At 41.9% G+C, this 57,671-nt stretch carries 54 protein-coding genes (2 of these 54 cut by a window edge); 25 read left to right on the top strand and 29 right to left on the bottom strand.

Annotated features, from left to right (window positions below):
- Positions 1 to 47, bottom strand: partial view of an ATP-binding cassette domain-containing protein gene (locus BKH46_RS03015; RefSeq protein ID WP_095225359.1) — the start only. Its footprint begins 733 nt before the window's first position; only the first 47 of its 780 coding nucleotides appear in the window; it begins with the start codon at positions 45 to 47; its stop codon lies off the left edge, out of view.
- Positions 44 to 1,168, bottom strand: coding sequence for an MlaE family lipid ABC transporter permease subunit (locus BKH46_RS03010; RefSeq protein ID WP_095225358.1), 1,125 nt, complete (start codon positions 1,166 to 1,168; stop codon positions 44 to 46). The genes BKH46_RS03015 and BKH46_RS03010 overlap by 4 nt, the downstream gene beginning before the upstream one ends.
- Before the next feature lie 106 nt (positions 1,169 to 1,274).
- Between BKH46_RS03010 and BKH46_RS03005 the strand changes: the two genes are divergently transcribed.
- Positions 1,275 to 1,982 (top strand): outer membrane beta-barrel protein, encoded by a 708-nt coding sequence (locus BKH46_RS03005; RefSeq protein WP_095225357.1) that lies wholly within the window; start codon positions 1,275 to 1,277, stop codon positions 1,980 to 1,982.
- Between the two features lie 22 nt (positions 1,983 to 2,004).
- Here the strand turns inward: BKH46_RS03005 and glmS are convergent, their stop codons facing one another.
- Positions 2,005 to 3,792, bottom strand: a complete 1,788-nt coding sequence (gene glmS / locus BKH46_RS03000) for a glutamine--fructose-6-phosphate transaminase (isomerizing) (protein ID WP_095225356.1) — start codon at positions 3,790 to 3,792, stop codon at positions 2,005 to 2,007.
- 146 nt (positions 3,793 to 3,938) lie between these two features.
- Between glmS and ilvD the strand changes: the two genes are divergently transcribed.
- Positions 3,939 to 5,627, top strand: a complete 1,689-nt coding sequence (ilvD, locus tag BKH46_RS02995) for a dihydroxy-acid dehydratase (RefSeq protein WP_095225355.1) — start codon at positions 3,939 to 3,941, stop codon at positions 5,625 to 5,627.
- Positions 5,628 to 5,639: 12 nt separating this feature from the next.
- Here ilvD and BKH46_RS02990 read toward each other — a convergent pair whose 3' ends face one another.
- The gene (locus tag BKH46_RS02990) at positions 5,640 to 6,191 is read right to left on the bottom strand and encodes a phosphatase PAP2 family protein (RefSeq protein ID WP_253248284.1); all 552 of its coding nucleotides are present in this window, start codon (positions 6,189 to 6,191) and stop codon (positions 5,640 to 5,642) included.
- Between the two features lie 221 nt (positions 6,192 to 6,412).
- Here BKH46_RS02990 and BKH46_RS02985 point away from each other — a divergent pair, with 221 nt between their 5' ends.
- Both BKH46_RS02985 and ald read left to right on the top strand, forming a co-directional pair.
- Positions 6,413 to 7,783: a sodium-dependent transporter gene (locus tag BKH46_RS02985; RefSeq protein ID WP_095225353.1), complete on the top strand. Its 1,371-nt coding sequence runs from the start codon at positions 6,413 to 6,415 to the stop codon at positions 7,781 to 7,783.
- Positions 7,784 to 7,799: 16 nt separating this feature from the next.
- The gene (ald, locus tag BKH46_RS02980; RefSeq protein WP_095225352.1) at positions 7,800 to 8,918 is read left to right on the top strand and encodes an alanine dehydrogenase; all 1,119 of its coding nucleotides are present in this window, start codon (positions 7,800 to 7,802) and stop codon (positions 8,916 to 8,918) included.
- 64 nt (positions 8,919 to 8,982) lie between these two features.
- Here the strand turns inward: ald and BKH46_RS02975 are convergent, their stop codons facing one another.
- The gene (locus BKH46_RS02975; protein ID WP_216358696.1) at positions 8,983 to 10,320 is read right to left on the bottom strand and encodes a DUF262 domain-containing protein; all 1,338 of its coding nucleotides are present in this window, start codon (positions 10,318 to 10,320) and stop codon (positions 8,983 to 8,985) included.
- On the bottom strand, positions 10,314 to 10,754 hold the full coding sequence (locus tag BKH46_RS09655; protein ID WP_216358695.1) for a DUF262 domain-containing protein: 441 nt from the start codon (positions 10,752 to 10,754) through the stop codon (positions 10,314 to 10,316). The genes BKH46_RS02975 and BKH46_RS09655 overlap by 7 nt, the downstream gene beginning before the upstream one ends.
- Positions 10,755 to 11,016: 262 nt before the next feature.
- On the opposite strand from BKH46_RS09655, the gene queF reads away from it, so the two are divergent.
- On the top strand, positions 11,017 to 11,499 hold the full coding sequence (gene queF / locus BKH46_RS02970; RefSeq protein ID WP_095225351.1) for a preQ(1) synthase: 483 nt from the start codon (positions 11,017 to 11,019) through the stop codon (positions 11,497 to 11,499).
- Positions 11,500 to 11,539: 40 nt separating this feature from the next.
- On the opposite strand, the gene BKH46_RS02965 is transcribed toward queF, so the two are convergent.
- The 5 genes from BKH46_RS02965 to BKH46_RS02945 all read right to left on the bottom strand — a co-directional run bounded on the left by BKH46_RS02965 (position 11,540) and on the right by BKH46_RS02945 (position 15,930).
- A complete protein-coding gene (locus BKH46_RS02965; protein WP_095225350.1) occupies positions 11,540 to 12,793 on the bottom strand; it encodes an aminofutalosine deaminase family hydrolase in 1,254 nt (417 codons plus the stop codon).
- Positions 12,794 to 12,818: 25 nt separating this feature from the next.
- The gene (locus tag BKH46_RS02960; protein WP_095225349.1) at positions 12,819 to 13,634 is read right to left on the bottom strand and encodes a mechanosensitive ion channel domain-containing protein; all 816 of its coding nucleotides are present in this window, start codon (positions 13,632 to 13,634) and stop codon (positions 12,819 to 12,821) included.
- Positions 13,627 to 14,844 (bottom strand): amidohydrolase family protein, encoded by a 1,218-nt coding sequence (locus BKH46_RS02955; RefSeq protein WP_095225348.1) that lies wholly within the window; start codon positions 14,842 to 14,844, stop codon positions 13,627 to 13,629. The genes BKH46_RS02960 and BKH46_RS02955 overlap by 8 nt, the downstream gene beginning before the upstream one ends.
- Before the next feature lie 82 nt (positions 14,845 to 14,926).
- Entirely contained in the window at positions 14,927 to 15,187 is a 261-nt protein-coding gene (locus tag BKH46_RS02950) for a hypothetical protein (protein ID WP_095225347.1), read from the bottom strand.
- Complete coding sequence (locus BKH46_RS02945) at positions 15,187 to 15,930, bottom strand: cytochrome c biogenesis protein CcdA (protein WP_095225346.1); 744 nt, start codon at positions 15,928 to 15,930, stop codon at positions 15,187 to 15,189. Before BKH46_RS02945 ends, BKH46_RS02950 begins: the two co-directional genes overlap by 1 nt.
- A 224-nt stretch (positions 15,931 to 16,154) precedes the next feature.
- Here BKH46_RS02945 and BKH46_RS02935 point away from each other — a divergent pair, with 224 nt between their 5' ends.
- The 5 genes from BKH46_RS02935 (at position 16,155) to BKH46_RS02915 (ending at position 21,030) form a co-directional block, all read left to right on the top strand.
- Positions 16,155 to 17,654, top strand: a complete 1,500-nt coding sequence (locus tag BKH46_RS02935) for a DEAD/DEAH box helicase (RefSeq protein ID WP_095225344.1) — start codon at positions 16,155 to 16,157, stop codon at positions 17,652 to 17,654.
- Positions 17,655 to 17,764: 110 nt separating this feature from the next.
- Positions 17,765 to 18,682, top strand: coding sequence for a branched-chain amino acid transaminase (locus tag BKH46_RS02930; protein ID WP_095225410.1), 918 nt, complete (start codon positions 17,765 to 17,767; stop codon positions 18,680 to 18,682).
- Between the two features lie 9 nt (positions 18,683 to 18,691).
- Positions 18,692 to 19,795, top strand: coding sequence for a prohibitin family protein (locus BKH46_RS02925; RefSeq protein ID WP_095225343.1), 1,104 nt, complete (start codon positions 18,692 to 18,694; stop codon positions 19,793 to 19,795).
- 6 nt (positions 19,796 to 19,801) lie between these two features.
- Positions 19,802 to 20,503 (top strand): bifunctional phosphoribosyl-AMP cyclohydrolase/phosphoribosyl-ATP diphosphatase HisIE, encoded by a 702-nt coding sequence (gene hisIE, locus BKH46_RS02920; RefSeq protein WP_095225342.1) that lies wholly within the window; start codon positions 19,802 to 19,804, stop codon positions 20,501 to 20,503.
- Entirely contained in the window at positions 20,500 to 21,030 is a 531-nt protein-coding gene (locus BKH46_RS02915) for a DUF2393 family protein (RefSeq protein WP_095225341.1), read from the top strand. Before hisIE ends, BKH46_RS02915 begins: the two co-directional genes overlap by 4 nt.
- A 6-nt stretch (positions 21,031 to 21,036) precedes the next feature.
- Here BKH46_RS02915 and BKH46_RS02910 read toward each other — a convergent pair whose 3' ends face one another.
- Both BKH46_RS02910 and BKH46_RS02905 read right to left on the bottom strand, forming a co-directional pair.
- Positions 21,037 to 21,708, bottom strand: coding sequence for a 16S rRNA (uracil(1498)-N(3))-methyltransferase (locus tag BKH46_RS02910; protein ID WP_095225340.1), 672 nt, complete (start codon positions 21,706 to 21,708; stop codon positions 21,037 to 21,039).
- Positions 21,708 to 22,130 carry a hypothetical protein gene (locus tag BKH46_RS02905; RefSeq protein WP_095225339.1) on the bottom strand — a complete coding sequence of 141 codons (423 nt, stop codon included), beginning with the start codon at positions 22,128 to 22,130 and terminating at the stop codon, positions 21,708 to 21,710. The genes BKH46_RS02910 and BKH46_RS02905 overlap by 1 nt, the downstream gene beginning before the upstream one ends.
- A gap of 107 nt (positions 22,131 to 22,237) precedes the next feature.
- Here BKH46_RS02905 and hemH point away from each other — a divergent pair, with 107 nt between their 5' ends.
- The 4 genes from hemH to BKH46_RS02885 are packed head-to-tail and all read left to right on the top strand — an operon-like array spanning position 22,238 to position 28,295.
- Positions 22,238 to 23,191, top strand: coding sequence for a ferrochelatase (gene hemH, locus BKH46_RS02900; RefSeq protein WP_253248283.1), 954 nt, complete (start codon positions 22,238 to 22,240; stop codon positions 23,189 to 23,191).
- A gap of 10 nt (positions 23,192 to 23,201) precedes the next feature.
- Complete coding sequence (locus BKH46_RS02895) at positions 23,202 to 23,840, top strand: thioredoxin family protein (protein WP_095225338.1); 639 nt, start codon at positions 23,202 to 23,204, stop codon at positions 23,838 to 23,840.
- Positions 23,841 to 23,850: 10 nt separating this feature from the next.
- Positions 23,851 to 26,682: a cytochrome c biogenesis protein CcsA gene (gene ccsA / locus BKH46_RS02890; protein WP_095225337.1), complete on the top strand. Its 2,832-nt coding sequence runs from the start codon at positions 23,851 to 23,853 to the stop codon at positions 26,680 to 26,682.
- A gap of 11 nt (positions 26,683 to 26,693) precedes the next feature.
- Complete coding sequence (locus tag BKH46_RS02885; RefSeq protein WP_095225336.1) at positions 26,694 to 28,295, top strand: hypothetical protein; 1,602 nt, start codon at positions 26,694 to 26,696, stop codon at positions 28,293 to 28,295.
- A gap of 12 nt (positions 28,296 to 28,307) precedes the next feature.
- On the opposite strand, the gene BKH46_RS02880 is transcribed toward BKH46_RS02885, so the two are convergent.
- The 7 genes from BKH46_RS02880 to moaA all read right to left on the bottom strand — a co-directional run bounded on the left by BKH46_RS02880 (position 28,308) and on the right by moaA (position 37,180).
- On the bottom strand, positions 28,308 to 28,649 hold the full coding sequence (locus tag BKH46_RS02880) for a YnfA family protein (RefSeq protein ID WP_095225335.1): 342 nt from the start codon (positions 28,647 to 28,649) through the stop codon (positions 28,308 to 28,310).
- Between the two features lie 6 nt (positions 28,650 to 28,655).
- A complete protein-coding gene (gene gatB / locus BKH46_RS02875; RefSeq protein WP_095225334.1) occupies positions 28,656 to 30,086 on the bottom strand; it encodes an Asp-tRNA(Asn)/Glu-tRNA(Gln) amidotransferase subunit GatB in 1,431 nt (476 codons plus the stop codon).
- Positions 30,083 to 31,393, bottom strand: a complete 1,311-nt coding sequence (locus BKH46_RS02870) for a pitrilysin family protein (protein WP_095225333.1) — start codon at positions 31,391 to 31,393, stop codon at positions 30,083 to 30,085. Before BKH46_RS02870 ends, gatB begins: the two co-directional genes overlap by 4 nt.
- A 9-nt stretch (positions 31,394 to 31,402) precedes the next feature.
- Positions 31,403 to 32,449 carry a dehypoxanthine futalosine cyclase gene (locus BKH46_RS02865; protein ID WP_095225332.1) on the bottom strand — a complete coding sequence of 349 codons (1,047 nt, stop codon included), beginning with the start codon at positions 32,447 to 32,449 and terminating at the stop codon, positions 31,403 to 31,405.
- Positions 32,450 to 32,458: 9 nt separating this feature from the next.
- A complete protein-coding gene (gene bamA, locus BKH46_RS02860; RefSeq protein WP_275542175.1) occupies positions 32,459 to 34,855 on the bottom strand; it encodes an outer membrane protein assembly factor BamA in 2,397 nt (798 codons plus the stop codon).
- A gap of 196 nt (positions 34,856 to 35,051) precedes the next feature.
- Positions 35,052 to 36,134, bottom strand: coding sequence for an aminofutalosine synthase MqnE (gene mqnE / locus BKH46_RS02855; RefSeq protein WP_095225331.1), 1,083 nt, complete (start codon positions 36,132 to 36,134; stop codon positions 35,052 to 35,054).
- Between the two features lie 74 nt (positions 36,135 to 36,208).
- Entirely contained in the window at positions 36,209 to 37,180 is a 972-nt protein-coding gene (gene moaA / locus BKH46_RS02850) for a GTP 3',8-cyclase MoaA (RefSeq protein WP_095225330.1), read from the bottom strand.
- A 113-nt stretch (positions 37,181 to 37,293) separates the two neighbouring features.
- Between moaA and mobA the strand changes: the two genes are divergently transcribed.
- Together mobA and flhB are read left to right on the top strand one after the other, a co-directional pair.
- On the top strand, positions 37,294 to 37,905 hold the full coding sequence (mobA, locus tag BKH46_RS02845; RefSeq protein WP_172402542.1) for a molybdenum cofactor guanylyltransferase MobA: 612 nt from the start codon (positions 37,294 to 37,296) through the stop codon (positions 37,903 to 37,905).
- Positions 37,898 to 38,968 carry a flagellar biosynthesis protein FlhB gene (flhB, locus tag BKH46_RS02840; RefSeq protein ID WP_095225328.1) on the top strand — a complete coding sequence of 357 codons (1,071 nt, stop codon included), beginning with the start codon at positions 37,898 to 37,900 and terminating at the stop codon, positions 38,966 to 38,968. Before mobA ends, flhB begins: the two co-directional genes overlap by 8 nt.
- Before the next feature lie 17 nt (positions 38,969 to 38,985).
- On the opposite strand, the gene BKH46_RS02835 is transcribed toward flhB, so the two are convergent.
- Positions 38,986 to 39,912 (bottom strand): alpha/beta hydrolase, encoded by a 927-nt coding sequence (locus BKH46_RS02835; RefSeq protein WP_095225327.1) that lies wholly within the window; start codon positions 39,910 to 39,912, stop codon positions 38,986 to 38,988.
- 65 nt (positions 39,913 to 39,977) lie between these two features.
- On the opposite strand from BKH46_RS02835, the gene BKH46_RS02830 reads away from it, so the two are divergent.
- On the top strand, positions 39,978 to 40,904 hold the full coding sequence (locus BKH46_RS02830) for a fumarylacetoacetate hydrolase family protein (RefSeq protein WP_095225326.1): 927 nt from the start codon (positions 39,978 to 39,980) through the stop codon (positions 40,902 to 40,904).
- Here BKH46_RS02830 and BKH46_RS02825 read toward each other — a convergent pair.
- A complete protein-coding gene (locus BKH46_RS02825; protein ID WP_095225325.1) occupies positions 40,901 to 42,184 on the bottom strand; it encodes an aminotransferase class I/II-fold pyridoxal phosphate-dependent enzyme in 1,284 nt (427 codons plus the stop codon). The two genes, BKH46_RS02830 and BKH46_RS02825, sit on opposite strands and share 4 nt — an antisense overlap.
- 342 nt (positions 42,185 to 42,526) lie before the next feature.
- Between BKH46_RS02825 and BKH46_RS02820 the strand changes: the two genes are divergently transcribed.
- Together BKH46_RS02820 and BKH46_RS02815 are read left to right on the top strand one after the other, a co-directional pair.
- A complete protein-coding gene (locus BKH46_RS02820) occupies positions 42,527 to 45,064 on the top strand; it encodes a TonB-dependent receptor plug domain-containing protein (RefSeq protein ID WP_095225324.1) in 2,538 nt (845 codons plus the stop codon).
- The gene (locus tag BKH46_RS02815) at positions 45,037 to 46,110 is read left to right on the top strand and encodes a cytochrome c peroxidase (protein ID WP_253248278.1); all 1,074 of its coding nucleotides are present in this window, start codon (positions 45,037 to 45,039) and stop codon (positions 46,108 to 46,110) included. The genes BKH46_RS02820 and BKH46_RS02815 overlap by 28 nt, the downstream gene beginning before the upstream one ends.
- A 73-nt stretch (positions 46,111 to 46,183) precedes the next feature.
- Here the strand turns inward: BKH46_RS02815 and BKH46_RS02810 are convergent, their stop codons facing one another.
- Together BKH46_RS02810 and BKH46_RS02805 are read right to left on the bottom strand one after the other, a co-directional pair.
- Entirely contained in the window at positions 46,184 to 48,193 is a 2,010-nt protein-coding gene (locus BKH46_RS02810; RefSeq protein WP_095225323.1) for a DUF262 domain-containing protein, read from the bottom strand.
- Positions 48,159 to 48,326 (bottom strand): DUF262 domain-containing protein, encoded by a 168-nt coding sequence (locus tag BKH46_RS02805; protein WP_095225322.1) that lies wholly within the window; start codon positions 48,324 to 48,326, stop codon positions 48,159 to 48,161. The genes BKH46_RS02810 and BKH46_RS02805 overlap by 35 nt, the downstream gene beginning before the upstream one ends.
- A gap of 156 nt (positions 48,327 to 48,482) precedes the next feature.
- Between BKH46_RS02805 and BKH46_RS02800 the strand changes: the two genes are divergently transcribed.
- The gene (locus tag BKH46_RS02800; protein ID WP_253248277.1) at positions 48,483 to 49,505 is read left to right on the top strand and encodes an MraY family glycosyltransferase; all 1,023 of its coding nucleotides are present in this window, start codon (positions 48,483 to 48,485) and stop codon (positions 49,503 to 49,505) included.
- Here BKH46_RS02800 and BKH46_RS02795 read toward each other — a convergent pair.
- The 3 genes from BKH46_RS02795 to BKH46_RS02785 are packed head-to-tail and all read right to left on the bottom strand — an operon-like array spanning position 49,502 to position 52,359.
- Positions 49,502 to 50,161: an NAD(P)H-dependent oxidoreductase gene (locus tag BKH46_RS02795; protein ID WP_095225321.1), complete on the bottom strand. Its 660-nt coding sequence runs from the start codon at positions 50,159 to 50,161 to the stop codon at positions 49,502 to 49,504. The genes BKH46_RS02800 and BKH46_RS02795 overlap by 4 nt on opposite strands.
- A 28-nt stretch (positions 50,162 to 50,189) precedes the next feature.
- On the bottom strand, positions 50,190 to 50,660 hold the full coding sequence (gene ilvN, locus BKH46_RS02790) for an acetolactate synthase small subunit (protein ID WP_095225320.1): 471 nt from the start codon (positions 50,658 to 50,660) through the stop codon (positions 50,190 to 50,192).
- Positions 50,661 to 50,670: 10 nt separating this feature from the next.
- Positions 50,671 to 52,359 carry an acetolactate synthase large subunit gene (locus BKH46_RS02785; RefSeq protein ID WP_095225319.1) on the bottom strand — a complete coding sequence of 563 codons (1,689 nt, stop codon included), beginning with the start codon at positions 52,357 to 52,359 and terminating at the stop codon, positions 50,671 to 50,673.
- 81 nt (positions 52,360 to 52,440) lie between these two features.
- Between BKH46_RS02785 and BKH46_RS02780 the strand changes: the two genes are divergently transcribed.
- From BKH46_RS02780 to BKH46_RS02770, 3 genes are read left to right on the top strand one after another with little or no spacing between them, the layout of a single operon-like run.
- Positions 52,441 to 53,211, top strand: coding sequence for a pyridoxine 5'-phosphate synthase (locus BKH46_RS02780; RefSeq protein ID WP_095225318.1), 771 nt, complete (start codon positions 52,441 to 52,443; stop codon positions 53,209 to 53,211).
- 20 nt (positions 53,212 to 53,231) lie between these two features.
- Positions 53,232 to 54,164: a 4-hydroxythreonine-4-phosphate dehydrogenase gene (gene pdxA / locus BKH46_RS02775; RefSeq protein ID WP_095225317.1), complete on the top strand. Its 933-nt coding sequence runs from the start codon at positions 53,232 to 53,234 to the stop codon at positions 54,162 to 54,164.
- Positions 54,145 to 54,771 (top strand): hypothetical protein, encoded by a 627-nt coding sequence (locus BKH46_RS02770; RefSeq protein ID WP_095225316.1) that lies wholly within the window; start codon positions 54,145 to 54,147, stop codon positions 54,769 to 54,771. Before pdxA ends, BKH46_RS02770 begins: the two co-directional genes overlap by 20 nt.
- Before the next feature lie 11 nt (positions 54,772 to 54,782).
- On the opposite strand, the gene BKH46_RS02765 is transcribed toward BKH46_RS02770, so the two are convergent.
- Complete coding sequence (locus BKH46_RS02765) at positions 54,783 to 55,235, bottom strand: acyl-CoA thioesterase (RefSeq protein WP_095225405.1); 453 nt, start codon at positions 55,233 to 55,235, stop codon at positions 54,783 to 54,785.
- A 260-nt stretch (positions 55,236 to 55,495) separates the two neighbouring features.
- Between BKH46_RS02765 and galE the strand changes: the two genes are divergently transcribed.
- Positions 55,496 to 56,518 (top strand): UDP-glucose 4-epimerase GalE, encoded by a 1,023-nt coding sequence (galE, locus tag BKH46_RS02760; RefSeq protein ID WP_095225315.1) that lies wholly within the window; start codon positions 55,496 to 55,498, stop codon positions 56,516 to 56,518.
- On the opposite strand, the gene ruvC is transcribed toward galE, so the two are convergent.
- Complete coding sequence (ruvC, locus tag BKH46_RS02755) at positions 56,515 to 57,042, bottom strand: crossover junction endodeoxyribonuclease RuvC (RefSeq protein ID WP_095225314.1); 528 nt, start codon at positions 57,040 to 57,042, stop codon at positions 56,515 to 56,517. The two genes, galE and ruvC, sit on opposite strands and share 4 nt — an antisense overlap.
- A gap of 94 nt (positions 57,043 to 57,136) precedes the next feature.
- Here ruvC and dnaA point away from each other — a divergent pair, with 94 nt between their 5' ends.
- Positions 57,137 to 57,671: the beginning of a chromosomal replication initiator protein DnaA gene (gene dnaA, locus BKH46_RS02750; protein ID WP_095225313.1), read on the top strand. 788 nt of this gene lie beyond the right edge of the window; only the first 535 of its 1,323 coding nucleotides appear in the window; its start codon is at positions 57,137 to 57,139; its stop codon lies off the right edge, out of view.

Here is a 57,671-nt window from a genome sequence, read left to right as displayed (position 1 = left end):
GCATTACAGAGGTTTTTGACTTGGATAATAGGGGCTAGAGATGTCATACATTGAGCTTTGTAAAAATCACTGAAAAAAGTGCATTGATAAATATAATCCAAAAAAGTGCATTGACCACGCTGATAGTAGTCAATCGCCCCACCGACTCTGTATCTCCCTTGACCTCAAAGCCCCTAAAGCACCCCACCATTGCAATCGCCCAGCCAAAAAATGGCGCTTTGATAAGCCCTACCCAGAAATGATTCCAACTCACCGTGTCATAAAAACGTTCGATATATGCACCAAAGCTAATCCCTAGTTGGTATTTGATAGCAAGCATACCACCCAACAAAGCAAAAGCATCGGCCAAAAATACCAATAAAGGCATTGCAATCACAAGCGCCAAAACACGGGGCAAGACCAAAAACTCAAACGGGCTAAAATTCATAGTTTTCATCGCATCAAGCTCTTCAGTAAGCCCCATCACGCCAATTTGGGCTGTGAAACTCGAAGCACTTCTGCCTGCGATCACAAGCGCTAAAATAAATGGCCCCATCTCACGCAAAGAGAGCTTAGCTGTAGTTTCCACACTCATCAAAGGCACGCCCATACCTTGCAGCTGCATTGCCCCTTGTAATGTCACAGCCGCACCGACAATCAAAGCTGTCAAAACACTCACAGGCAAAGCCTTAAAACCCGATTCATTGATGTGATAGCACAACGAGGCAATGCGTATCCTCAGCGGGTGGGCAAGGGCTTGCGTGAAAGCATAGAGTGTCATGCCACAAAAATTCAAAAAATCTAATGATTCTTGGATAAAATCCTCGATATATCTCCCCATTTTTTCAAAAATATTCCAAGATCTGCGCGATACTATCAGTTCTTTTTGCGTGCTTGCAGAGGGATTGTCTTTGGGAATAGTTTGGAGCAGACGCGTCATTTTGTTTGGTGTATGGATAAATTCGGGGTTGAGGTCAAAGGACTTTAAAAGATCGAGCAAAAAGACGATAAAAATAAAATCAATGCGTTGGATACAAGCACAATCAATCACCAAAGATAGGGGGCGATTTTTTAAAACATTTTTGAGTGCTTCTAAATGCTTGCTTTCTGTCTGGAAATCCCAATTCCCCTCAAGGCAAACGATTGTTTTTGCAGAATCGTGTGTGATTTGCATGGAGGTTCTTGGCATTGTTCTTCCTAAGCTAATTTTGTTAAAATTATAACAAAAACATAGAAAATAGTTGCATAATCAACCATCAACTATTAATCCGATTTTAAGGTCTGTAAGGTCTATAATGAAGCATTTTTCTAAAATCTTTTTCTGCGCACTGCTTGTGAGTCATGTGATTGCGCAAGAACCCACCACCCCTCTGCCTTCTATAGATACTCCAAAAGATATCAATCAAACATCTGAGGGCTATGAAGGCTATGGTATCGCCCAAATCCGTGAGCGCCAAAGACTCATCAAAGAAAAAAGTGGGCGATATTTTGGAGTGGGGCTTGGAGGTTTTCAAATCAAAAAAAACTATCAAGGCACATTTATACAATCCTACCCCGCAGCCTTGCTACTCAAAGGGGGCGTGCAAACATTTTTCAATAAAAACATCGGTATCCGGGGATTTTTTGCTTTTGATGTGGCTACAGGGCTTGTCAATTACGCACTCACAAAAGACCCCAGTGATTCATTTTATGCAATGCTTTCTTTGGGGATTGACCTGATTGGTGAATTCCCTTTAGGCAATAGCTATAAGCACTTTTTAGGCGTGTTTGCAGGGGTTGGGGGAGGAGCGACAATCTATACAGACAATCAGAATTTTTCATTATTCAAAAAAGCCATCTATGCAGGGGGTGTGATGATAGAGGGCGGGGTGAGTTTGGATATTTTTATCAAACATCGCATTGAAATTGGCCTGAAGGTATTACCCACTGCTAAGACGCTTTTAAACAACAGAGAGTTTGAAACAAGTATCATGCCTTATGTGATGTATAATTATCAGTTTTGATCCACTCCCCCCTTTTTTTAATTCACTCCACGGTCACGCTTTTTGCGAGATTTCGAGGCATATCCACATCATTACCCATTTTGATTGCTATCTCTAGGGCCAAAAGCTGCAAGACAACCATCATCGAAAAAAACTCTTCCATATAATCATCAGCAGGGTTGATATAGACCATATCATCAGCGCTTTCAAAATCCTCTGAACAAATCGCACAAATCGTCGCATCTCTAGCGCCAAGCTCCTCGACATTGCTTTTAATCTTTTCATACAAAAGATGTTTAGGCAAGAGTGCTACAGTAAAGAGCAAAGAATCAGCAAGTGCGATAGGTCCGTGCTTCATCTCACCACTTGCATAGCCCTCTGCGTGCAGATAGCTAATTTCTTTGAGTTTCAAAGCCCCCTCTAGGGCAAGAGGATAGAAAATATCCCGACCGATGAAAAAGAATCCGTGCCCGTGCAAATAACGTTTTGAGAGCCTTTTGAGCCGTTCGTGCAAGGTGGCATTGACCTCTGTGGCTTTGGTGGCTTTAAGCATTGAGGCGACTTGAGATTTGATGGTCTTTGTGTCTGCATAGCCCCGATGGTGGGATAAATAAACACTCAAAATCCATAGCACCATCACTTGTGTTGCAAAAGCCTTGGTCGAAGCAACGCCCTTTTCAATCCCCGCACGGGTCAAAATCGCCCCATCGCTCTCACGCACAATCGAAGAATTATCCACATTACAAATCGCTAAAGTTTTGAGCCCCTTTTTCTTAGCAAGCTTGAGTGCTTCAAGCGTATCAGCTGTTTCCCCGCTCTGAGAAATAGCGATAAAAAGCTCGCTCTTACCCATCACACAATCAGCATATCTGAATTCACTCGCAATCGCCACATTGGTCTTTAGCCTTGCAAGCCTTTCTAAGAGATATTTCCCGCTCATGCCTGCGTGATAGCTAGTCCCGCAAGCACAAATTGTAATCATATCAATACCATCAAAAAAATCAGAGGGCAATGATTCTAAAAATATCCCCTCTTGGCTCACTCTACCCATCATCGTTTCTAACAAGACTTTATGCTGTTCATAGATTTCTTTTTCCATAAAATACCGAAAGCCCTCTTTTTGGGCATAGATTTTATTATGGGCTAAGGGCTTGATATGTGTCAATGTGTCAAATCGATCCTTATCCATATACCCACACGCCCCATCTTCAAGATAAACAACCCGATCCACACAACCCACTAAAGGCGTATCCGAACTAGCAAAATATACCCCATCTTTGCCCTTGCCAACAATCAAAGGCGAGCCATTTTTAGCATAAAAAATCTTATCGGGGGCTTTGATACTGATGAGCAAAATCGCATACGCACCCCGCAAAGACGCGACCATATGCTCAAAAGCCACCCAAACATCATCAGTATTTTTAAGATATTCTTCAAACAAACGCACAATCACTTCTGTATCTGTTTGACTCAAAAATTGATGTCCTTTTTGCTGGAGGTCTTTTTTGATTTCTTGATAGTTTTCAATGATACCATTATGGACAACATTGCTAAATTCTGCAATTTGGGGGTGGGCGTTTGCCTCTGTGGGCTTGCCGTGTGTCGCCCAGCGCGTATGGCCAATCCCTAGCCCAAAGCCCCTAGAAGTAAAATCCATGCATTTATTTTCAAGATTACAGATTTTACCCACAGCCTTAAAGGTCTTGAGCTCTCCCTCGCTCAAAATAGCAATCCCCGCGCTATCATAGCCCCTGTATTCAAGCTCTTTGAGCCCATTGATTAAAATCTCTTTTTTTTCATTATTGCCGATATAACCGACGATTCCACACATTAAGACCTCCAAATATTTTCAAAATCTGCCATATTCTTGCTGTATTTATTATAGCAAAAAGCAGTGCGTTGGAAAATTTTAAAGTATAATATAAGTTGCATTTATCACTAAAACCAAACAATCCATACCACAACCTAGGAGATCATATGCGTAGCGATACCATCAAAAAAGGATTTTCACGAACCCCCCATAGAAGCTTATTGCGAGGTGTGGGCTTGAAAGATGAGGATTTTGACAAGCCCTTTATTGGCGTAGCCAATAGCTATATTGACATCATACCTGGGCATTATTTTCTCAATGCCTATGCTAAGATTGTCAAAGAAGAAATCTACAAAGCAGGGGCAGTGCCTTTTGAATTCAACACAATTGGCGTTGATGATGGGATTGCGATGGGGCATAGCGGCATGTTTTATAGCTTGCCTAGCAGAGAATTGATCGCTGATTGTATCGAAACGGTGATGAACGCCCATAAACTCGATGCGATGATTTGTATCCCTAATTGCGACAAAATTGTCCCTGGTATGATCATGGGAGCATTGCGCGTCAATGTGCCTACAATCTTTGTGAGTGGAGGGCCTATGCGAGCGGGTACACTCAGTGATGGGAGCAGGATTGGACTCTCTCAGGTGTTTGAAGCGATCGGGGCTTATGAGGCCAACAAAATCGCTGCTGATAAGCTTTATGAAATCGAGTGCAAGGCCTGTCCGAGTGGAGGCAGCTGTAGTGGTATGTTTACAGCAAATTCAATGAATACACTCTGTGAGGCTATGGGGATTGCATTATCAGGCAATGGCACTATCCCTGCGCTGACTCCAGAAAGAGAAGCCCTCCTTAGGCAAGCTGCTAAAAGAATCGTAGAAATTGCTTTGGATAAAGAAAAAAGTGAGCAATATCAACTAAAAAATATCCTCAACCAACACGCTATCCATAACGCCTTTGTCGTTGATATGGCGATGGGTGGCAGCACCAATACGGTTTTGCATATGCTCGCTATTGCCAAAGAAGCTGGTGTGGATTTCAATCTCAAAAATATCAACGACCTAGCCAAGCAAGTTTCCCATCTCACTAAAATCGCCCCTGCTGTCGATAATGTCTTTATGGAAGATATCAATCGTGCTGGGGGGGTGGATGCTGTGATGGCTGAGGTCAATAAAAGAGGCAATGTGATCAAAGATACCTTGACAATCACAGGAGTTTCTATGCTTGAACGTGTCAAAAATGCCCATATCATTGACACCAACATCATACATACCAACGAAAATGCCTTTTCCCAAACAGGGGGGCTTAAAATCCTCTATGGCAATATCGCAAGAGATGGGGCTGTCATCAAGGCTGCTGCTGTTGATGAGGGTATGAAAAAATTCACAGGCACAGCTATTGTCTTTGACTCTCAAGATGAAGCTATTTCTGGGATTTCATCAGGCAAAGTCAAGGCAGGAAATGTCGTAGTGATCCGCTATGAAGGGCCTAAAGGTGGGCCAGGAATGCCTGAGATGTTGAGCCCTACAAGCTTGATTAGTGGTATGGGATTGGGCGAATCTGTCGCACTCATCACCGATGGGCGTTTTAGTGGTGCAACCAGAGGGGCGTGTATCGGACATATCAGTCCAGAAGCTGCACAAGGTGGAGAGATAGGACTGATTGAAAATGGCGATCAGATACAAATCGATATTGACAATGGAGTGCTTGAGCTACTCGTTGATACCCATACTTTAGACCAAAGAAGAGCACATTTCAAACCAAAGAAAAAAGAAATCGAGGGCAAATGGCTCAAAAGATATGCACTTTTAGTGAGCGACGCCTCTCAAGGTGCAGTTTTACGCACAGAACTATAGGTCTAAAAAGGTCTAAAAACGATAGGCCATATGGACACTATAGATCGTATTCCCCCTCGCATCGATATCCACATCAGGGGTTACTACCAAATCATGGGGCTTGTATTTGCTCGTAAAAAGCCACGCAAACCCCCAACCTATCGCACTCCCCACTAAGACTTGCCACACACTATGCTTTCTAGCATAGACCCTAGACGCATCTGTCAAAATCGCTAGAATCCCCACAGGTATTGCAGGCTTCCAACCATAACGATAAAATACAAATCCTGCCGCAGAAAACGCTCCCCCTGCATGCCCGCTTGGCATACCCTTATAATCTTCGCAGCAAGGGCGCTTGGCAAAGGCAATATTATGACCATTTTTATGTGCAGCATCAAACCCCCTCTTGACCCCTTCTATCACGCCCTGTGTCACCAAGCTCCCCAAGGCCAACTCACCAAACCCCCTATAATCCTCCATACCCAAAGATACTACCCCCACAAACACAGGGAGCAACCTAAACACATCTCCAAATCTCTCAAAATTACTCTTAGCCCATAGACTTGATTGCACACACCATAGCATACAGACAGCTATCAGGTATTTTTTCATCACTTCCCCTTATTGCAAATATCAAAGTTTGTTGTATCAATTCGTATCAAATCTAAACTTTACAAAAAAAAGTGATACAAAATTACACTATCTCAAAATACCTCTTTCTAAAAAAGATGTATTTTTATCCCCGATTGGGTTTTTTTTGTATTCTATACATTGTATAGAAAAAATCCTAAAATCAAAGGAATACTTTGAAAAGGCAAAATTGGAGTAACACTCTTACTTATCTTTTAACGGTTGCAGGGGCGACTATAGGCTTTGGGGCGACTTGGCGCTTCCCTTATCTTGTGGGAGAAAATGGTGGTGGGGCTTATGTGCTTGTATTTATCATTGCGATGATTTTTATCGGTATTCCCATTGTGCTCGTAGAAAATGTCATCGGCAGGCGTATGATGTCGAATTCTGTTGATGCATTTGGTGGCAAGCTCAGCGATGGTAGAGAGATCTCGAGATATTGGAAGCTTGTCGGATATATGGGGCTTATTGGTTGCTTTGGAATCATTGCGTATTATATGGTTTTGGGTGGCTGGGTGTTTGTGTATATTTTTGAGATTTTAACAGGCAATTTCAACCTCTCCCACCCCATCACCAAAGACTACACAAATCTATTTTATGAACACCATATCGATAACAATCCCTTGATAGTGGGAATTTTTACTCTTATTTTTATCGCAATCAATTGGGTGATTTTGCGAAAAGGTATCATCGATGGGATTGAGCGTGCTGCTAAATGGCTGATGCCGCTTTTGTTTTTGTGTTTGGTGGTGATTATTATCAGAAATCTCACTTTAGAAAACGCTATGGCAGGGGTAAAATTTTATCTAGTGCCTGATTTTTCCAAGCTCTCAGCAAAGCTCTTTATCGATGTGCTCGGACAGGTATTTTTTGCCCTCTCATTGGGCTTTGGCGTGATGATTACCTTGTCATCTTATCTGAATAAAAAAGAAAATCTTTTCAAAACAGCCACTTTCACAGGGGTCATCAACACGATTGTAGCAATTTTGGCTGGGTTCATGATTTTCCCTGTGCTCTTTAGTGCGGGACTCTCCCCTGATAGCGGACCTTCTTTGGTGTTTAAAACACTTCCGATTGCTTTTTCGCATATTTACTTTGGAAGTGCTGTTGGCGTGCTGTTCTTTTTATTTTTACTCACAGCTGCGCTCACAACAAGCCTAACGCTTTATCAAGTGATCATCTCTGTATTGGAGGAAAAATTCAAATTCTCCAAAAAAAGTGCTACCAATTGGACACTCATTGTTACATTTTTACTAGGCAATATCCCATCTATCCTTGCCTATGGACCTTGGAGGGATATAATCATCATCAAAGGAAAAAATATCTTTGATAGTTTTGATTTTATCAGTGGCAATATTTTCTTTATCCTCACTGCCCTATTGTGCTGCATTTATGTGGGCTGGGTGCTTAAAAAAGATGCGATTTCTGAGATATCCAACCAAGGGAAGATAAAAACACATTTAGTGAGCGTTTGGTTTTACTATATAAAGTTTATTGCACCAATTGTTATCCTTATAATTTTCATATTTGGGATAACTCAATCTTAAACACAAAGGAAATAAAATGCTTATCGGTTGTCCAAAAGAAGTCAAAGACCATGAATTTCGCGTTGGGCTCACTCCCTCTAATGTCCATACCTTCACTGAAGCAGGCCATACGGTTTATGTAGAAACAAATGCTGGGGAGAGTATCAACTTTTATGATAGCGATTACCAAAAGGCAGGTGCAAAGATCGTGAGTAAAGAAGAGCTTTTTGACAAAAGCGAGCTCATCATCAAGGTCAAAGAGCCCATCAAAGAAGAATACAAGTTTTTCAAAGAGGGACAAATACTCTACACCTATCTACATCTTGCTAATGACAAAAAACTCACTGAAATGCTCATAGAAAAAAAGATTTTTTCTGTCGCTTATGAAACAATCAAAAAGGGCAGAAGCTTGCCTTGTCTAGCACCGATGAGCTCTATTGCTGGGCGGCTCTCTATCATCGAGGGGGCAAAATACCTAGAAAAGACCTATGGAGGCAATGGCACATTTATTGGCGGAGTCCCAGGCACACGCAAGGGCAAGGTGCTGATATTGGGCGCTGGGATCGTTGGCTTCAATGCAGCGCAGATGGCCTTGGGGCTTGGGGCTGAAGTGGTGATGTTAGATATTGATCTCAATCGCTTAGAATACATCGATCAAGTTTTCCACTCCAAAATCACCACACTCTATAGCGATGCGGGCAATATCAAAGAATGCGTGCAAGATTGCGATATTTTAGTCGGATCTGTCCTGATCCCAGGGAGCAAAGCACCCAAACTCATCAGAAAAGAGCACCTTGGCTTGATGAAAAAGGGCTCTGTGATTGTCGATGTAGCGATCGATCAAGGTGGCTGTATCGAAACTTCTCACCCCACAACGCACACAGATCCGATTTATATCATTGATGGGATTGTGCATTATTCAGTTGCGAATATGCCCGGTGCTGTCGCAAAGACCTCAACCATCGCACTCACAAACACAACAATCCCCTATGGGCTCAAAATCGCAAATATGGGAGCAAGAAATGCCTGCTTGGAAATCCCTGATCTTACAGAAGGTGTCAATACCATTGATGGTAAAGTTACTTACAAAGGCGTGGCCGAAGCATTTGATATGAAATATTTTGACCCCATAGAAGCACTCAAAGCCCACTCCTAAACCCCTTAATCCCCTATCTCTCCCTCCTAAAAAGAGGGGGGGATTTATCGCTATTATCGCTAAATCAGCTTATCAAATCATTATTTTTTAAGAACTCTAAAAATTCCTCGATAATTTTTGAATTTCTTGCAACAATATCTTTTTCTGTAAAATCATCGAACGTGTTAGCGAGTTCTCTTAATTCATGTACCTTTGTGCCGTCTTTTTTCTGGTTACGGCTATTCGTAAATCCAAGGTAATATTTTTTCTTATCAACGAAGCGATAATCAGAAGCTCTGATATTAATGCCTTTTTCAAGCAGTGCTTTATTCCCAAGGGCTTCAAGGTTGCGCTCATCTCCTAAGGATTGTTCGCTTTCCTGCCGTTTTGTTGGGTAAATATGCTCAATATCAAAAGGGGGTTGAAGAGGCATGAGCTCTTGTCCATCGCTTTGATATGCCCACCAAGTAACCATAGCTTTTGTGATTGGACGAGGATTTTTGAAGCTGAAGTTTAAAAACATATTTCTAACTTTATCTGTATCGAACCTAAAAGCATCAAATGTTACAGGCTTGTCGTTTACGATGTTTATCATCTCAGCATACACTGGGGTTCGGAGTGCACTCACACTCGGATTCGTGATTGCATATGTCCATACAAACCCTATTGTTTTATTCAAGAACGTATAAAATAAATCATCATCGAGCATTCCATCAGCGTCCTTATTCTGCATAAAATAGACAGATACAAAGTAAGTCCACATACCATTTGGTGCATAGTTCAACACAAATAGGCAGCGAAGAATACGATCTGAAAATCTATCGCCCTCTTGCTTTGAAACATCATTCCAAAATTTTGCAAGAACTTCTAAATCCTCTAATGTTTTTTCATTTTTCAGAATGGCATATCCATCTTTTTCATAAAATTTACGAAGAGCTTCTGTGGTCGAAGACTTAATACCTTTTTTCGCACGAATAAAATACATATACCTTGTAAAGAGTTCGTCCATCGGAGTGACAGAAGTCGAATTAAAAATTTTCTCACATATTTTTTCAAGCTCTTTCCACTTTTCAATAAACCAGTCCTTTTTCCCAAGCGAGGAATAGAATTTATAAAACTGGGCCTTAAAAATATCTGCATCCGATAATGGTTTTCCGCGGTCATTTAAGGTTGAAAAAATACGCAAAGCCGTATCTTGCGATTCTGCTTCAATGGGTAGCAAGATACAATTATTCATAATTCTTGTCGGCAGATGTGCAAAATAGTGGGGGTATTTGTCTTTAAAATCTTGAATTTTACTTTCAAAGAAATAATAATTTTTGGCATAACGGCTTTTCTGCTCCTTAGAATCGCCTGTGCGTAAAATATCAAGAAATTCATCTTTTTCTTTATCTGTGGCAACTTCAGAATCAATTTTTAGCACATAATCCCCCCCCCCCCCGATATTGGTTTGCCCTCTTTATTGATTGGTTTGCCAAATTCATCTGTTTTCCAGAGGCACTTTTCGATATTCTGTTTTGTTGCTTTCGAGTCCTCATCTTGCATATCCCCAAATTTAGAATAAAATGCACGAAGGAGGAGCATCAGTGTAGTCAAACGTTGCTGACCATCTATGATCTCCATTTTTCCATCTTTATTCTTGAAAGTTACGATTGGACCAAGGAAATACTCGCTATTGCTATCAAATTTTGTGCTATCACCATCAGGAATCGCAAAAGTAAAAATATCCTCCCATAAGGCCTGACACTCTGTTTCTCCCCACGCATATGGTCGCTGATAATCAGGGATAAGAAAATCAGTCTTCTTCTCTTGAAATAAAGCTTTTATTGTCTTATGATCTACATTTAATTTTGACACAAGTTCCCTCCAAATAAATATAATAGATTACCCCAACCCTTGGTGTGTATAGGCTGCAATCTTTTATATTATAGCCTAACTTTCTAGTGTCTAAAATATTCCTTTTAATCATATCTCTATCAGTTAAAAGCTAGATCTGCCTAGCTTAAACGCGAAACAAAAAGCTGCTTTGTGATTCATATATGTTGGGTGGATTTTTGAGTGGATTGATTGCATAAAATCTGCATAAAATTTGTATAATCACAATTTTATAGGAGCTCCAATGAATCCATCAGACAAACTCAGCTTATTAGGGAATCAAAACATTGCCTATGCCTTTGATTATAATCCCAATATTTTAGAAGCTTTTGATAACAAGCACCCTGAAAATGACTATTTTGTCAAATTCAACTGCCCAGAATTCACCAGCCTCTGCCCGATCACCTCCCAGCCCGACTTTGCGACAATCTATATCAGCTATATCCCTGCTATAAAAATGGTAGAGTCCAAATCCCTCAAGCTCTACCTCTTTAGCTTCCGCAATCACGGGGGATTCCACGAGGATTGTATCAATATCATTATGAAAGACCTCATAGCACTGATGGCACCTAAATATATTGAAGTATGGGGGAAATTCACCCCTCGTGGGGGGATTAGTATCGATCCATATGCAAACTACGGACTCCCAAAAAGCAAATATGAAGAAATGGCCCAATACCGACTCTTAAACCACGATCTCTACCCAGAAACAATCACCAATCGCTAAAGCCTCACAAGCCCCTGCTATCAGGACTTATTTGCAAGGCTTATTCAAAAAGAACTGCCTTGCCATTGATATAAAGAGTCTTGACCTTTTGAGAGTGCAAAAGAAACTGCAAGGGGGCTTGCGTGCTTTGAGAAATATCAGGGCATACAAACACACTGATATCGGCCCATTTACCCGCAGTCAGCACGCCATTATCCAGCCCTAAAGCTCTAGCAGGATAAAGACTAGCGCCCAAAAGTATCATCTGAGCAAGCCTCTCTATATCCATCTGAGGGTAAGCAAACAAGGCTGTCCGCAATTCATCGAGCATATTGAGATTGTTATTAGAGCTTTTGCCATCAGTCCCAAAAATCGGCTTGAGCCCGCAAGAAAGCAAGCGCTCCAAATCAAGATATTTCCCGCACAACAAGCGATTGGAGCGAGGGCAAGAGATGACATTGCCTTTTTGAGCGATGTATTCGAGCTCTTTGGGCGTGGCAAACAGACAATGTGTCCATAACGCCCCTAGCCCATCAAAAAGACCTAAAAATTCTTCAATGCTATAGAGAGGTTTGGGCGTGGGGATCTTGAGAATATTGGTATAGAATTCCTTGAACCAACCTTGTGCGTTTTGGAGCCATTGGTATTCTGCTTGTGATTCTAAAAAATGCACCGAAAGGGGGCATTGGTCTTTTCTAGCCATCTCTAAAACGCGTTTAGCTAGCACACTATGGACAGAATAAGGTGCATGCAAGGCAATCGCAGGGATAAAAGTATCTGACTGGAGGGCTTTAGCACTTGCATAGCGGGCTTTGAAATTACTATATAAAAAATCTAGCGCACTCGGTGTTGAGCCAATCGCTTCATTGAAATACACCACACGCAAAGGAGAGTCTGCCAAAAGGGACATATCTCCACCATAGCTGCTGATAGCCCCCACACTGCCTACCCCGCTCATCAATTGCTCTTGGATAGAGTCTTTTAGGGCCAAAGTGAAATCACTAAGCACCCCATCGCGCTTAGCCATCACGCTCTCTAGCCATCTCTCAAAACTCCCATAGACAAACTGACTAGTATTGTTGCCAAATTCAAAATGAATATGGGCATTGACAAAAGAAGGCAAAATCACGCCATCTTTATAAAAACGTCCTTGGGGGTATCGAGCACTCAATGCTGCATAAGTGCCAGTTTCAATGATTGTATTGCGTCCATTTGGATTGCTTTGGAAAGCTATCGCGCCCTCATCAATCACCTCAAAGCTCTCATCACAAACAAAAAGCTTACTCGCACCTATGAGCGTAATGTTTTGTTCCATTGTTATATTATCTCCTTAGTGCCTCTTAGAGCTGATTCAATAATGTGATATCAAGCTTTTGGGGCGGGATCTCTATGTGCGCTGCGTCTAAGGCTGCCTTGGTGGCTTCGATGAGTTCAGAACGGATAGAAAATACATTATCTTGAATCTTTGCCCACACTCTGATGGTAAAACACACAGCATTAGCGCCAAAATCTGTCACTCCCACAAATGGCGTCATATCTTGGTCGATTTTATCCATCTGGGCTATGGTAGTCTTTAAAATCCCGCGCACAACTTCAATATCGCTATCATACCTAACTCCAAAGACCCACTCTATGCGTCTTTTTTCACTATCGGTGCAGTTGATGATATTGGCATTGACCACATTGCGATTAGGCAGCACAGCTAGCTTGTCATCGGGCATTCTTATCATTGTATTGAAAAGATTGATAGCTTCGACCTTGCCATTGATGGGGCCAATTTCGATGGTATCGTTTTTCTTAAAAGGTCGCAGCACAATCAAGATAATCCCCCCTGCAATGCTTGAGAGGGAGTCTTTGAGCGCAAGGGCTATAGCCACTCCTGCAGTCCCTAAGACAGCGAGGATAGAAGCAGTCTGCACGCCGATATTGCCTAGCATTGTAACAATAGTGACAATCAAAACAGCGATAAATGCCACTTGTGAGATAAAGTTGCCTAAGATTTCATCTCTTTTGCCGATGAAACGATGGGTCTTTGAGCGGACAATCTTTGCGATATAAAATCCAACCACAAGGATAATCACAGCCTTAAGCAACGCCAAAGAAGCCCTTTCAATCCAAGGGAGGGCGCTGATGAGATAGTTTGAGAGCTTATCCATAGATTTTCCCATTGATGATGGTTTTTTCTACCTTTGAGAGGAGTGTCTGTCCATAATAGGGCGAAAAATTATCCGTGATTTGTGTGTGTGCCTCTGTGTTGATGACAATCAAATCTGCATCCTTGCCTATAGCAATCTCGCCTTTATTGAGCGAAAGAAAATCGGCTTGGTTTTTAGCTGCGATAGACAAAAATCTCTGCAAACTCAAATACCCTGAATCTATCAAATGCGTATAAGCAAGGGCAAAATAATAACTAATCGCATCAATCCCAAAACTAGCTAGTTCAAATACTTGGTCTTTTTTGGAGTTATAATCAGCGCATTGCAAGCTTGTGAGCATATCTATCTTGCCATCTTTGAGCGCATTTAAAAGTGCTTGTTTGGATAATGGGTCTTTGAGGGGTGGGTTCAACTTGGCCTTGGTGTTGTAATGATTACAAGCACTTTGATCTAAAATGAGGTGATGGATTGGCGTTTGCGTGAGTATGGGGGCAGGAGTGGCTTTAAAATAATCAATAATCTGGAGGGATTGTGGCTCTGTGATCGCACCAAAGAGTAGCTTTGCACCTGTGTGGCGTGTGGCTTCTGCGATTTTAGCGACTTCTTTGGTCTGAGAGAGAGATGAAATACTAGGAAGCCCCAAATCAGCTGCAAGCTTGCCCTCATTGATAACCCCTTTGCCTAGCTCGATGTCTTGAGCAAAGCAGATTATGGGGATTTGGAGCATTAAGGCATACTGCATAACACGCAAGAGATTGTTCCCATCGATAGTGCTATCAATATAAATGACCTTGCCCCCTTGGGTGTGTAGTATCGAGATATCATTGATTCTATTTTGTCCATTGGTGGGCTTGATACTTGGTATCAGTGTGGCTTCAGTCATCGCATCGATACTTTTAACCAACTCAATCATTGCTTCATTTTCACACGCTGGCGTGGTATCTGGCAAAATCAAAACACTGCCTACCCCGCCTTTGATGGATTTTTGCGAAAGGGAGGTGAGGGTTTTTTGCGAGAGGGATTTGCTCTTAGGATAGACATAAAGATCAATGAGAGCAGGGGCGATAAGCCTGCCTTGACACTCTAGGATTTCTTCATCTTTGATACTCTCTAAACTCGGGGCAATCTCTGTGATCTTGCCCCCACAGATACGCACATCTGCTTTTGTCATCTGGGAGTGGTCACAAATGAGTCCATTTTTTAACAGCATTGTTGTCCTTTAGCTAACACTCTTAAGGTCAAGGGATATTTGGATTCTTGAAATTGTAGCAAACTCCCCTTTAAAACTTTCCTTATTTTTGTGAGAGATTATCCTTTGGATAAGGGCTGTGTAAAAATGCCTTCATATCTTTTAAAGTCTTATCGCCCTTGATAGAATCTTTGGGTGCGTGCTCTGTATGATTACACGACGCCCCCTCAAAAGTATCTTTTTTGAGAAAATTCCCCTTAAGCCCTGCTTGTGTATGCTCTGTATGATCGCACGCAGCGCCTATGGGCTCACTCGCATATAAAAATCCCATCAATCCCATCAAAATAATCCCGATATATCGCATCAAGACCCTCCTAGATTTTGTAATAAAAATTCGCTGATACCCCGCATTGAACCACTGATAATAGCCAATCCAATTGCAATGAGTAACACTCCAGATAAAATCTCAATCAAACGCATGTGTTTTTTGAATTTATTGAGCACGCCCAAGGCTTGATTGAGCATTAAAGCAACGATAAAAAACGGGATACCAAGCCCTAAGGTATAAACAACCATCAAGCTGATACCATAGCCCTCTTGTGTGCCAGAGAGCATAATAATACTCGTAAAAATCGGCCCGATACAAGGCGTCCAGCCCAAGGCAAAACTGATACCTAAAATAAAAGGCGAGAGCAGGCTTAAAAATTTATTGGTGGGCTTGAGTGAAAAATTACTTTTTTTGCTTTTATATAAAAACTGAATCCGAAACAATCCCAAAAAATGCAGACCAAAAATAATAATCACCCCCCCAGCGATATAGTTGAGCCAACTGCTAGCTAGATAGTCTTGGATAAGCCTTGCCATCGAAGCTCCAAGCAAAACAAAAACAACGCCAAAGCCCAAAATAAATAGCAAAGATTTCAGAGCAATCGAGAATCTGTTTGCTTCTCCTGACTTGATCTCTTCAAGCGAAGTCCCAGAGATATAAGACATATATGCAGGAATCAATGGCAAGATACAAGGACTCAAAAAGGTCAAAATACCCGCAAGCAAAGAAGCTGAAATAGGGGCTGAAGAAAAGATTTGCATTAAAGTATCATCAAACATAAATTCCTTTCATTATAGTTAAAGTGAGGCTAAGTAAAGCACATAAAAATAAATCAATAGATACCTATCTGTCATCTTGCAGACATCTTGATACAAACTTGATGGAAATACAAGACTGCTTGGGCACACAAAAGCTAAATACTCTGTTATAATGGTGGAGGCAAAAAGTCTGATTGTAAGATTTTTGGCTTTTTGCAACCAACTATAAAACAAAGTGAGCAAAAATGTCAAAAGAAAAATCAGAGCAACCATCAGGTCAAGACCAGCAAGATGAATGCCGCTTCGACCAACTCGGGCTCAAGCCCCAAGTCCTCAAAGGCGTCATTGAAGCAGGTTTCACCACACCCAGTCCCATACAAGCCAAAGCAATCCCAGCTGTCCTACAAGGCAGAGATGTCATCGCCCAAGCCCAAACAGGAACAGGCAAAACAGCAGCCTTTGCCCTGCCCATCATCAGTATGCTACAAAATGATAAAACAATCGAAGCCCTAGTCATCACTCCCACTCGAGAGCTGGCCATGCAAATCAGTGATGAGATATTCAAACTCGGAAAATTTGCTAAAACGAGAACGGTATGTGTCTATGGCGGACAAAGTATCAAAAGACAATGTGAATTTTTCCAAAAACTCCCTCAAGTCATGATCGCTACCCCAGGGAGATTGCTCGATCACCTCAAAAACGATAGAATCGAGAATTTTATCCCTAAAATTGTCGTGCTTGATGAGAGCGATGAAATGCTTGATATGGGGTTTTTAGATGATATTGAAGAGATTTTTAGCTATCTGCCTAGCAACTCCCAAGTCTTGCTTTTCTCTGCGACAATGCCCGATCAAATCCGTGCACTAGCTGATAAGATATTACAAGACCCTATCAATATCAAAATCACGCCCACAAATATCACCAATGCAGATATTTCCCAAAGACTCTATGTTATCAATGAATCAGAGCGCAATGACGCGATCACGCGTTTGCTCGATACACAATCTGCTTCAAAAAGCATTATTTTTACGCGCATGAAAAAAGAGGCCGATGAACTCAATGGCTTTCTCAATGCCAAGGGCTATAAATCAGTCGCTTTGCACGGAGATATGGAACAAAGAGAGCGCAGAGAATCTATCAATGCTTTTAAAAACCAAAAAGCTGATATCCTCGTGGCTACAGATGTTGCTAGCAGGGGGCTTGATATCAGTGATGTGAGCCATGTATTCAACTACCATATCCCCCTCAATCCTGAAAGCTATGTCCATCGTATCGGACGCACAGGCAGAGCGGGCAAAAAGGGCGTAGCTATCACGCTTGTGACCCCATTAGAATACAAAGAACTCCAACGAATCCAAAAAGACATTGGCTCTAAGCTTGAGCTCTATGAAGTCCCAACAGTCAATGCCGATGGTGATAAGATGTTAGAAAATATTCTCAAAGCCAAAGTTACTGATGAAATCGTAAGCATTTATGAGGGACTCAAAGATAAAATCGAACTCTCACAGCTCTCACTCAAGCTGCTTGCCTTATATCTCAAATCAGGAAAAATCGGCTTGAGCAAGCAAGAAATCTTGAAAATGGAAAATGAAAAATCCCCAAGAGGGCAGCAAACAAACACAAGAAACAACACATCAAGACCCAACAAACGATATGCCAAACCCCAAGGTCGCTCCCAAACAAGCGCGCGCAATCGATCCTTTTCATCCCAAAGCTCCAAGCCCAAAGAAGGCAGGCGTCGGTAATGGGTCGCATTAAACTAGCTTGGATACAATTTGAGGGTGTTGGGGTGATGGAAAGATCCAGACCACACAAATATCTACAATCAATCAAGTAGTCAAATGGAGTTTTTATGATCAAAGAAGCACAATACATTTGGAAAGATGGGAAATTAATCCCTTGGAAAGAGGCAACAACACATATTTTAAGCCATACATTGCATTATGGAAATGCTGCTTTTGAGGGCACACGAGCCTATGCTACCCCAAAGGGTTTGGCGATTTTTCGTTTGAGCGATCACACAAGGCGCTTGCTGCATTCTGCTAAAATCACAGCAATTGCTTGCCCTTATAGCCAACAAGAGCTGCAAAAAGCACATATTGAGCTTTTAAAAGCAAATACCTATACAGGCAATGTCTATATCCGTCCACTGATTTATTTGGGCTATGGAGTGATGGGAGTGAGCCATATACAAGCCCCTGTGCACGTTGCTATAGCAGCGTGGGAGTGGGGTGCGTATTTGGGTGAAGAGGGGATAGTCAATGGAATCAAGGTCAAAACAAGTTCATTTGCTAGAATCTCTATCAAATCAATGATGGGGAAGGCAAAAATAGCTGCTAACTATCTCAACTCCCAAATGGCCAAGCACGAAGCACTGCAGAGTGGCTGTGAAGAGGCGTTGCTGCTTGATGAGAGCGGCTTTGTCGCTGAGGGGAGCGGGGAATGCTTTTTTATTGTCCGTGATGGTGTGCTCATCACACCCCCTTATGACAACTCTTTAGAATCCATCACGCAAGCCACCGTGATTGAACTAGCTAAAGACCTTGGATTGCAAGTTATCCAAAGGCGCATTACTCGCGATGAAGTCTATATCGCTGATGAAGCGTTTTTCACAGGGACAGCCGCTGAGATCACCCCTATCAGAGAGCTTGATTTCAGAGCCATTGGCACGGGAAAAAGAGGGGCAATCACCCAAAAACTTCAAGAAGAATTTTTAAAAGTTGTGATGGGAGAAAACCCTAAATATTCGCATTATCTGACTTATATTGATTAAAGGAGCTGTATGCCTATTGATTTAAATGAACACTTAAAGAGAAAAAATCAGCAAACCCGCAGAGATGATGAGCCTAGAAATAATAATGAAAGCCCTAAAAATACGGGCTTCAGACCGCCTAATATCCCCCATAATCTCTTCAGCAGCAAAAAGTTTTCAACCTTGATTGCTGTGATTGTTATCATAGTGATTATTTTGCTTGCCAAGCCTTTTGTTGTGATCAACTCAGGAGAGGTCGGTATCAAGGTGACTGCAGGTAAATATGACAACACGCCCTTGCAGCCAGGTATCCACTTTTTTATCCCGATTATTCAAGATATTATCATCGTTGATACGCGTGTGCGCACGATCAACTTTTCACGCACTGAAGATATGGGCGTGGTGAGCAAAAATCAAGGGATTTTTAGAAATGACGCTATCAATGTGATGGATTCTAGAGGATTGACCGTTTCTATCGAACTCACTGTCCAATATCGCCTCAACCCCCAAACAGCGCCCCAAACCATCGCAACCTATGGACTTAGCTGGGAGCAAAAAATCATCAATCCTGTTGTCAGAGATGTCGTGCGCAGTGTTGTGGGGCGATACCCTGCTGAAGACCTCCCAACCAAACGCAATGAAATTGCCACACTCATCAGCTCTGATATCAGCAAAGAAATGTTGAAATTCCCTAATTCACCTGTAGAGCTTAGCTCTGTGCAGCTCCGTGAAATCGTGCTGCCCCAAAATATCAAAGAACAAATCGAAAAAGTCCAAATCGCAAGGCAAGAATCTGAGCGTGTGCGCTATGAAGTCGAGCGCTCCAAGCAAGAAGCTGAGAAAGTCGCTGCACTCGCTAAAGGAGAGGCCGATGCCAATCGGATCAAGGCCAAAGGTGTCGCTGATGCGATCGTGATTGAGGCCAAAGCAAAATCTGAAGCCAACAAAAGCATTGGACAAAGCCTTACAGACAAGCTCTTGCAATTGCGACAAATCGAAACCCAAAGCAAATTCAACGAAGCGCTCAAAGAAAACAGGGATGCGCAAATATTCTTGACCCCCGGAGGGGCTGTGCCTAATATTTGGGTGGATTCTAAAAGCAAGCAAAAAAGCACAGCAGCCAATGGCAAGTAGCATATCATGACACACGCCCAAAGCCAGCATTTTATCGATCAGCTCAACTGGGATAAATCGCCCCTTATCCCTGTGGTCGTGCAGTCTTATTGCGATAATGCTGTTTTAATGCTTGGCTTCATGGACCAAGAGGCCTTGAGATTGAGCTTAGAAACTAAGGTGGTGCATTATTTTTCCCGCACAAAAGGCCGCATTTGGAAAAAAGGCGAAAAAAGCGGGCATATCCAAAAAATTATTGAGATTTTTTTGGATTGTGATAACGATACCTTGCTCTTCAAAGTAGAGCAAACAGGGAGTGTCTGCCACACAGGGCGAGAAACTTGCTTTTTCCAAAAGCTAGATTTTGCAAACGCCTCCTTAGAGTCTTTAGGCACGCCTTTGGATTTGAGCGAGCATTATGATGTGATAGACACACTCTATCACATCCTCCAAGCAAAGAAAAATCAAGACCCCAAACAATCCTACACAGCGTCTTTGTATGCAAAAGGTGAAAATACAATTGGCAAAAAAATCATCGAAGAAGCAGGGGAATTGAGCTTTGCTATCAAAGACAACGACCCCAATCAAATCATCTATGAATGCGCTGATACCATCTATCATATTCTTGTGGGATTGAGCTATAAAAATATCAGCCCCGATCGAGTCCGAAGCGAACTCAAAAGGAGGTTTGCCTTTAGCGGGATTGAAGAAAAAAGAAGGCGTGAGTGAATAGTATTCATGAGGTTAAAAAGCATTTTTTAGCCATAGCAGGGCAGTTAGGGGCGATTGAAATTGCGTTGTTTGTGGGTATTTTTGTTATTTTTGTTTTGATTTTTATACTGGGAGTGGCTTGGAGAGCGAACAAGCCAGCCCGTAGTGTGCTGTTTTTATTGTCTTTTTTGATACTTTTTAGCACACCTTTTGTGCTTTCATATCTCATGCAAGAAAAAATCTATAAAATCCAGACCACCTATTATCAAGCCAAGCCAATGCAATATGCTGATGGCTTTTTGGTCGATATGGATATCACAAATATTGGCAAGCGATCTATCAAGCAATGTATTGTGCGTATAGAGGTGTTCCACAACCAAAACCGATGGATAGATAAACTCAAAAATATGCTTTGGGCACAAGAGAGCTTTGTATATCATCTCACACAAAAAATCCCCGTCCATCACACGCAGCATTTTATTGTGATGATAGATGGTTATGGATTCAAGCATAAACCCTATAAAGTCGGCACTTCTTGCTCTTAAGCCCTCTTAGTGGCCTAATGTCGATACCAAAAGTGCTGCACATTCACTTTTGAGCGTGAAACCTTGTGTGATACTATAGTGCTCTTGGGCTTTGAAAAGCTCTCTTTCTTCTGGGGTAAATCCCCCCTCAGGCCCGATAAAAATCCCTGATTGGAGTGCTGGAGGATAGGCGTATATGTCTTTACCACCAAAGTCAAACACGCACGCATTGGGATAGCGCTGCAGTGCGCTAGGAGTATCTGGGATCATCTCTAGGGTCATCAAAGAGCCTCTGCCACACTGCTCACAAGAGTGTATCAATATCTTTTCCCATCGCTCTAAGGCAATTTTTTCATTTTTTTGACTGCGGTGCGCATAGAAAAAACTGATCTTACCCACACCGATTTGATTGAGATAGGGCAAGATTTTTTCGATACTTTTATTATCGATAATAGCCCAAATGATATGGATCTCTTTTTTGGGTAAGTTGGGCTGATAGTGCTTGCTTTGTAAATCTAGCTCAGCATAGTTGCGTGTGATATGGGTGTGTGTATAGGTATAGAGGTAGCCATCAGTGAGATTTCTAAAGAAAAGATTTTCTTGGAGTTTGGTGCGTCTTGATTGGTAGATATGGTTGTAGAGATTGCCCTCAATCTTGATAGTGGGCTTGCTTGCCTCAGGGCAATAAGCAAAATGCATCAGAGCTTACCCATCACGATAATCAGCACACACAAGGCTAAATCTATGCCATAGAGGAACTTGCAAAATTTGAGATACTCTTGCATTAAAGTTTCTTTGGTCTTAGCGAGTTTGAGTCTTTTGATCCTCACTATCTCTCCTATGAAGATAAAAATCGTGACAACTATCATCGCAACAATACGCATATCGATATGAAAATGCTGCATTGCCATCACAAATATACCGCTAAAAAAGGCCACTGCGACAAAGAAAAAGACCATAGGCATGACAAACCACATCTTATAATTGACCCTTGCGTAATTTTTTTGCGTGAAAAGTGTGTAGAGGTTGATGAGAAAGGGAATAGGTGTGAAATACATAAAAAAAGCGTGGAAAAATATAGAGTCATTGAAAGCCTTGGCGATCATATCGATTTCTTGCATCACTATTCCTCTTCATACTTGCTTGATGGGGCGTATTCTAGCATTATTAACTTTATTTCAATATTATAAAAAATTGCAAACGATGAGAAAAGACTAAAGGATCACCAATAGAAACGTCCAAAGAGGCTGTGCTACTGTTGAATATGGGTGGTCCCAATAATCTTTTTGAAGTAGAAACATTTCTCGATAATATGTTCAATGATCCCCATATTTTGCCGATAAAAAATAATTTTTTGAGAAAAATGGCAAGTAATTTCATCGTATCCCGACGCGCTGAAAAGTCCAAAAAAATCTATGCTGCCCTCGGGGGGCAATCCCCCATGACACAAATCACTTTTTCGCTCACCCAAAAGCTAAGCAAGCTTGACCCCGATAGGCTTTATGTCTATGCAATGCGTTATACCCCTCCTTATACTCTTTTTGTGCTAGAAGATTTGCAGCGCCAAAACATCGATTCTATCGTGTTGTTTAGTATGTATCCGCAGTATTCGACCACAACTTCTTTGTCTTCTATGAGTGAAGTCTATCACGCACTCAAAAAACTCAATTACAAGCCCACTATCAAGGTCATTGAAAGATTCTACCAAGACAGGGCTTTCAATCAAGCTATTATCTCAAGTATCAAGCAATCAATCCAAGGCTTTGACCCCAGTGAATTTGTCTTGATTTTTTCAGCACATGGACTGCCCCAAAGCGTCATTGACAAGGGCGATCCCTACCAAAAAGAGTGTGAAGAAAATATAGAGATTTTAAAAACAATGCTCCAAGAGCAAAATCTCTTATTCAAAGAGGTCATTTTGTCCTATCAGTCCAAGGTCGGCCCACTCAAATGGATCGGCCCTAATACTTGCGATATTGTCAAGAATTATAAAAATGGCAAGGTGATTATTTATCCCTTGTCTTTTACGATTGATAATTCTGAAACAAGATATGAGCTTTGTATCCAATACAAAGATTTGGCACTCAAAACAGGGGTTCAAGACTATATCGTATGCCCTTGCTTGAACGATACACAGGAATTTGTGGCGACCATTTTAGGTTTGGTCAATTCTAAGGCATAAAGGATAAAAAATGAAAAAGCCAGCTTTGTTTTCAGTGTTTTTGTTAGTCGCGCTCATCGGTGGTATCAGTATCTCAGGGTGCAAAGGTGAAGATAAAATCGATTCCAGTATCATCTCTTCTGGCACGCAAGTTTCCCAAGAAGTCCAAGAAGAAAACGACAATATGGACAAAAAAAGCTACGCAGGGCTAGAAGATGTATTCAAAGACACAAAGCTCATCACTCCTAGTGGGAAATATATGATGATTGTTTTTGGCGCTAATGGCTGCCCTTATTGTGAAATGCTCAAAAAAGATATCAAAAACAATCCTGACCTCAAAAGCTATATCCAAAAATATTTTACTGCCTACTATGTGAATTTAAGCTATTCTAAAATCCATACCTTCAAAGTCGGCACTAAGGACGATCCCAAAGAAGTGAAAATTTCTACCGCGCAGCTAGGACAGATGTATGATGTCCGCCCTACCCCTACGATCGTGTTTGCTGATGCAACTGGCAAGACGATTTTAGAATTCCCCGGCTATATGCCTAAAAATCAATTCTTAGCAATGCTTGAGTTTATTGAGGAGGCAGCTTGGAAAGGAGCAAAAACCCCAAAAGACACTAATCGGCTTCTCCGTGAATTTATTTTGAAAAAATCTAATTCTTAAGGGGGAAAATATGAAGCTGTTTCAGTTGTTGTTTTGTTCGTTTTGGGTGGGATTGCCCTTGATGGTTTTATATGCGATTGCAAGTGCTGTAGCGACTTTTATCGAAAATGACTATGGCACGCCCGCAGCAAGGGCTATGGTCTATGATACTTGGTGGTTTGATGCCTTGCACGCATATCTACTCATCGTGCTCATTGGCACATTGATAGTTTCTAAGGCTTGGCAGAGGAGAAAATATGCAAGTATTTTATTCCACGCTTCTTTGGTGATGATTATTCTAGGGGCAGGGGTCACGCGATTTTATGGCTTTGAGGGGCTCATGCATATCCGCGAGGGAGAGAGCAGCTCTATGATTACAAGCAATGAAAGTTCTATCAACATCACAGCCACAGCCCCTGATGGCACGATTGAGAGCAAGTTTATCACTAGCCCACTCTCAGCCTTTTCAAGCTACCAACTCAAAAAGACTATCGATATCTTTGGCAAGCCCCTCAAGCTAGAATCCCTAGAAATCTATAAAAAAAATCTCGATAAAAACAACAACACCTCCTTTCTTGTCTTGCAAGCTTCATATGATGGCAAAGAGCATATATACAATATCACAGGAGGGCCAGGGATTGAGAGTGGTGATGTGATAGCAAACTTTGATGGGGTCAAAATTGCCATCAATTGGGGTGTGCGAAAAGTCCCCCTCCCCTTTAGTATCAAGCTAGATCATTTTGATTTGCAGCGCTACCCTGGCTCAATGAGCCCCTCATCTTATGCTTCTGATGTGGAGGTTTTAGACGCAGATGGGAAAGTCATCAAACCTTATAGGATTTATATGAACCATGTGCTTGATTATGATGGGTATCGATTTTTCCAATCCTCCTATGACACAGATGAAAAAGGCACTATCCTCTCAGTCAATAAAGACCCTGGCAAATACCCCACTTACATTGGCTACACAATGCTGATTTTAGGTGCGATTTGGCTTTTGTTTGCCAAAGAGGGTAGGTTCAATAAACTCGCTCGATTCTTGCGATCCCAAAAGATTGCAGGTATGCTCTTTGCCATTGCTTTAGGCTCTAGTGGTCTGCATAGTGCTTATGGAGCTCCAAGCACTCAAGAAAAGATAGACACGCACGGCCCAGCAAGCACACAAACCCTCCCGCAAGGCTCCTCACCCCATATCGAAAACGAAGTCTTTTCCAATTCACAAGAAGCCATTATCCAAAGGCTAGAAAATCTAAAAAACAACTCCAAAGACCATACAAAGAAATTTGCCCGACTCCAGCTCCAAGACTTTGGCGGGCGTATCAAACCTGTTGATACCATGGCAATGGATATTATCCATAAAATCACCAAAGAAGATGGCTTCAAGGGCTTGAGTAATGATCAGGTGTTTTTGGGAATGATGCTCTATCCCAATGATTGGAGAGATATCAAGATGATCTATACCTCCACGCCCAAGCTGCGAGAGATTCTAGGCGTGGGTAAAGATCAAAAAAGGGTCGCTTTTTCAGATGTCTTTGGCCCTGATGGCTATAAACTCCAAAACTATGTCGAAGAAGCCAATCGCAAAAAGCCCAACGAAAGGGGGACTTTTGACAAAGATGTCTTAAATGTCGATGAAAGGCTCAATCTCGCTTTTATGGTCTTTAGTGGGCAGATTTTGAGGATTTTCCCCGATGAACATACCCATACTTGGCTCTCTCCCATCGATGCCTTACAAAACTCCACTCCTTTAAGGGCTAAAGAAATACAAGGCATTTTATCTGATATTTTCAAAGGCTTTGATAGAGGTATCGAACACAACCAATGGCAGCAAGCCGATAGCGCCTTAAATCAGCTCGCAGATTATCAAAAACTCTATGGCAAAGATCTCTATCTCCCAAAATCTAAAGTCGATTCTGAGATTTTGCTCAATCATATTAATTTTTTTGACAAGCTAACTTTGCCTTATATTTTGCTAGGCGTTGTGCTGTTTATTGTCGTGCTTATCAGTATCTTGCGTGATAAGGCCATCAATGCTTGGATTGGCAAGGGGTTATATGCGCTCATTGTTTTATGCGTGCTAGCACACACAATAGGTCTTGGACTGCGATGGTATGTGAGTGGGCATTCCCCTTGGAGCAACGCATATGAATCCATGCTTTATATCGCATGGGCTGCAGGCATAGCAGGCACGATATTTTTCAGAAAATCTTATCTGGCCTTGTGTGCAGCAAGCTTCTTAGCAGGTATCGCGCTTTTTGTAGCCCATATTGGCTTTATGGACCCACAAATTGGCAACCTCGTCCCTGTGCTCAAATCTTATTGGCTCAATATCCATGTTTCTGTCATCACAGCAAGTTATGGATTCTTGGGGCTATGTTTTATCATTGGTATCATCACTTTATTGATGTTTTTATTCAGAAGCCCTGCGTGCCCTAACATCGACCATACGATACTTTCTTTGCACGCTATCAATGAAGCGAGTATGATTTTAGGGCTTTTAATGCTTACAGCAGGGAACTTTTTGGGAGGTGTATGGGCCAATGAATCGTGGGGGAGGTATTGGGGCTGGGATCCTAAGGAAACTTGGGCTCTGATCTCAATTGGCGTGTATGCTGTGATTTTGCACTTGCGATTTTTGGGCTTTGCTTTTATGCCTTATATTTTTGCGAGTGCTAGTATCGTTGGTTTTTACTCAATTTTGATGACTTATTTTGGTGTGAATTATTACCTCTCTGGTATGCATAGCTATGCTGCTGGCGATCCCTTGCCAATCCCAGTGTTTTTGTATTATTTTGTCGCTTTGAGTGTGATACTCATCGCACTGGGTGGAATCAAACGCAAATTAGTCATGCCAAAGCTTTAGAAAGGATTATATTGAAGCAAACAAGGCAGAAAAGGGCTGTGTTTTACTTACTTGGGACTTTACTCATCGTCTTAAGCCTTATCTATGCCTTGCTTTTCACGCAACTTGGAAATGACCTCTTTAAGCCCTTAGTGCAGTCTATTATCAACAAACACTCCCCGATAGCTGTGTATGTGCAGAAATTTTCATTACGCCCCTCTCAAGCAAGCATTGTCCTAGAATATCCCATAGACAAGCCAAAGCATAAAGGCCATAAAGAGCAAGGATACAAAATCCTCGCTACTTTTAATGGGGATTTTTCACTTTTTTCTCAAAATCTCCATACCCAGTTTTATATCACAGCGCAAAATATATCTGATAACAAGACAGATAAGAGTATCCCCATAGCTAGCGGGATTTTAGAGGGGAAATTTAGAGATTTTAAACTCAAAGCTCAAAGCAATATCGCTGATTCTGCTACCCAAATACACGCAACCATCAAAGACTTCAAGCTCCAAACACTCACTAGCACCACAAACCCCAAGCTCCAAAACCTAGCAGACCTAGCAGAGATATTAGAGCTTAGCCCCTCTATCAAATCCATCCAAGGCATACAGGGCGTGCTATGGATACAAGCTGATTTTACAAGAAATGCCCTCAACCTCCTAGAGGGCAAAATCCTAGCACACACCTCTAATGCCGCCTTCACGCCCAACACGCCCAACGCCTTAGCAAGCCACGCTCCTAGCCCCAAAAGTTCTAAGATAAAGTTTGACCTCAACGGGCAAGCCATCTTCAAAGACGCTAAACTCCAGACTAATATCGATCTCACATCTCCCATAGGCAGTGCAAAGTTCAAGCAAATACATTGGGATATTCCCCATCAATCACTCCACGCACTCTATGAACTCTCACTCCCTGACCTAAAAAGTCTATCCCCCTTACTCAAGCTCCATCTAAACGGCACTTTCAATGCAAATGGTTATATCCGTTATGCCAAGGGATTAGAGCTAGACTTCTTCTCCAGCTCCTTAGGGGGCAAGCTCCAAGGAAAACTCAAAGACAAGATTTTAGAGGGACATCTTGATAGCATACCTTCTAAAAATATCCTTGCTCTCTTTGCTATCCCTCAAGTCTTTAATGCCTCTAGCAATGGGGATTTTAGCTATAATCTCTCAGACCAAAATGGCACACTCACCCTTTTGCTCCAAAACGGCAAGCTCGCCCGCAGCCATCTCACAGACGCAGTCAAAAAATACACAAAGCTCGACCTCCCTAGCCAAGTTTTTCACACAGCAAACCTCACTACCACCATCAATCACAAAGCCCTTGATACCAAGCTTGATATGGCAAGCCAAGAAGTTTCTATAAAATCAGATCATCTGCGTATTGACTTAGAGAAAAACACCATCGCTTCTCAAATCAATGTTTCCCTCAAAAATACTCCTGTCCCCATCTGGCTCAGTGGCAATCTGCAAGCCCCAAAAGTAGTGATCGATACAAGCGCATTACTCAAAAATCAAATCAAAGACGCCCTCGATAAGGGTGCTCAAGGAGTGATAGAAAAATATGTCCCACAAGAAAAGCAAGAAAAGGTCAAAAACCTCTTAAATGGTCTGCTAAAAGGTCTTTAAAAGAAAAATCGCTCAAAAGCTCAAATGATTACGCGGCATATAGAGCATAATCCCCACGCCCAAAAGAATCACCACAGAGCCGATCACATCATACCGATCTGGCCTGAATCCATCAAATGCATACGCCCACAACAATGAAAAAACAATAAAAAAACCACCATACCCCGCAAACACGCGCCCAAAAGACTGCGTCTGCAATGTCGCTACCAAGCCATAAATTACCAAAAAAATCCCACCGATAAGCCCAACCCAAAGGGGCTTGCCGCCTTTGAGCCAGATCCATACTAAATACCCTCCACCGACTTCAAAAACACAAGCCAAAAGAAAAAACAAAACAGATACAACAATCCCCATATCAAGCTACTGACCTAGCCTTTCTTTGAGCAGCTCATTAACCCGAGCGGGGTTGATACCTTTTGTATTTTTCATGATTTGCCCAACAAAAAAGCCAAACATTTTGTCTTTGCCATTTTTGTATTCAGCGACCTTGTCAGTATGTGTATTCAAAACACTATCAATCGCTTGCAAAATCGCTCCATCATCATTGATTTGAGCTAGCCCTAGCGATTGGATCAGTCCATCAACATCGCCACCTTTTTGTTCTATGAGCGTATCAAGGATTTCTTTAGCACTCTTCCCGCTGATCTTGCCCCCATCAATTCTTTGGACTAAGATACTCAAAGTCTTTGGATCAATGCCGCAATTATGCAAATTCATATCGCCCTTAAGCCGCCCCAAAAGCTCTGTAGCTAGCCAAGTCACGCTGCCTTTAGGACTAGCCCCAAACTCTAGCATTGCCTCAAAATAGCTCGCTAATTCCAAATCACTAATCAGCACAAGTGCATCGCTCTCTTTGATACCAAAGCTCTGCATATATCTATTTTTCTTCTCATCAGGGAGTTCAGCGATCTTTTGCCCCTCTTGCAAAAGTTCTGTATCGATATACACAGGCAAAAGGTCAGGATCGGGGAAATATCGATAATCTGCTGCCTCTTCCTTGCCTCGCATGGATCGCGTGATACCTTTTTGTGTATCAAATAGTCTTGTTTCTTGCACAATCTCTTGGCTATATTTGCCTTCTTCCCACGCCTGAATCTGGCGCGCTACTTCATATTCGATAGCCTTTTGGATAAACTTGAAACTATTGAGATTTTTGATCTCTACTCTTGTATAAAGCTTGCTCTCTCCATACGGACGGATCGACACATTAGCATCACAGCGGAAACTCCCCTCTTGCATATTCGCATCTGAAATACCGATGAATCGCACAATCGAGTGGAGTTTTTTCAAATACGCAATCGCTTCATCACTGCTACGCATATCAGGTTCAGACACAATCTCAAGCAAGGGCGTGCAAGCACGATTGAGATCGACTTGAGAATAGCTATCTTCGTGGATATTTTTGCCCGCGTCTTCTTCCATATGCGCACGCGTGATACCGATTGTTTTCTCCTGATCGCCTATTGTGATATTCAAGCTCCCCTTACCTACGATGGGGATTTCAAATTGTGAGATTTGATAGGCTTTTGGCAAATCAGGATAAAAGTAGTTTTTTCTAGCAAAAATAGACCCTTGGTTGATGGGGGCTTGGATAGCTGTGCCAAATTGAATAGCTTTTTTGAGGGCTTCGCGATTGAGCACAGGAAGCGCTCCGGGGAGCCCCAAACAAGTGGGGCATACATATGTATTGGGCTCACTACCAAAGCTTGTAGGGCAAGCACAAAAAATCTTTGTTTGGGTATTGAGCTGGACGTGGACTTCAAGCCCAATAATCGTTTCAAATCGGCTCATTTGCCCTCCTTTTTGCTCACGATACCAAAGCTCAAGTTTTTGATTTCGGTATGGGATTTGATGTAGTCATTGAGTTCTTTGAGGCTCAAATCTTGGATTTGCTTGAGCTCTGTTTGATCAAAATCCAATGGCAAGCCCAGATAAAAGTTATGGAATTTCGCATACAATCGCCCTGAGAGAGTTTCATTACGCAAAGGCTCTGAACCGAGTAAAAACTTTTTGGCATCATCGAGCTCTTGTTGTGTGACACCTTTTTGGATAAATGTATCAATGACTTGTTTGATGAGTTCAATGCTTTTGCTCTGATTTTTGAGCTCTGTTTGCAAATAACCAGTGGTATAGCTAGCGATATTATCCATCGCCACACGCATGTATGCTGAATACGCTAATCCCCTTTTAACACGGATCTCTTCCATCAGCCTAGAGCCAAACCCATTTGCCCCAAGTATCAAAGACATCACCTTGGCCTTGTAAGCATCTTTTTTGAGATCACCCATCACAAAAGGAGAGCCAAAATAAATATAAGCTTGTTGCGTGTCTTTATAGAGAATCTTTTCCCTTGATTTGGGATTGGCCTCATAGTGGTGGGCGCTGACCTTTTGCCCTATGGGTAATGTATCCAAAAGAGGCTTTAGCATTGCTAGAGTCTTATCGATATTTATATCCCCACCGATGATAATCACAAGCCTTGAGAGTGCGAGATTTTCTCGGATATAAGCCTTAATATCAGCAAGCCCGATCCCCTCTACACTCTGGATAGTCCCTAGCGCAGGGTGGGCCAAAGGCGTATTTTGAAACAACAACCCCATCAAGGTTTCTCTAGCAATATAATCAAAATCATTTTTTTTATTCAATAGCCCTGAAATTGTCCGTGTCTGCACCTTTTTGAGTGTGTCTTGCGTGAGATTGGGCGATTGGATCAAGTCGTGTAAAAAGTTAATGGCATCTTTTTGCTCTTCTTTGAGGAAATTCAATGTAATCCCTAGAGTCTGAGTCCCTGCGTTTGCACTGATATCGATAGCTTTTTGCTCTAGGGCTTGGGAAAACTTTGTAGCCCCAAGCTCTTTAGTGCCCTCATTGAGGATACTTGCCCCCAGTCTTGCTAGCCCAATCTTATCTCCATCATACACACTCCCCCCACCGATAAAAACTAGCTGTATCGAGCCAATAGGCAATAAAGAGGATTCTTCATAGAGAACAGGGATTTTGAGGGAATTGACCTCATAGAATTTGATATTATCCGAGGGGGTATTTGCGTTCATATAAACTCCTAAAAATAGCAATAACATCACCATTAAATTTTTCATTGAAGACCTTTAATACCTTTTGAGGATTTCATAAGCTGTGTTTCGTTTGGCGGGATATTCGCCAATGTCTTTGATGAGATTTATCATCTCTTCTTCGTTCATGGAGTGGCTAGCGCCCGCAGCAGATACGACATTTTCTTCCATCATCGTGCTGCCTAGGTCATTTGCCCCAAAGAGCAAGGCCAACTGACCGATATGTGAGCCTTGCGTGACCCAAGAACTTTGAATATTTCTGACATTATCCAAATACAAGCGGCTGCAAGCTAGAAGTCTGAGATAACGCATACTTGAGGCTTTTGTGATATGGGGCATTTCTTTTTGGAGAGGGGTGTTATCAGGCTGGAAACTCCAAAGGATAAAAGCCCTAAAACCTCCCGTTTCATCTTGGAGATTACGCACATATTCCCAATGCTTGATAATATCCATATCATTATCCACGCTGCCAAACATCATTGTTGCTGTGCTTTTGATGTCTTGTTGGTGGGCGAGTCTATGGACTTGGATCCACTCATCAGAAGAAAGCTTTTTAGGAGCGATAATATCGCGCACACGATCGCTCAAGACCTCTGCGCCTGCACCAGGTATCGAACTCAAGCCAGCTGCTTTGAGTCTTTGGAGGACTTCTGTAATGCTGAGTTTAGAAACCTTAGCGATATAATCAATCTCAATGGCTGAAAAGCCGTGTATCGTGATATCGGGGTATTTTTGATGGATATGGGATACTAAGTCTTGATAATAATCAATCTTGAGCTTAGGGTGCACGCCCCCTTGAAAGAGGATCTGTGTCCCTCCAATAGCGATGAGTTCATCAATCTTTTGGTCGATTTCTTCAAAGCTCAAAACATACTGCCCCTCTTCATTGAGGTTTCTCTTAAACGCACAAAATTTACAATCCACCCAACAGATGTTGGTATAGTTGATATTGCGATCGACAACAAAAGTTGTGATTTTATCGGGATGGAGCTCTTGCTTTTTTTTGCTCGCCATCTCGCCTAGCTCTTTGAGTGAAGCTGTTTGCATCAAATGCAGTATTTCATCATTGCTGATTCGTTCCATAATATTTCCTTAAAATCTCGTCCCCATCGTGAATTCAAAGTTTGAGGTATAATCACCTGCTTGCTTGTTAAATACCTTGATAGGGAATACTAGCACAATCGGGCCAATAGGAGATACCCACTCAAGTGCCACGCCTGTAGCCGCACGCCATTCTAGCTGTTCTTTGCCATGACCTGGGACGCCATAGTTTTTGAAATCAGCTACCTTGGGATAGTGCAAAAGACCTTTATAAGTGATAAATCCATAATCAAAATAAGCCGATATCCGCATTTTCGCTGCTTCTAAAAGCCCATAGCTCAACTCCACAGAATTAGTAAACAACCCATCGCCCCCTACCCATAGCCCATAGGGATCTCTTGGGCTGACTGAGCCGCTCTGGAAACCTCGGATCGTTGTCACACCCCCCATATAAAAGGTATTGTTGATAGCCAAAAAGTCTTGGGGACTATAACGGAAAATATATCCCCCTTGTGCCTTGTATCGGGCGATGAGGTCAAGACCGATGAGATTTTTGAGATGATAATAGCCTGCAAACTTTGCATAAAGCTTGGTATTTCTCACATTCCCACCGATACCATTGAACTGCGCATAAGCTGAAGCGATGATCCCGTTTTTGGGGAAATAATAATCATCGGTATTATCAAAGCTGATACTTGGCGTGATGGAGCTGGTGATAGGGATATGATAATCTCTGTTCCACATCCCCTGGAGCTTGCCACCATCAAAAGTCTGTGTCTTGGAAGAATAATACATCTCATAGAGTGGCGATGAGAAATTAAAAGTCTTGATTGCATTGATATCATAGCCCAAACTCACACGCAAAGTATTAGTCAAAAGCCGCCCTGCTGTGAAGCCAAAGCCCCCTGATTGCTCGACATATTGATAATTGACATAATAGTTGGCATAGAGATTGGCTGAGGTGCTATAACGGCTATCAAAAATCCTAGGATTACTCAAAGAAATATTGCCCGAGAACTGCTGCCCGCTATTGCGGATACCTGCGGAGTTGGTATAGCTCGCTCCTGTCCCTGTTGAGATATTTGCATAGATACTCCCACTCTGCCCTGTGCCAAAGAGATTGCGCTCGCTCACAGAGCCATTGATCATCAAGCCCCCATAACTCCCATACCCCAGACCAAACTGCAACTGCCCTGTCCTACCCTCTTGGACATTGACTAGCAAATCCATAGAATCAGCACTCACACGCCTTTCTTCGATTTTGACATTATCGAAAAATCCCAAGCGCCTGAGGGCATTTTCAGAATTATTGACCTTACTCAAGCTGTATTGATCCCCGGGGGCTAGGAGGATTTCACGGCGAATAATCCGATCGCTTGTGCGTGTGTTGCCTGAGATGATCACATCACTGATATGGACTTTATCACCCACTTGGATATGATAGATAACCTTAACACTCCCATCAGCTTCATCTTTGTCTAAGTCAGGCTTGACTACTGCAAAAGCATAACCTTTATCTGCGATTTCTCTTTTGAGGATTTGGGTATCTGTGCGGAGGTTTTCGATATTAAAAATATCGTTCTTTTTGACCTTGACGACCTTGAGAAGCTTATCAATAGGGACAACTTCATTATCGATATCGATCTCTATCCCTGAAACTTTATATTGCGTCCCCTCAAGGATTTTATAATACAAGCTAGCTGTGTAGGTAGAAAAATTTGCATTTAAAAAAGGTGAAGAAATATGTGCGTCTAAAAATCCGTGGCGCATATAGACATCTTGGATCCTAAGGCTGTCATATTCGAGCTCATTGAGATGGAGCTTGCCATCATTGAGCCCCCACATCCAGCCCATAAAATCGCGTTTTTTGTTTGCACTCAATGATTGGATATCTCGGATTTTGAGCTTTTCTCTGCCCTCATAAGTGGCCTTTGTGATGATGATATTATCCCCGCGATTGACATTGAGCGTGATCGCATATGCCCCATCTGAGCTTACAGGAGTGATCTCTGTTTCTACCACCGTGCCATAGTAGCCTTGGTATTCAAGGACTGTTTTTAGGATATTTTTGGCTTTTTCGAGCTTTTGGTCATCAAAAGTATCGCCTTTTTTGATTCCCATTTGGGTATAGAGAGTTTCTTTTTCTTGTTCGGTGCCATAGCCTTTGATCTCAATACTAGCGACTCGCGGTTTTTCGGTGAAGTGAAATGTCAGTGTGCCTGCATCAAAGGTCGCATACACATCTTTGAAATATCCCTGCCCATATAGCGCTAAAATAGCCTTATCTAGCTTGGCAAGATCAAGCGTATCGCCCTCTTGGATATTGGTAACTTCTCCAGCAAGCATAGGGGACATATACAAAAGCCCATCATATTTGATAGTCTGTATTTTTTCTGCATAGAGGGTGGTGTATCCTAAAAACAAGAATAGAATTATTAGTTTTCTGATGTGCAATTTCTCAATACCCTTAGAAATTTTATATTTTATTGCTAGCTAGGCTGTCAGATTATAGTTGAATTTGTCTTAAAATAGAATTTAGATTTAAAAATATGCCCCAACTTGGGACTGATGGGACTTATAGGGCTTATAAAATAGATTTATCTGAGGACAGATTTATCTAGCAATATCTAATGATTGCTGATTATCACCACTCTTTGAGTTCATTATAAAGACTATCCCGCTCAATCGCCCTAAAACCTGCGTCCTTGATTTGAGAAACCATCTCATCTTTACCCATACCCGATTTGCTCTTAGCCCCTCCAGCTGATTGGATCGACTCTGCTTCAATCGTGCCGTCCATATCATCAGCCCCAAACTCTTGCGCTACTAAAGCAAGGTTCATACTCAAAGTCGCCCAATATGCCTTGATATGGGGAACATTTTCTAAGATAATCCTTGCAATGCTAATGGTTTTTAAAATCTCTTGACCGCTAGGGAATACATCGACTTTCAAATAATTATTTTGCTTTTGATAAAGCAAGGGAATAAAGGCATTGAAGCCCCCCTTTTTGGCCTCAACGATATTAAAATCTTGTTGGGCGTTTTTGATTCTTAGCATATGGTCGATTCTGTTTTCACGATTTTCGATATGCCCAAAAAGCATTGTGCAATTACTCATCTTGCCCAATAAATGCCAATATTTATGGATCTCTATCCAGCGCTCAGAACTGACCTTGCCATTACAAATATGTCTCCTCACGCCCTCATCAAAAATCTCTGCCCCCCCACCAGGCATTGAATCCACCCCTGCTTTGGCAATATCTTCTAAAATCTTTTGGTAGCCAATACCAAATTTTCTATCCAAATAATCAATCTCAGCTGCTGTCATTGCCTTGATGTGGATATCAGGGAGTGCCTTTTTGACCTCACTGAATAGCTCTAAATACCAGTTATAAGTGTAGTTGGGATTGTGAGCACTGACGATATGGACTTCTTTAGCACCTCTTTTATAAGAAGCGATTGCTTGAGAAAGGATCTCATCGATACTCATTTCATAGGGATTGGGGTTTTTTCTACTCGCAGAAAACGCACAAAATTTACACACATCTGCGCAGATATTGCTCGGGTTGATATGGCGATTCATATTGAAAAATACCTTGTTGCCATACCGACTTTTGCGGATACTATCAGCAGCTTTGCCGAGTGTGAAAATATCATATTCATAGAGCTTTGCGAGTTCTTTTGCGTTCAGATTATCTCCCTTGAACGCCCTGTCTAAGAGATCCATTATGATTCCTTGCATTGGAGATTGGTGTGAATTGGATTATGAGGGATTGTATCACAAAAATAGTAAAGTCAAAATTATCCCCCCGTATAATAAAACGCACGTGCAGAAATTTCAGCAGGATTTTCCTCTTCACTCCATTGGTTTTTTTCTGGCTTGTTATAGACAGATTGGTGGAGGGCAGCCTTCATTGCTTGAGGATTGCTGCTTAGCATTGCCTCTTTGGCATCAACAGAATCTTGATAATACAAACAAGGGCAGATAGTCCCCTCAGAAGTGAGTCGGATACGATTGCAGCTTTTGCAAAAATCATCATTATGTGGTGCGATAATCCCAAAGGCATAGTCATCTTCAAGCGTATAGATTTTAGCTGGACCAAAATTTTCTTTTTCTAGGAGTGTGGGGGTATATTTTTGACCCAATATCTCTAAAATTTGTGCTTCTTTGAGGCCTTTGATACCGAGCTTAGCGTGCGTATTTTCCATATATTCGATATAACGCAGCAAAATACCTCTGTCTTTAGCAAACTCAAGCATACTGATGATTTCATCATCATTGATCCCTTTGAGGGGGACCATATTGAGCTTGATTTTTAGCCCGACCTCTTGGGCTGTGTCGATCCCATCTAAAATAGCACTCAGACCATCTTTTTTAGAGATTTTGATGATACGATCGCTTTTGAGTGAGTCTAAGGAGATATTCACACGCGCTAGCCCTGCTTCTTTGAGCGCTTTGGCATATCTTTTGAGTAAAAATGCGTTGGTTGTAAGGGCAAGATGGACATCAGGGGCGTATGCATGGATTGCTGCGACAAATTCGCTGAGGTCTTTTCTGAGTAGTGGCTCACCCCCTGTGATACGAATCTTTTTGATCCCCTCATCGATGGCAATTTTCAAAAATGCTAAGACATTATCCAAAGGCACATATTCTTCATTATCAAAAAAATCCATCGGCGTATCGGGCATACAATACTGGCACCTGAAATTGCATTGCTTGGTGACAGATACACGGATATAATCAATCGTCCTTCCAAAAGTGTCTTTGAGCATTTTTTACCTTAGCTATAAATATATATAACGCACAATTTAAAACATCTAAATAGGTTTTTAAACATTGCAATCATACAATAAAAGTTTTAAATCAAATACTAAAGGCAGAGTTTGTGGCCATCAATCCCTCACACCCCTCTATTCCTTGCGCAATCCTCACAGGGGGCAAAAGCTCTCGTATGCAAAGCAACAAGGCATTGCTGCCTTTTGGAGAAGCAAAAAGTTTGCTCGCTTATCAATACCAAAAAATGTCTGCAATATTCCCAGAAGTATTCATCGTATGCAAGCACAATCAAGACTTTGGCCTTAAAGCCCCGTATTTGTATGAAAAAAGCGAGGTTTTTTCACCCTTAGTCGGTATCGCCCACACGCTCAAAACCCTCCAAGCCCCTGAAGTGTTTTTTACCAGCGTGGATACACCATTTTTAGAGCTAAAGACCATCAAAGCACTCTGCAATATACAAGGAGCCTATGATATTATCTATCCGCGCTCACAAGACAGGGGATATTATGAAAGGGGGCATTATCTCATTGGGCGCTGGAGGGGGCATTTATACAAAGATTTAGAGCAGGCCATCGCACAAAAAAGCTATAAAATCAGCGCTTTTGTCACCTCCCATAAGAGCTATTTTTTAGATTGTGGCAATGGAGATGAATTTTATAACCTCAACACGCCCAAAGACTACCACCACGCCCTAAAAATACTCAAGGACTCTCATGGCTGAAGAAAACGAAAAGACCCAAGCCCCCTCAGCACACAAAATCCAAAAAGCTCGCGAAGAGGGCAATGTCGCTAAAAGCCCTGAAATAGTCGGGTTTAGTGGGCTTTTGGTGGGATTGGTGGGCGTTTTTGTCATCTTTCCTTTTTGGCTAGAACACCTAGAGGGGGTCTATAAACAAGCTCTTGCTTGGATAGGAAAAGACTTCACGCCTGAAAATACCTTGAGCTTTTTTTTGAGTTTATTGGGAGATGTGCTTGTGATGATACTGCCAATATTTTTGATTTTAATCATTGCAGGTGTTGTTGGGAATATCGCACAATTTGGCTTCTTATTGAGCACAAAAGCCATCGCTCCTAAATGGAGTAAAATCAATCCCATCAGTGGGATAAAAAATCTCTTTTCGCTCAAAAAACTCCTTGATGGGGGTATGATTACTCTAAAGGTCTTTGTAGCATTTTGCGTGGGATTTTTGATCTTTGCAGGGTTTTTGGGCGAGCTAGAGCATATTGCTCTTTTTAGTGCCTTTGACCAAATGCTCTGGCTACGCAATAAAGCGTTAATACTCATTGGTGTGCTGCTGCTTTTGTTTTTTGTGATGGCAATGGCAGATTTTTTTATCAAAAGACATCAATACATCAAGTCTTTGAGAATGAGCAAACAAGAAGTAAAAGATGAATACAAACAGCAAGAGGGGAATCCTGAAATACGCGCTAAAATCCGACAAATGATGCTGAAAAATGCGATGAGTAAAATGATGAGTGCGATCCCTAATGCTAATGTCGTTGTGACCAACCCAACACACTATGCTATCGCACTGCGCTTTAGTGAATCTGATCCTGCTCCTGTTGTCATCGCTAAGGGAATCGACCATCTAGCTATCAGAATCAAAGGGATTGCCAGAGAACACGATATAGAAATCATCGAAAATCCCAAACTCGCCAGAGAGCTATACAAAGAAGTGGATTTAGATGAGCCAATCCCTAGGGCTTTGTTTGAGGCTGTTGCGATTATCTTTGCGCAAGTTGCTAGACTCCAGCAAGAAAAAGGCAAGAAATTTTTAGAATAATTTATAAATATAGCCCTTCATAGTCCTTGATTTTTGAGCCAAAGGAGGGTGTGGGCGAGTATCTCTTCTTTATTGGGTTCATTAAAAACTTCATGACTTGCCCCCTCCCATAGCTTGAGTATCACATTATCATAGCCTTGGGATACTAAATGAGTATAAGCCTTTTGTGCGCCCTTGCCATATTCTCCGCAAATATCTTCTGTGCCGCTTAAAAAGAGTATAGGTAAATGCGGTTTTGTGGGCTTGTGTGGGTAGGGAGAAAAGACTTTTTTGATCCCCAAAAGCAAGTTAGCAAAGCTATTGGGCGTGAAATTAAAATGTGTTTTAGGATCTTGCAAATAAGCCCCAACAACATTGCTATCGCTGCAAAGCCAGTGTGTTTTGTGTCGATGTGATTTGCCCTTTTTGAGCCATTTGAGTTTGGAGTTGAGAGCAAATAAAGTGCTGATTTTAGGGCATGTGCGTATGCCAAAAGTATCGAGCAACCTGAAAAACACCACTCCAACCCCCAAAAAAGCATAAGGCGAGGGCGTGCCAGAGAGTATGAGGGCATCTAGCCTTTCTTCATAGCACTGCAAAAACCTCCGTGCAAGCAATGAGCCCATACTATGCCCTAACAGCACAAGTGCGCTTGATGGGAACTCTGTAGCGATGATCCCACGCAAATAAGCCATATCCATGAGTGCTTTTTCAAACCCATCTCTACCCATCTCACCGTGCCAAACATCGCCCCCGATACTATCCCCGTGCCCCCGATGGTCGTGGATAAATACCACATATCCTGCTGCTGCAAACATTTCACAAAGCCACACATATCGCTCTTTATGCTCAATCATACCGTGTGCAATCTGTATCACTACATTTTTAGGGCAATCAGGGATATATTTATCATAAAACACAGACCCAAAATCACTACTAAAGCTCAAGTTTTTTGTTATTTTCATTTTTATCCATTTTTGATACACTTTGAAGAACTTAAAGAAATTGTATCCAATTTAAGGAGTTTATCATGCCATCTAGCAACAAACCCATTATCCGACTCATCACTTTCAAGCAAACTAAAACTTCCCCTTATGCACTCGGTGTCTTAGATCATAGCCTCGAAAAAATCATTCCCCTTGATACACTCAAAATTCAATGCAACGATATGCAAACCTTAATCCAAATGTGGAATCCAGCACTCAAAGACAAACTTGAACAAGCCATTTTAAACACACAAGGCACGCTCCATCTTGATACCATCATCAAAGCTGCGCCCATACCCCACCCTTTTGCTGAGATCATCTGTCTGGGGATCAACTACCTAGACCACGCCAAAGAATCAGCAAAATTCAAAAAAGAAGCCTTTGATGGCACGCGCCAAGAGGCTGTTTATTTTGGTAAGCGCGTGAGCGAAGCCCTCCCTGATGGGGGCACTATCCCCGCACACGCCCATCTGACACAAAAGCTTGATTATGAAGTAGAACTCGGTGTGATCATAGGCAAAGACGCACGCAATGTCGCTAGAAAAGACGCGTTTGAATATGTCTTTGGCTATACGATTATCAACGACATCAGTGCGCGCGATATCCAGCTCAAGCACAAGCAATGGTATTTTGGCAAGAGCCTAGAGGGCTCAGCCCCTATGGGGCCTTGGATTGTGACTAAAGATGCGTTTGCTTTCCCTCCTAAGCTAGAGATCACAAGCCGTGTCAATGGTCAATTGCGTCAAAAAAGTTCCACGGATTTGATGATTTTTGATATCGCTTATGTGATCGAAGAGCTCAGTGCAGGAATGCTGCTTAAAGCTGGGAGTATCATTTCTATGGGAACGCCCTCTGGAGTGGGAATGGGCTTTGAGCCTCCGAAATTTCTCAAAAAGGGCGATACAATCGTATGCAATATCGAAGGTATCGGGACTTTGAGAAACACCATTGGTGATAGTATGGATAGCTAGTCTTGGAGGGCTTGGGATAAATCTGCAATCAAATCTTGAGGATTTTCTAAGCCCACAGACAAACGGATTGTATTGGGTAAAATCCCTAGTGCGTTCAGCTGGTCTGTATCAAGCTGAGAATGCGTCGTTGAAGCAGGATGGACAATCAAGGATTTGGTATCGCCAATATTGACAACAATGCTAAATATTTGAGTGCTATCACAGACCTTTTTAGCCTGCTCACTCCCCCCGATAATCTCAAAGCTCACAAGCCCACTGCATAGAGAATCTTTGAAATATTTTTTTGCCAAATGATGGTAGGGATTGTTGGCCAATCCGGGGTAATTCACTGCTGTGACCTTGGGGTGGGAAGAGAGGAATTGAGCGATTTTGAGTGCATGTGCGCTGTGTTCATGGATACGCACCTTGAGTGTTTCAAGCCCTTGGAGCACGAGCCACGCATTAAACGGACTCAAAGCCGCACCAATATCCCGCAAAAGGGCTGTTCTGATACGAAGATTGAAAATAGGCAAGGGAACTGAGGCATAAACTAGCCCGTGGTAGCTAGGGTCGGGTGTGTTGAATTGGGGGTATCTTGGGTTGTCTTTGATGAGGTCATTGAGCCCCTCTCTATCGACAATCCCTCCAGAGATGGTGCTTCCTTGGCCGCTCGCATATTTACTCAAGCTATGGACAACAACATCAACGCCCCATTTGATTGGGTTACAAAGTATAGGGGTCGCAACGGTATTATCGCAGATAGTGATGATTTGATGTTTTTTAGCGATTTGGGTTATCTCTTCGATGGGTGCGATGGCAATTTGTGGATTGCTTAAGCTTTCAAAGAAAATTGCCTTGGTTTTTGTGTCTATCAAAGGCTCTATGCTGCTGGGTTCATCGATAGAAAATACCCTTGCTTGTATCCCAAGGTTTTTGAGCGTATGGAGCAATAAATTACTCGAGCCACCATAGATTTTATCAGCAATCAAGATATTATCCCCTGCAAAAGCAAGATTGATAATCGCATAAAATATCGCTGCTGACCCGCTCGCAGTAACAATCCCGCTCGCCCCGCCTTCTAGGGCAGCCAAACGCTTTTCTAGCACATCATGAGTGGGGTTAGTCAAGCGCGTATAGATATTGCCAAGCTCCTGGAGGGCAAAGCGTGCACCTGCTTGCTGGGAGCTATCAAATCCATAAGCTGTTGTCTGATAGATAGGCACACTGATGGTTTGCTGAGAATCAGGGGCATAGCCTTGATGGAGCGCTAGGGTTTCTGGGTGTAATTTTGTATGAGACATTTGGTATCCTTTAGAGTTATTTTGATGAAACATCAAGAGGACTTTATCAGATTTTTATAAAACACGATATGTATTTGATGAAATTTAGGTATTCAAATCCTCAAAATGTTACAAAAATAAACAAACACGATATGTGTTTATGAATTTTATCTATCCAACCCACTATCCACAAAACACTGCCAGCACAAAATATTACCCACACTCCCCCCCATCTCCTTATCTCTTTATCTAGCAAGCAAAATACTAGATTGGGCTGGTTAGCTCTTTTTCTATTGCTAATTTTTAATATTTAAGTTATAGTTTTCATTATTATAATTATCAATCTGAAAGGAAAGTATATTAATGATAAAAAAATATTCTTTATTCATTATTTGCCTGATTGCCTTAAATGCACAAGAAGAGTTATCAGAAAATAACTATAAAATACCTAAAATCACAATTGAGGGGAGCAAAAAAGCTGCCTATACAATCGGAGGAGGGAGCAAGATCACACAAGAGCTGCTCTCTGAATTTCCCTCGGGCAATGGCCAAATCACTAATTTTCTTAAAATCAATCCCAATGTTGTTTTCAGCAATCAAGTCAATAGCTCCAAAACCCCTGGTGAAATCGACCCTGCTAATGTTTCTATCAATGGAGCGATGTTTTATCAAAACCTTTTCAACCTCGATGGTGTCAGTATGAATAACGACCTCAACCCGCAAGCCACAAACCCCGCTAGCCCCACAAGTATCCCCGGCAGATCCCAAGGGCTTGCTATCGATGCCTCGCTGATTGGGAGTATCCAAGTGCTTGATAGCAATATCTCTGCAGCTTATGGGGGCTTTGAGGGGGGCGTGATCGAAGCGACCACCAAAGACCCAAGTAAGGAATTCAAAGCCAAAATCTCCTATCAGCTCACAAGCTCCAAACTCACTGCATACCATATCTACCCCTCTGAATATGCAAGCTTTATCAACTCAAGCAGCAGCACAAGCCAACCTGAATTTTTCAAATATCTTGTGCGTGCACAAGCTGAGGGCTACATTGGCAAAGACTTTGGGATTATCGGAAGCTTTGCTACAACACAATCAACGATTCCCCTACATCTGTATGCCCAAAGTGCTGCTAAAGAAGACAAAAAGGACAACAAACGCTCCTTATTCAACTACTTCCTCAAAGGCCTTTATACAGGTATCGAAGACCTAAGGCTAGAAGCAAGCCTAACTTATGCGCCCCAAAACAATCAATATTTCATTGTCAATTCAAGAGATTCACAATATTCCATACTCTCTGGGGGTCTGCAAGCCTTGCTAAAAACCACTTATAATTTCAAAATCGCCCAAACCATCAATGCACTCTCTTATAATGATGAGAGCAACTCCCGCAAAGGACAAGAGCAGTATTATAAAGTCTGGAAAACCTCTGCAGACAAGGACTGGGGCACAGCCAAGCAGTCTAATGAGGGGACTTGGGGGAACCTCAACAGCGGCCAAAGACGGCTTGAATTCAAAGATGATACGCATTTTGAAGAGTTATCTTTTTCAAAAACACACCACAACTTGAGCGCAGGGATACAACTCAGCTATACCAACGCCTACTACATGCGCCCCAATGACTTTTTCACAGCTGATGCAACACCAGGGAGTCAAAAGCCCTTAAAAGCAGGTGAAACTTGCCAAGAAACACAATATTGCTCAAGCTCACCTGTAAATGATATGGCCACAACTTGGAAAGACAACAAGGGGCAGTATTTTGCTAAGCTAACCACTTACCAAAAGGGCACAATCAAGCTTGATAATTTCGCTTATGGAGGCTATATTGAAGATAGTATCCAATTCTGGCATTTGCATTTTCGCCCCGGAGTGCGCTTCGATGGTGATACTTATATGAAAAAATTCACAATCGCACCAAGAGTAGCCCTCGAGCTTGATGTCTTTGGGGATAAAAAAACCCGCTTGATCGGGGGCTATAATCGCTACTATGGTCGCAATATCCTTAACTTTCGCCTCCAAGATGGTATCAACGCCCTCATAGCCACACAAACAAGAACAGCGCCTGATAAGCCTTGGAGTGCAGGGGTAGTGGCCAAAAGCAAGACAAAATTTGAAGAACTCAAAATCCCCTATAATGATGAATTTGTCGCAGGAATATCCCAAAAGGTCTGGAAATTTGAGGGTAGTTTCAAATATGTCCATCGCAATGGGCGTGATGGAATCACCAAAGTGATACACACACCCAAAATCAACCCCGCCCCTGATAGCAATTACGATGACAAGCTCTATTACACCTATGCTAATGATGGCAAAAGCGATAGCGATATTTTTTCTCTATCCATCGGGACAACAGAGCCGATACATTTTCTCAATATCTACCAACATTTTTTATTCACAGCCGATTATTCTAAAATCAGACGCAATTTTGTGGATTATGATAGCACCAATATCTTTGATGAAGATGTGATGTTTGATGGCAAAATCATCAAACACTCTGCCCTCCCCCCTGATAACTTCGCTAAGCCGTGGAATACGCGTATCACCACCATCACAGATATAAGATTCTCACGCACCACCTTGACTTGGAGTAATTTTTTCTCTTATCGTTCCAGCTATCAAAAAGCCCTCAATATCGGCACAAGCACCTCCAAAGGCAGCGATGGGAAAGCACTCAAAGAATATACGATTTTTAATTTCCCCAATGCCTTCACTTGGGATACGCGCATTGGATTTGATGTGAGATTTTGGGGCAAAAATACACTTTTTATCAATCTAGATATTTACAACTTGCTTGATAATCTCAATATCTCTACAGCCAACTTCACCACCATCAAAGGCCAAACAACAATCACGCCCACTTATGAAACAGGGAGATCTTTTTGGTTGCAAGCAGGCTATCAGTTTTAATCCTTGGGCTAGCCTTAGCGCTCAATGCCCATGGCATACCAAAAGACATACAGACAATCAGAGAAATGTATCAGCAAGCCCCTGAACTTTGGGAAAAGCCAAACACATATCCAAACATTGCCTACAAAGAGCTCGCCCCCTTGCCTAAGCAAGCCCCTTTCCCTGCTGATAATCCCTACTCTAAGCCTAAAGCCGAGCTAGGAGAAAGGCTTTTTTATGACCCTAAGCTCTCCTTATCTCAAAAAATATCTTGCGCACACTGCCATAAAAAGGACTTTGCCTTTGGGGATAACACCCCGCTCTCAAAAGGACATCTCAACCAGAAGGGCTCTCGCAATGCACCGAGTATTTTGATGAGCGCTTTTGGTAGGGAAAAATTCTGGGACAGCAGGGCTAAAAGCCTAGAAGACCAAGCCCTAGAGCCGATACAAGACCATCAAGAGATGGCACTACCACTCCAAGACTTGCTTGCCTATCTCAACAGCTCTCCAACTTATCAAAAAGCCTTTTACAAAGCCTTCAAGCAAAGCCCCATCACGCAAGAGCAAGTAGCAATGGCTCTAGCGACCTATGAAAGGACATTAATGCCTAAAAGAGGGGCTTTTGATCGGTTTTTGCTCGGAGAAAAAAATGCTTTGAGTAATCAAGAAGTCTGGGGACTGCACCTATTCCGCACAAAAGCTGGCTGCATGAATTGCCACTATGGGATAGCCTTTAGCGATGGCAAGACCCATAATTTGGGCTTAAGCTATTATGGCAGAAAATACCAAGATTTGGGTAAGGGCGCATGGAGTCAAGACCCCAAAGATTTAGGAGCGTTCAAGACGCCCTCCCTTAGAGGCGTGAGTCGAAGCGCTCCTTATATGCATAATGGGCTATTTCCCTCTCTTAGAGGCATACTCAATGCCTATAATGCTGGTATGTTCCACCCTCTGCCCCCACCACACATGCCCCCACCCTACCCGCAAACCTCACCACTCCTCAAGCCCCTTTTTCTGACACCAGAAGAACTCGATGCTATTGAGAGCTTTTTGAAGACTCTTTGATCCGTGCATTTCAATGCCTACTGATAAATCTATTTAGGCACCAAAGCCCAAATGAGCCTAAGAATCATTAGAATTATTTTAGATAAAACACCAGCTCCGATGGCTCTGCCTTAAATAATACAAAAATTTTCCGAAGCATCGCAAGTTTAGTTTCTGTAGAAGAGTTTGTTTCTACATACACACCATCATCAATTTTAGAAGGACTTCTAAGTTTGCTTGCATCCTTGCTTATACAAGAGGTGGGGAGCTCATCGCTAGGATTGGATACAAAGCCCAACAACACGGATCTATCTTGCTGATGTAGGAGTTTTACCATATTTTTAAACATCCTTGCCCAATCTGTCACTCCATATTCTTCATCCAAATAGCTATACTTTATGAGTTTTTTATGTGTAAAGTCATAGTCTTCATTATCAAGTGTGTATGTTAGTAGTTCTTTAGTCTTGGGGACAAAGTCAGTTGTTGGATATAGCCAAATCTTCTTAGCTTGTTCACTCAATGCTTCACTCCGCTCTTCTAACTCAGCAAGTCCCCACTTTTCGTTTTTTGCTATTGTTTGATTCATTCGCAATCCACTCCCTTGATAGCCACGCTCCATCCCACATTTCTCTTTAAAGGTCTTATTGCTCATATTTTGATTATAGGCTGTCAATGTGAGATTGGCTAGTCGATTACACCACTCGTTATGTATCTTATCTGCCCCCTCCCCTAGATCCTCTCTCCATTGAGATGAAAGCTTTTGGGGCATGATGTGCTCTATCTGATATTTCTTCTCATCTAAATCCCTATAAATAGGCTTAGTTTCTTTGGTGCCATAGTTTTCAAATCGCTCTAATAAATAATATTTACTATTCTTATCATATGTATTTTTTGTTGCAAGAGCAGATTTAAATTTATCATCTTCTGGGAAATTATTGGAAGTCTTATACTGCAATGTATGAATCAGTTTGCCTACATAATCATCTTTGGTGCCATCGTATTGAATAATGCTTTTATCCAAGCTTAAGAATATCTTATTTAAACCATTTGTTGGCACATCACAGATATTTCGTCTAAACAGATAGCTTTCTATGATTAAAAAAATCTTCAATACATCATCTTCGCTAAGCTCACACTTATTATGATGTGAGAATACTTCCATAAAAAATGGTCTTGCGACATTAGACCCAGCCTTTAGCCACGCCAATCTCTCAAGACAAGCATCTAATTCTCCAGCTACTTTACTTCCTTTAGGGAGTTCGCTCTTATAAGTCCAAAGCTTTTTGAAAAATTCCCCATAGCGTAAAAGATCTTGCAGTAGAGCTTCTATGCTTTCTGGAGATGTTTGATTTTCTGGAGATTTTTTTGACTCTGCATAACTTTTAAACTCTTTATACACATTTTTTTCATTGGGTATCTTTTTTTGCTTGATACTCAGATAATCTCGTATAAATGCACTCACATTGTTTTTATCATCTTTCTCATCTGCACAACTTTCAATTTTTACCCAATAATTTTTATAATACCTGTCTTGCTCTTCTTCTTTTAAATCCATCAACACATAGTTTCTGATTTTATCCCCCTCGCTCAAGGCCAAGCCCGTGGCATTGAGGCTCTCAAAAATCAGTTGTGCATCATCTGAGTGGTCTAGAACAACATTGATGATTCTAAGCCCATCAATAGCTTTATATAGGTTATCGACTGATATATCATCATTTTTTATCTCATCACAGAAAAATTGATAATTGATTGTCAAATTTGAATCTTGAATATAATCTTTTGGGCTAGAGTAAAGTAACCTAGAAAATGCTTTTTGGTCACTCTCCACTAAAGATAACTTTGGTTTTCTCTCTTTGCTATCAATTGGCTTGTTTGTAAGAAACTTCTCCCAAATCTTTTTATCCAATTCATCAAATTCTGTTTTTACTTCATCTTGTTGGATAAGATTTCTTATCGCTAAGAATAATAAGGTAATGGTCGTAAGCCTCTGCTGCCCATCAATAATATCAAACTTCGTCGTCTGATTGGTAGTAAGAGGTTTTTTAGAAACAATACTGCCAAAAAAGTGGCTATTTTGCCCCCCCCCCCGCAGATACTTGAGCAAGGTTTTTTAGATCCTTATAGAGCTGTCTGCAGTTTTCTTTTTTCCAACTATATTTTCTCTGATATATGGGGATAATAAAATAATCATCATCACGACCCATAAGTTCTGTCATTTTGATTGCTTCGCCCTTCATTAGATTCTCCTTTGATTTTGTATTTTAAGTCAATTATAACACAAAAGCGCACAAAGCCTAAAGCCCAATGCAGCACACTCCTATGGGGTATAAGACATATAAAGCTTAGATTTTTTGGGATTTTGCTAAAATGCCAGAAATGATTCAAGGGTGGCTATGGAAGATTCACATATATTCGAGCAGATGTTTGGGATAGCAGGGACTGCTGTGATAGCGTTTTTTGTGTCTTTGATTGTGTCGTATGTGGTTCTTGTGCTGTCTAGAAAATTCCATATCTTTATCGATGAAACCACTAGCACCAAACCGCAAAAATTCCACTCCTATCCGACCCCTAGAGCAGGGGGTGTGGGGATTTTCTTGAGCTTTGGGCTTGTGGGGCTTAGTGAGGGAGGGGGGGCGATGTATTTTCTCCTTGGGCTTGCGATTATTTTTTTGAGTGGGTTTTTGGAGGATTTTTCTGCGTCTTTGAGTCCTAAAACTCGGCTTTTAATGCAGCTTTTAGGGACTTGTGTGAGCGTGCTTGGGATGGGAGCAGTGATTACTGATCTTTCACCGATTGTGATTTTGCCTTATGCACTCGGCGTGGCTTTTAGCCTTTTTGGTATCATTGGTGTATGCAATGCGATCAATATCATCGATGGCTTCAATGGGCTTGCAGGGGGGATTTGCGCGATGGCATTTGGTGCGATTGGGCTGGGGGCTTATCATATCGGTGATGGCTTTGTCCTCTTTGTTGCGCTCATTGGGCTGGGGGCAACTCTTGGGTTTTTATGTATCAATTTCCCCAAAGGCAAGATTTTTTTAGGCGATGGAGGGGCTTATGTGCTGGGTTTTGTCCTAGCTATTTTGCTTGCTGTCCTCACGCAAAAGACCTCTGAACTCTCTGCGTGGTTTGGGCTTGCTGTGATGATCTATCCAGTATGGGAGGTGGTATTTTCTATCTTCCGCAAAAAACTCAAGAAATATTCCCCCATGCAGCCAGACAAAGAGCATTTCCATCAGCTCATCTACCAAAAAGTGCATAGCAATCCCTTGACAGCCCTGATTATGTGGCTTTTTAACCTGCCTTTTATGGTGCTAGCAGTTATTTTTATGCATAAAGACTGGGTGCTTATCGGGCTATGCGTGCTATTTATCTTGCTTTATAGCCTTATTTACTACCAGCTTAAGCGCAATTAGTGCAGCCATTTGATGGCTTTTTCATAAGGCTTTCTGTGCTTTGTCGCAGGCTGTGTGCGTCCATAGCCAAAGGCTATCAGACATACAGGCTCAAAATGATAGGCATCGATATAAGTATCCAAATGCTTTTGCACGCCCGCAGCATAAAACCCTCCGATAATACACGAATCAATATCGAGCATTGCAGCAGTCTGTGTCATCTGTCCTATGGCGATAAAACACTGCTCTCTAGCATATGCATGAATCAATAAGTCATTATCTTGCAAGCGATTTTTACGCACAGATTCAAGCATTGGAGCGATATGCGCTGCAGTAGCCCCATCAGGATAAAGCTCCCTAAAATAATTAGACTCAGGTCTTAAAACATCTGGGAGCAGACTGCATACAACGAGTAGGTGTGAGCAAGCTTCTATCTTGGCTTGATTGGATGGGGCGTCTTTAGCAATGGTCTTTTTGAGTGCTTCTGCAGTGATCACTACAAATTCCCAAGGCTCTAGCCCCAATGAACTCGGTGCAAGCCTCCCTGCTTCTAAAATCAGTTCAAAGTCCTCTTTGGCAATCTTTTGGTGTGTATCAAACTCTCTGCAAGAATAGCGGCGATGGAGTAGGGCTGTGATTGCTTGGTGAGAAAACTTTTGCTTCATTATGTTTTGCATGATTTGCCTTTAAAATTTTATTATTTTTTTAATACCTCTCAAGCGCTACAACACCGCTCCGCACCACTTCTTTGGGGTTGAACCTGCTGATGGCTTTTAAAAAGCTAGTGATACGATAGGGCTTGTCTGTAGCAGCGATAATGATATATTTTTCATTGGCATTGACCACACTCCCATTATACGCACGACAGAGCACTTCAATGCTGGCTATGTCTTCTTCGATAGGGATTTTCACCAATGCCATTTCTTTTTCTAAAAAATCATCACTCTCGCTCACACTCAAAACAGGGATCAGCTTATGGAGCTGCTTGATAATCTGCTCTAAAACGCGTGCATCTCCATCAGTAACAATCGTTACCTTAGAGAGATCGCTCTCTGGGATAGGGGCGACTGTGAGGGATTCGATATTATATCCCCTCCCTGCAAACAAACCCGATATTCTCGATAAGACCCCGTGTTCATTGATCACTGAAACAGAAATAGTTCTCCGCTTTTGCATTTCTACTCCCTCATTCTAAAATCATCTTATTGAGTGCAGCCCCACCTGGCACCATTGGCAAGACATGTTCCATACGATCAATACACACATCAATCATACACACCACACCACAATCAATAGCCTCTTGCAAAGCTTCTTCAAAGCCCTCCTTGCTCTCTACCCGATACCCCCTCCCTCCAAAAGCCTCAACAAGCTTGACAAAATCAGGCTGGAGCGAGAGATCTGTGTGTGAAAATCTACTCTCATAAAAAAAACTCTGCCACTGCCGCACCATACCCAAATAATTATTATTCAAAATGACATTGATCACAGGGATTTTTTCCTCCACACAAGTCATCAGTTCTTGGATATTCATCAAAATCGAACCATCTCCAGTGATATTGACAACTATCTTATCCCATCTAGCACACTTTGCCCCCATACTCGCAGGCAAGCCAAAGCCCATTGTCCCAAGCCCACCACTTGTGATAAACTGCCTGGGAAAAGTGAAGGGATAAAATTGCGCTGCCCACATCTGGTGTTGTCCGACATCTGTAGCAATGATCGCCCTCTCCCCTAGCATTTCGCCGATTTTTTGGATCACCCATTGGGGCTTGAGCACTTCTGCAGAGTCTTTGTATTTGAGTGGGTGCGTGCGGGTATATTTAGCAAGTAACTGCCTCCAAGGCTCAATCAATGTGCTATCATACCCCTCCAAGCACTCCAACATCTCAGAACAGACACCTTTGAGATCGCCCACAACAGGGTAATGCACATCAATGATTTTACCAATAGAGCTAGGATCAATATCAATATGCACGATTTTAGCGTATTTGGCAAATTCACTCACTTTCCCTGTCACACGATCATCAAACCTCGCTCCTAGGCAAATAAGCAAATCACACTCCTGCATTGCCATATTTGCCCCATAGCTCCCGTGCATACCTACCATTCCCAACAAACAAGGATTCCCATCAGGGATAATCCCCCTTGCCATCAAAGTTTCAAGAACAGGAATACGCGTTTTATCGACAAGCTTTTGGATCATCTCTCCTGCCCCAGAGATCACTGCCCCCCCACCAACATACAACAAAGGCTTTTGAGAATCACAGATAGCTTGCACGACTTTTTTAATTTGCCTTGTATTGCCCTTTGTCGTGGGCTTATAGGTCCTCAAGGCCACTTCAAATGAATAATCAAACCCGCCATAAGTCGCACTGATATCCTTGGGAAGATCAACAAGCACAGGACCTGGGCGCCCACTTTGCGCGATATAAAATGCTTCTTTGAGAATCCGCGGTAATTCTGTGATACTCTTGACTAAAAAATTGTGCTTGGTGCAAGGGCGAGAGATACCTACAGCATCGATCTCTTGAAAGGCATCTGTCCCAATCTGAGCAATAGGCACTTGACCACTGATGATGACTAAAGGGATTGAATCGGTATAAGCTGTAGCAATACCTGTAACAGCATTAGTAAAGCCTGGACCTGAAGTGATGATAGCCACCCCGACTTTCCCACTTGCCCGAGCATAGCCATCAGCAGCGTGGATAGCTCCTTGCTCGTGGCGTGTGAGGATATGTTTGAAATGATGTTGTTTATAAATCTCATCATACACATTTAAGACCGCCCCCCCAGGATAACCAAAAATCACCTCCACGCCCTCTAACCTCAAGGCCTCTATTACCATTTCAGATCCATTTAGTCGTTTGGTTGGCATGAAATCTCCTAAAATCTATTGAATTGTTTATTATAATATGTTTTAAACTTAAAAAAACGATAAATCATTTAAGGGGTGCTCATGAAATTAGGACTCAACATCGACCATATCGCCACATTGCGTGAAGCAAGAAAAATCAACGAACCCGATCCTCTGGAAGCTGTTTTTATCGCTAAAAATGTAGGCGTGGATCAAATCACGATCCATTTGCGTGAAGACAGACGCCATATCCACGATGATGACCTCAAAGCCATCATACGCGCTTCTATCTTACCCATCAATGTAGAATGTGCTTGTGATGAAAGTATCATAGAATTTTTATGCGCCCAAAAACCCTATAAAATCACACTTGTGCCAGAAAAACGAGAAGAAATCACAACAGAGGGCGGGCTTGACCTTTCCTATCCATCGCTCAAAGAAATCATCAAAGAATTCCACAAACACCAAATACAAACCGCTGTATTCATCGACCCTCAAGAAGAAAATATTGCAATAGCTAAGCAACTCGGTGTCAATGGTATCGAGCTGCATACAGGGGAGTATGCTAACTTGCATTTGATGTTGTATTCCAACCTCTCAAGACATAAAAATACCATCAAGACCCTCCCAACAAACAGAGATACCTTACGCACTCAATTAGCAAACTCTCTGCAAAAAATCCAAACATCTGCAGAGCTTGCAGAAAGGCTAGAACTAGAAGTTGCTGCTGGCCATGGGCTGAATTATCAAAATGTCAGGGCTATTTATGAGATTGGCCCGATTACAGAGCTCAATATCGGTCAGAGTATCATCGCTCGAGCTGTGTTTGTAGGGCTAGGAGAAGCTATCAGAGAAATGTATCGTTCATTTTAGTCATAGGGGGGCAACCATCAATGAAAAAAATCGCTGTTTCTATTGGGGATATCAATGGTATTGGTCCACAGATCGCACTCACAGAACACCACCATATCAAGCAATTCTGCCAACCCATCTACTGCGCACACCCCCAGCTACTCCAAAAAGTTTGCAAAAAACTTGATATCCCCCTGCCAAAAGATATGGAATTTGCCCCACCTGATGGGGATATTCCTGAAATCTCACCTTCTGCCATCACCCCCCAAAGTGGGCGCTATAGCTATGAAAGCTTTATGAGGGCGTGCCAACTTGCTGATACAAGAGAGGTAGAGAGTATCTGCACCCTCCCTATCCACAAAAAGGCTTGGCAGTTAGCGGGCGTGCAAGAAGTGGGGCATACAGAGGCTTTGAGCAAGCGCTATCAAACCCACGCAATGATGATGTTAGGCTGCAAGGAGATGTTTGTGGCTCTTTTTAGCGATCATATCCCGCTCAAAGCTGTTAGTCAGACAATCACGCAAGAGGCATTGCAGGCATTTTTGAAGCAACTTTATGGGTGCGTGCAGATGGAGCAAGCGCTTGTCTTAGGGCTCAATCCACATTGTGGAGATGGGGGCGTGATGGGAGATGAAGATACGAGTATCCAAGCAGCTATTTTCAAAGCAAACGCTGCCCTTAAAAAGGAGGTTTTCATAGGGCCCATTTCCCCAGATACAGCCTTTAGCCCTCAAAACAGACAAAAATATCAATTTTTTATCAGTATGTATCATGATGTGGGGCTAGCACCTCTGAAGGCTTTGTATTTTTATGAAAGCATAAATGTAACCTTGAATATTCCGATATTAAGGACATCTGTAGATCACGGCGTGGCCTATGATATCGCCTATAAGACAAAGCCAAATACACAAAGCTATCTCAATGCAATTGACTTAGCAAGAAGTGGGAGGATCCATGAAAAAAAATCAACTTAAAATCCTAGAAACCAAGCTCGATGCGCAACAATCCTATATCCAAGAGCTTGAAAGCCGACTCAACACCAGCAGCACACAAACAGCAGATATTAAAAATATCCTTGCAAAAACACACGAGCAAATCAAAACACTCAATGGAGAGCTCAATGACCTCCTTAATTTTATCTTGATGTTAGAAGAAGAAAAGCTCAGCACCAAATCTAAAGGGGTCTTGAGCTTGCAAGATTATATGCACTCTCTTGCGATCACAGAGGATAAAAATCTATTATTTGGTGTGAATATCGATCAAAAATTTATCCAAAACAGAAGTATCCCCACTATCAAATATTATCTATACACTTTTGATTGCTTTTTCCAAGAAGAACACCAGCTCCAAAGCCTTAAAATCTACCAAAAAAAAGACATCGCCCTTGTGGTAGAAACATTGATTGAATACATCAAGCTTTTTTTCAAAAACCAAGCCACGCCCATCAAAGGGCTCATCGAAATCAACCCCGCCCAAAGTCTTTTCCCTCAATCCAAGCATTTGACAATCAAATACTATGGCAACTACAGCATTGAAGAAGAAATCCAAAGCTTCATCAAGCTCTATAGCCAAAAAGACTGAGTTATTTTGCGTTATTTTTGGAGTCTATTTTTTCTACGTTCAAGGGCTTTTTGATAACGTCGTTTTTCTGCAGGGGTCTTGGGCTCTAGCTGTGGGATAGGGATTGTCTTGCCATCTTGGAGTGCTACCATCGTAAAATAGCAGCTATTGCAGTGGGTGACATATTTGTCTTTGATATTTTCACTGATGACTTTTATCCCCACTTCACAGCTTGTCCTGCCTGTATAATTCACACTCGCTAAAAAAGTAATCAAAGAGCCAATAGGGATAGGGTGCTTGAAAATAACATTATCCACACTCAAAGTCACCACGCCCACACCACAATACCTTGTCGCACAAGCATAAGCAACCTGATCCAACATCTTCAAAAGCTCCCCCCCGTGCATCACGCCACTAAAATTAGACATACTTGGTGTCACAAGAACTGACATCGTAAGCGACTTAGTATCAAATACATCTTCCATCGCAATCCCTTTAATAGTAAAATATTTTTTGTCAATCATATCTAAAGACACAAACTTTGGGCGATATTCACACCCCAACAAGCCTCAAAATAGAAGCAATATCCATATATTGTTACTAAAAATATTAAACAAATCAAGCACAAAGCTTGGAGCAAAGCCCAAAAAAGCTTAAGGGCTGCATACTGGGTCAAACTAGGTCAAAGGCTTGTTTTCAAGCTGGAGTTGGTTATAATCGTGCTATCTTAATTTTAGGGATTTTTATGTATCTTTTACTGACAGGAGGGAGTGGGTATATCGGCTCACATACGGCATTAGAGTTTTTAGAACATACCGATTATTCCCTCATTATTGTTGATAATCTCAGCACAGGATTTTTAGAAAATTTCACATACCTCAAAGAGAGATTCCCCCACCGCATAGAGCTCATACAACTTGATCTATCCGATAAACAAGCCTTAGAAGAAGTTTTTATGCGTTATCAGTTTATGGGTGTGCTGCATTTTAGTGCTTCTTTAATCGTGAGCGAATCTGTGAGTGATCCACTTTCATATTACACCAACAACACATACAACACAACCGCCTTGATAGCAATGTGTCTTGCCCATCGGGTCAAAAATTTTATTTTCTCATCAACAGCTGCTGTCTATGGAGAACCTCAAGCAGACCTTATCCCCGTAACAGAAAGCACCCCACTAGCCCCTATCAACCCCTATGGGACTTCTAAGATGATGAGTGAGCAAATCTTAAGCGATTGTGCTAGGGCTTATGATTTTTGCTATGCTGCTTTACGATATTTCAATGTAGCAGGGGCAAATATGGGTAATAGCACCAAAGATCGCAGCGGCTTGGGACAAAGGAGTAAAAACGCAACCCATCTCATCAAAGTCGCTTGCGAGTGCGCTGTAGGCAAGAGAGAGGCCATGCATATTTTTGGAGCAGACTACCCCACTCCAGATGGCACTTGTATCCGTGATTATATCCATATCAATGACTTGGCAAATGCGCATTTACAGGTTTGGAAATATCTCATAGACCATCAAAAATCTGAAGTTTTCAATGTCGGCTATGCTCAAGGCTATAGTGTCAAAGAAGTCATCGCAGCAATCAAAGAAGTTTCAAAAGTCGATTTTGACACACAAATCCTCCCTCGAAGAAAGGGCGATCCTGCGATATTGATAGCCAATAATCAAAAAATCATGACCCAGACAAAATGGCGCCCTCGCTATAATGATCTCAAAACGATTGTTAAAAGTGCTTATGATTGGGAAAAATATTTTCTTTAAGACTTGGAGTTTGAATTTTGCTCGTGCGTGAGGCGTTGGGATTGTGTATGTTGGGAATTTTTAATGCGTTGGGCGTGCGTGATGGCAATAGCGATGGCATCAGTGATATCAAGAGGCTTGATATCGCCCTTTATCCCTAAAAGCCTTTTGACCATAAAGGCCACTTGCTGCTTGCCTGCTTTGCCGTTGCCTGTGAGGGCTTTTTTTACTTGCAATGGCGTGTATTCTGCAAAGCTGCCGATGTCTTGGAGGATCTTCAAGCTCAAAGCCCCCCTGAATTGCGCAAGCTTGATGACAGTTTGAGGATTATAGGCATAAAATATATCTTCGATGGCGACTTGATGGATAGATTGGGATTTTAATACCAAATCAATCCCCTCAACAAACTCCAAAATCTGGTGTTGCAAGATACGTTCTTTGATTTTGATAAAACCTGCTTCAAGCAAAGTGATTTGATTGATTTGACAATCAATGATCGCATAACCACAATTCCTACTCCCTGGATCGATACCTAAAATATTCATCTGATTTCACTTCTATTTTATTTGTTTTACACATTTTTTTCACTATTATTCACTAAACTTTTCACATTGTGAAAATCTCATATTCGGAGAAAAAATGTTAGAAAATAGTATATTAAAACAGCTTAAAGATGAGATTACTGACTATGAATACACCACCTATATTTCCAAAATGAAATACGATGAAAACGCCTCTAAATCGGACTTAGCAGTCTTTATTGTGCCCAACATTTATCTAGCGAATTGGATCAAATCAAAGTATAGTGAGAAAATCGCTCATCTCTTTGAAATCTATAAAAAAATTAAGCCAGAAATAAGCATTATTGTGGAATCGCAAAAAAAAGATGTGAAAAGTTTAAAAAGCTCTGCTTCTAAGGTGCATAATCGAGCCATACTCAACCCCTCTTATACCTTTGAATCCTTTGTCATAGGGGGGAGCAATCAATTTTGCTTTGAAATCGCTAAAAAAATCTCCCAAAGGCAGGCTGAAGTGTATAATCCTGTCTTGATTTATGCAGGCACAGGCAATGGCAAAACCCATATCCTCAATGCCATTGGAAATAGCGTTTCAGAGAAAAATAAAAATGTGATCTATATCACAGCTGAGCAATTCTTAAATGACTTCATCACTC

The sequence above is a fragment of the Helicobacter sp. 12S02634-8 genome (assembly GCF_002272865.1).
Classification (GTDB): Bacteria; Campylobacterota; Campylobacteria; order Campylobacterales; family Helicobacteraceae; genus Helicobacter_J.
The sequence above is the reverse complement of the archived record's forward strand: the minus strand, read 5'-3'. Positions and strand labels throughout refer to the sequence as shown.

What these genes read in the sequence shown, in the direction of transcription:
- BKH46_RS03005 (WP_095225357.1), top strand. Translation starts at nt 1,275, where the DNA reads ATGAAGCATTTTTCTAAAATCTTTTTCTGCGCACTGCTTGTGAGTCAT.
- BKH46_RS02825 (WP_095225325.1), bottom strand. Translation starts at nt 42,184, where the DNA reads ATGTCTCATACAAAATTACACCCAGAAACCCTAGCGCTCCATCAAGGC.
- BKH46_RS02895 (WP_095225338.1), top strand. Translation starts at nt 23,202, where the DNA reads ATGAAAAAGCCAGCTTTGTTTTCAGTGTTTTTGTTAGTCGCGCTCATC.
- flhB (WP_095225328.1), top strand. Translation starts at nt 37,898, where the DNA reads ATGGCTGAAGAAAACGAAAAGACCCAAGCCCCCTCAGCACACAAAATC.
- BKH46_RS02925 (WP_095225343.1), top strand. Translation starts at nt 18,692, where the DNA reads ATGCCTATTGATTTAAATGAACACTTAAAGAGAAAAAATCAGCAAACC.
- BKH46_RS02780 (WP_095225318.1), top strand. Translation starts at nt 52,441, where the DNA reads ATGAAATTAGGACTCAACATCGACCATATCGCCACATTGCGTGAAGCA.
- BKH46_RS02795 (WP_095225321.1), bottom strand. Translation starts at nt 50,161, where the DNA reads ATGCAAAACATAATGAAGCAAAAGTTTTCTCACCAAGCAATCACAGCC.
- BKH46_RS02960 (WP_095225349.1), bottom strand. Translation starts at nt 13,634, where the DNA reads ATGGATAAGCTCTCAAACTATCTCATCAGCGCCCTCCCTTGGATTGAA.
- BKH46_RS02950 (WP_095225347.1), bottom strand. Translation starts at nt 15,187, where the DNA reads ATGCGATATATCGGGATTATTTTGATGGGATTGATGGGATTTTTATAT.
- BKH46_RS02830 (WP_095225326.1), top strand. Translation starts at nt 39,978, where the DNA reads ATGCCATCTAGCAACAAACCCATTATCCGACTCATCACTTTCAAGCAA.
- BKH46_RS02880 (WP_095225335.1), bottom strand. Translation starts at nt 28,649, where the DNA reads ATGGGGATTGTTGTATCTGTTTTGTTTTTTCTTTTGGCTTGTGTTTTT.
- BKH46_RS02765 (WP_095225405.1), bottom strand. Translation starts at nt 55,235, where the DNA reads ATGGAAGATGTATTTGATACTAAGTCGCTTACGATGTCAGTTCTTGTG.
- ald (WP_095225352.1), top strand. Translation starts at nt 7,800, where the DNA reads ATGCTTATCGGTTGTCCAAAAGAAGTCAAAGACCATGAATTTCGCGTT.
- BKH46_RS02820 (WP_095225324.1), top strand. Translation starts at nt 42,527, where the DNA reads ATGATAAAAAAATATTCTTTATTCATTATTTGCCTGATTGCCTTAAAT.
- BKH46_RS02955 (WP_095225348.1), bottom strand. Translation starts at nt 14,844, where the DNA reads ATGCTGTTAAAAAATGGACTCATTTGTGACCACTCCCAGATGACAAAA.
- BKH46_RS02990 (WP_253248284.1), bottom strand. Translation starts at nt 6,191, where the DNA reads ATGCTATGGTGTGTGCAATCAAGTCTATGGGCTAAGAGTAATTTTGAG.
- BKH46_RS02945 (WP_095225346.1), bottom strand. Translation starts at nt 15,930, where the DNA reads ATGTTTGATGATACTTTAATGCAAATCTTTTCTTCAGCCCCTATTTCA.
- queF (WP_095225351.1), top strand. Translation starts at nt 11,017, where the DNA reads ATGAATCCATCAGACAAACTCAGCTTATTAGGGAATCAAAACATTGCC.
- BKH46_RS02905 (WP_095225339.1), bottom strand. Translation starts at nt 22,130, where the DNA reads ATGCAAGAAATCGATATGATCGCCAAGGCTTTCAATGACTCTATATTT.
- BKH46_RS02865 (WP_095225332.1), bottom strand. Translation starts at nt 32,449, where the DNA reads ATGGAACGAATCAGCAATGATGAAATACTGCATTTGATGCAAACAGCT.
- BKH46_RS02785 (WP_095225319.1), bottom strand. Translation starts at nt 52,359, where the DNA reads ATGCCAACCAAACGACTAAATGGATCTGAAATGGTAATAGAGGCCTTG.
- ilvD (WP_095225355.1), top strand. Translation starts at nt 3,939, where the DNA reads ATGCGTAGCGATACCATCAAAAAAGGATTTTCACGAACCCCCCATAGA.
- ruvC (WP_095225314.1), bottom strand. Translation starts at nt 57,042, where the DNA reads ATGAATATTTTAGGTATCGATCCAGGGAGTAGGAATTGTGGTTATGCG.
- BKH46_RS02805 (WP_095225322.1), bottom strand. Translation starts at nt 48,326, where the DNA reads ATGAAGGGCGAAGCAATCAAAATGACAGAACTTATGGGTCGTGATGAT.
- glmS (WP_095225356.1), bottom strand. Translation starts at nt 3,792, where the DNA reads ATGTGTGGAATCGTCGGTTATATCGGCAATAATGAAAAAAAAGAGATT.
- BKH46_RS03010 (WP_095225358.1), bottom strand. Translation starts at nt 1,168, where the DNA reads ATGCCAAGAACCTCCATGCAAATCACACACGATTCTGCAAAAACAATC.
- BKH46_RS02870 (WP_095225333.1), bottom strand. Translation starts at nt 31,393, where the DNA reads ATGAAAAATTTAATGGTGATGTTATTGCTATTTTTAGGAGTTTATATG.
- BKH46_RS02835 (WP_095225327.1), bottom strand. Translation starts at nt 39,912, where the DNA reads ATGAAAATAACAAAAAACTTGAGCTTTAGTAGTGATTTTGGGTCTGTG.
- galE (WP_095225315.1), top strand. Translation starts at nt 55,496, where the DNA reads ATGTATCTTTTACTGACAGGAGGGAGTGGGTATATCGGCTCACATACG.
- pdxA (WP_095225317.1), top strand. Translation starts at nt 53,232, where the DNA reads ATGAAAAAAATCGCTGTTTCTATTGGGGATATCAATGGTATTGGTCCA.
- BKH46_RS02910 (WP_095225340.1), bottom strand. Translation starts at nt 21,708, where the DNA reads ATGCATTTTGCTTATTGCCCTGAGGCAAGCAAGCCCACTATCAAGATT.
- BKH46_RS02965 (WP_095225350.1), bottom strand. Translation starts at nt 12,793, where the DNA reads ATGGAACAAAACATTACGCTCATAGGTGCGAGTAAGCTTTTTGTTTGT.
- BKH46_RS02800 (WP_253248277.1), top strand. Translation starts at nt 48,483, where the DNA reads ATGGAAGATTCACATATATTCGAGCAGATGTTTGGGATAGCAGGGACT.
- gatB (WP_095225334.1), bottom strand. Translation starts at nt 30,086, where the DNA reads ATGAGCCGATTTGAAACGATTATTGGGCTTGAAGTCCACGTCCAGCTC.
- ccsA (WP_095225337.1), top strand. Translation starts at nt 23,851, where the DNA reads ATGAAGCTGTTTCAGTTGTTGTTTTGTTCGTTTTGGGTGGGATTGCCC.
- BKH46_RS02770 (WP_095225316.1), top strand. Translation starts at nt 54,145, where the DNA reads ATGAAAAAAAATCAACTTAAAATCCTAGAAACCAAGCTCGATGCGCAA.
- hisIE (WP_095225342.1), top strand. Translation starts at nt 19,802, where the DNA reads ATGACACACGCCCAAAGCCAGCATTTTATCGATCAGCTCAACTGGGAT.
- mqnE (WP_095225331.1), bottom strand. Translation starts at nt 36,134, where the DNA reads ATGGATCTCTTAGACAGGGCGTTCAAGGGAGATAATCTGAACGCAAAA.
- ilvN (WP_095225320.1), bottom strand. Translation starts at nt 50,660, where the DNA reads ATGCAAAAGCGGAGAACTATTTCTGTTTCAGTGATCAATGAACACGGG.
- moaA (WP_095225330.1), bottom strand. Translation starts at nt 37,180, where the DNA reads ATGCTCAAAGACACTTTTGGAAGGACGATTGATTATATCCGTGTATCT.
- BKH46_RS02935 (WP_095225344.1), top strand. Translation starts at nt 16,155, where the DNA reads ATGTCAAAAGAAAAATCAGAGCAACCATCAGGTCAAGACCAGCAAGAT.